Annotated in this window: 50 protein-coding genes (1 of these 50 only partly in view); 24 read left to right on the top strand and 26 right to left on the bottom strand. The window is 64.3% G+C overall.

The genetic code is table 11. The annotated features are described in order from the left end of the window. From YY7_RS0132965 to YY7_RS0132955, 3 genes are all read left to right on the top strand, one after another. On the top strand, positions 1 to 212 hold the 3' portion of the coding sequence (locus YY7_RS0132965) for an NUDIX hydrolase (protein WP_028166927.1). The gene continues 208 nt to the left of window position 1, outside the view; the window shows 212 of its 420 coding nt (coding positions 209-420); its start codon lies beyond the left edge, outside the window; its stop codon occupies positions 210 to 212. 65 nt (positions 213 to 277) lie between these two features. Continuing rightward, entirely contained in the window at positions 278 to 655 is a 378-nt protein-coding gene (locus tag YY7_RS0132960) for a TIGR02301 family protein (RefSeq protein WP_028166926.1), read from the top strand. Between the two features lie 144 nt (positions 656 to 799). After that, positions 800 to 1,063, top strand: coding sequence for a hypothetical protein (locus tag YY7_RS0132955; protein ID WP_028166925.1), 264 nt, complete (start codon positions 800 to 802; stop codon positions 1,061 to 1,063). Positions 1,064 to 1,188: 125 nt separating this feature from the next. Here the strand turns inward: YY7_RS0132955 and YY7_RS0132950 are convergent, their stop codons facing one another. Continuing rightward, positions 1,189 to 2,523: a dihydroorotase gene (locus YY7_RS0132950; RefSeq protein WP_028166924.1), complete on the bottom strand. Its 1,335-nt coding sequence runs from the start codon at positions 2,521 to 2,523 to the stop codon at positions 1,189 to 1,191. A 129-nt stretch (positions 2,524 to 2,652) separates the two neighbouring features. Here YY7_RS0132950 and YY7_RS0132945 point away from each other — a divergent pair, with 129 nt between their 5' ends. The 9 genes from YY7_RS0132945 to YY7_RS0132905 all read left to right on the top strand — a co-directional run bounded on the left by YY7_RS0132945 (position 2,653) and on the right by YY7_RS0132905 (position 12,615). Continuing rightward, positions 2,653 to 3,534, top strand: coding sequence for a YgfZ/GcvT domain-containing protein (locus YY7_RS0132945; protein ID WP_028166923.1), 882 nt, complete (start codon positions 2,653 to 2,655; stop codon positions 3,532 to 3,534). Continuing rightward, positions 3,531 to 4,157, top strand: coding sequence for a DNA-3-methyladenine glycosylase I (locus YY7_RS0132940; protein WP_028166922.1), 627 nt, complete (start codon positions 3,531 to 3,533; stop codon positions 4,155 to 4,157). The genes YY7_RS0132945 and YY7_RS0132940 overlap by 4 nt, the downstream gene beginning before the upstream one ends. Then, positions 4,154 to 4,768, top strand: coding sequence for a YfbR-like 5'-deoxynucleotidase (locus tag YY7_RS0132935; protein ID WP_028166921.1), 615 nt, complete (start codon positions 4,154 to 4,156; stop codon positions 4,766 to 4,768). Before YY7_RS0132940 ends, YY7_RS0132935 begins: the two co-directional genes overlap by 4 nt. Positions 4,769 to 5,004: 236 nt before the next feature. Beyond that, on the top strand, positions 5,005 to 5,511 hold the full coding sequence (locus YY7_RS0132930) for a tyrosine phosphatase family protein (RefSeq protein WP_028166920.1): 507 nt from the start codon (positions 5,005 to 5,007) through the stop codon (positions 5,509 to 5,511). A gap of 118 nt (positions 5,512 to 5,629) precedes the next feature. Continuing rightward, on the top strand, positions 5,630 to 8,326 hold the full coding sequence (locus YY7_RS0132925) for a DUF2339 domain-containing protein (protein WP_028166919.1): 2,697 nt from the start codon (positions 5,630 to 5,632) through the stop codon (positions 8,324 to 8,326). A 37-nt stretch (positions 8,327 to 8,363) separates the two neighbouring features. Further along, positions 8,364 to 8,939 (top strand): TetR/AcrR family transcriptional regulator, encoded by a 576-nt coding sequence (locus YY7_RS0132920; protein WP_028166918.1) that lies wholly within the window; start codon positions 8,364 to 8,366, stop codon positions 8,937 to 8,939. Positions 8,940 to 8,991: 52 nt separating this feature from the next. After that, the gene (locus YY7_RS0132915; protein ID WP_028166917.1) at positions 8,992 to 9,966 is read left to right on the top strand and encodes a zinc-dependent alcohol dehydrogenase family protein; all 975 of its coding nucleotides are present in this window, start codon (positions 8,992 to 8,994) and stop codon (positions 9,964 to 9,966) included. A 231-nt stretch (positions 9,967 to 10,197) separates the two neighbouring features. Then, positions 10,198 to 10,731 (top strand): FecR domain-containing protein, encoded by a 534-nt coding sequence (locus YY7_RS0132910; protein ID WP_028166916.1) that lies wholly within the window; start codon positions 10,198 to 10,200, stop codon positions 10,729 to 10,731. A gap of 6 nt (positions 10,732 to 10,737) precedes the next feature. Further along, positions 10,738 to 12,615 (top strand): CHASE2 domain-containing protein, encoded by a 1,878-nt coding sequence (locus YY7_RS0132905; protein ID WP_028166915.1) that lies wholly within the window; start codon positions 10,738 to 10,740, stop codon positions 12,613 to 12,615. A gap of 245 nt (positions 12,616 to 12,860) precedes the next feature. Here the strand turns inward: YY7_RS0132905 and YY7_RS0132900 are convergent, their stop codons facing one another. The 8 genes from YY7_RS0132900 to YY7_RS58755 form a co-directional block, all read right to left on the bottom strand. Further along, entirely contained in the window at positions 12,861 to 13,094 is a 234-nt protein-coding gene (locus tag YY7_RS0132900; RefSeq protein WP_028166914.1) for a DUF6894 family protein, read from the bottom strand. A 156-nt stretch (positions 13,095 to 13,250) separates the two neighbouring features. Beyond that, positions 13,251 to 13,829, bottom strand: a complete 579-nt coding sequence (locus YY7_RS0132895; RefSeq protein ID WP_028166913.1) for a hypothetical protein — start codon at positions 13,827 to 13,829, stop codon at positions 13,251 to 13,253. Between the two features lie 104 nt (positions 13,830 to 13,933). Continuing rightward, positions 13,934 to 14,920: an acrylyl-CoA reductase (NADPH) gene (gene acuI / locus YY7_RS0132890; RefSeq protein ID WP_028166912.1), complete on the bottom strand. Its 987-nt coding sequence runs from the start codon at positions 14,918 to 14,920 to the stop codon at positions 13,934 to 13,936. A gap of 157 nt (positions 14,921 to 15,077) precedes the next feature. After that, positions 15,078 to 16,328 (bottom strand): MFS transporter, encoded by a 1,251-nt coding sequence (locus YY7_RS0132885; RefSeq protein WP_028166911.1) that lies wholly within the window; start codon positions 16,326 to 16,328, stop codon positions 15,078 to 15,080. A gap of 261 nt (positions 16,329 to 16,589) precedes the next feature. Next, positions 16,590 to 17,987: a cell wall hydrolase gene (locus YY7_RS0132880; RefSeq protein WP_035691511.1), complete on the bottom strand. Its 1,398-nt coding sequence runs from the start codon at positions 17,985 to 17,987 to the stop codon at positions 16,590 to 16,592. A 383-nt stretch (positions 17,988 to 18,370) separates the two neighbouring features. Continuing rightward, the gene (locus YY7_RS0132870) at positions 18,371 to 20,932 is read right to left on the bottom strand and encodes an ATP-binding protein (protein ID WP_028166909.1); all 2,562 of its coding nucleotides are present in this window, start codon (positions 20,930 to 20,932) and stop codon (positions 18,371 to 18,373) included. Between the two features lie 344 nt (positions 20,933 to 21,276). After that, on the bottom strand, positions 21,277 to 24,216 hold the full coding sequence (ppdK, locus tag YY7_RS0132860) for a pyruvate, phosphate dikinase (RefSeq protein WP_028166908.1): 2,940 nt from the start codon (positions 24,214 to 24,216) through the stop codon (positions 21,277 to 21,279). 91 nt (positions 24,217 to 24,307) lie between these two features. Continuing rightward, a complete protein-coding gene (locus tag YY7_RS58755; protein WP_080663951.1) occupies positions 24,308 to 24,463 on the bottom strand; it encodes a DUF3096 domain-containing protein in 156 nt (51 codons plus the stop codon). Between the two features lie 351 nt (positions 24,464 to 24,814). Between YY7_RS58755 and YY7_RS0132850 the strand changes: the two genes are divergently transcribed. Further along, on the top strand, positions 24,815 to 25,177 hold the full coding sequence (locus tag YY7_RS0132850; protein WP_028166907.1) for a DUF1236 domain-containing protein: 363 nt from the start codon (positions 24,815 to 24,817) through the stop codon (positions 25,175 to 25,177). Positions 25,178 to 25,390: 213 nt separating this feature from the next. Here the strand turns inward: YY7_RS0132850 and YY7_RS0132845 are convergent, their stop codons facing one another. The 7 genes from YY7_RS0132845 to YY7_RS0132810 all read right to left on the bottom strand — a co-directional run bounded on the left by YY7_RS0132845 (position 25,391) and on the right by YY7_RS0132810 (position 32,634). Continuing rightward, the gene (locus tag YY7_RS0132845) at positions 25,391 to 26,482 is read right to left on the bottom strand and encodes a hypothetical protein (protein ID WP_028166906.1); all 1,092 of its coding nucleotides are present in this window, start codon (positions 26,480 to 26,482) and stop codon (positions 25,391 to 25,393) included. A gap of 243 nt (positions 26,483 to 26,725) precedes the next feature. Further along, positions 26,726 to 28,840 (bottom strand): glycine--tRNA ligase subunit beta, encoded by a 2,115-nt coding sequence (glyS, locus tag YY7_RS0132840; protein ID WP_028166905.1) that lies wholly within the window; start codon positions 28,838 to 28,840, stop codon positions 26,726 to 26,728. Continuing rightward, complete coding sequence (locus tag YY7_RS0132835; RefSeq protein WP_028166904.1) at positions 28,840 to 29,775, bottom strand: glycine--tRNA ligase subunit alpha; 936 nt, start codon at positions 29,773 to 29,775, stop codon at positions 28,840 to 28,842. Before YY7_RS0132835 ends, glyS begins: the two co-directional genes overlap by 1 nt. A 285-nt stretch (positions 29,776 to 30,060) precedes the next feature. Next, on the bottom strand, positions 30,061 to 30,252 hold the full coding sequence (locus YY7_RS0132830) for a hypothetical protein (protein WP_028166903.1): 192 nt from the start codon (positions 30,250 to 30,252) through the stop codon (positions 30,061 to 30,063). Between the two features lie 239 nt (positions 30,253 to 30,491). Next, on the bottom strand, positions 30,492 to 31,403 hold the full coding sequence (locus tag YY7_RS0132825) for a S49 family peptidase (protein ID WP_028166902.1): 912 nt from the start codon (positions 31,401 to 31,403) through the stop codon (positions 30,492 to 30,494). 234 nt (positions 31,404 to 31,637) lie between these two features. Next, a complete protein-coding gene (locus YY7_RS0132815; RefSeq protein ID WP_028166901.1) occupies positions 31,638 to 32,414 on the bottom strand; it encodes a tRNA1(Val) (adenine(37)-N6)-methyltransferase in 777 nt (258 codons plus the stop codon). Continuing rightward, entirely contained in the window at positions 32,407 to 32,634 is a 228-nt protein-coding gene (locus YY7_RS0132810) for a DUF2007 domain-containing protein (protein ID WP_028166900.1), read from the bottom strand. The genes YY7_RS0132815 and YY7_RS0132810 overlap by 8 nt, the downstream gene beginning before the upstream one ends. Positions 32,635 to 32,803: 169 nt before the next feature. Between YY7_RS0132810 and YY7_RS0132805 the strand changes: the two genes are divergently transcribed. Further along, a complete protein-coding gene (locus YY7_RS0132805; protein WP_028166899.1) occupies positions 32,804 to 33,814 on the top strand; it encodes a polyprenyl synthetase family protein in 1,011 nt (336 codons plus the stop codon). A 141-nt stretch (positions 33,815 to 33,955) separates the two neighbouring features. Here the strand turns inward: YY7_RS0132805 and YY7_RS0132800 are convergent, their stop codons facing one another. The 3 genes from YY7_RS0132800 to YY7_RS0132790 all read right to left on the bottom strand — a co-directional run bounded on the left by YY7_RS0132800 (position 33,956) and on the right by YY7_RS0132790 (position 38,625). After that, complete coding sequence (locus YY7_RS0132800; protein ID WP_028166898.1) at positions 33,956 to 34,843, bottom strand: 4-(cytidine 5'-diphospho)-2-C-methyl-D-erythritol kinase; 888 nt, start codon at positions 34,841 to 34,843, stop codon at positions 33,956 to 33,958. Positions 34,844 to 34,873: 30 nt separating this feature from the next. Next, positions 34,874 to 36,658, bottom strand: a complete 1,785-nt coding sequence (locus YY7_RS0132795) for a tetratricopeptide repeat protein (protein ID WP_028166897.1) — start codon at positions 36,656 to 36,658, stop codon at positions 34,874 to 34,876. Between the two features lie 308 nt (positions 36,659 to 36,966). Then, entirely contained in the window at positions 36,967 to 38,625 is a 1,659-nt protein-coding gene (locus YY7_RS0132790) for an electron transfer flavoprotein-ubiquinone oxidoreductase (protein WP_028166896.1), read from the bottom strand. 143 nt (positions 38,626 to 38,768) lie between these two features. Here YY7_RS0132790 and YY7_RS0132785 point away from each other — a divergent pair, with 143 nt between their 5' ends. Then, a complete protein-coding gene (locus YY7_RS0132785; RefSeq protein ID WP_028166895.1) occupies positions 38,769 to 39,602 on the top strand; it encodes a uracil-DNA glycosylase in 834 nt (277 codons plus the stop codon). Between the two features lie 175 nt (positions 39,603 to 39,777). Here YY7_RS0132785 and YY7_RS0132780 read toward each other — a convergent pair whose 3' ends face one another. The 3 genes from YY7_RS0132780 to YY7_RS0132770 form a co-directional block, all read right to left on the bottom strand. After that, positions 39,778 to 41,283 carry a glycosyltransferase family 39 protein gene (locus YY7_RS0132780; RefSeq protein WP_028166894.1) on the bottom strand — a complete coding sequence of 502 codons (1,506 nt, stop codon included), beginning with the start codon at positions 41,281 to 41,283 and terminating at the stop codon, positions 39,778 to 39,780. A gap of 87 nt (positions 41,284 to 41,370) precedes the next feature. Then, positions 41,371 to 42,114: a ribonuclease HII gene (locus YY7_RS53570; RefSeq protein ID WP_035691520.1), complete on the bottom strand. Its 744-nt coding sequence runs from the start codon at positions 42,112 to 42,114 to the stop codon at positions 41,371 to 41,373. Positions 42,115 to 42,191: 77 nt separating this feature from the next. Then, positions 42,192 to 43,355, bottom strand: coding sequence for a PA0069 family radical SAM protein (locus YY7_RS0132770; RefSeq protein WP_028166893.1), 1,164 nt, complete (start codon positions 43,353 to 43,355; stop codon positions 42,192 to 42,194). Between the two features lie 163 nt (positions 43,356 to 43,518). Here YY7_RS0132770 and YY7_RS0132765 point away from each other — a divergent pair, with 163 nt between their 5' ends. The 3 genes from YY7_RS0132765 to YY7_RS65235 all read left to right on the top strand — a co-directional run bounded on the left by YY7_RS0132765 (position 43,519) and on the right by YY7_RS65235 (position 45,444). Further along, positions 43,519 to 44,100, top strand: a complete 582-nt coding sequence (locus YY7_RS0132765; RefSeq protein ID WP_028166892.1) for a glycosyltransferase — start codon at positions 43,519 to 43,521, stop codon at positions 44,098 to 44,100. A 203-nt stretch (positions 44,101 to 44,303) separates the two neighbouring features. Next, positions 44,304 to 45,227 carry a bifunctional helix-turn-helix transcriptional regulator/GNAT family N-acetyltransferase gene (locus YY7_RS0132760; protein ID WP_028166891.1) on the top strand — a complete coding sequence of 308 codons (924 nt, stop codon included), beginning with the start codon at positions 44,304 to 44,306 and terminating at the stop codon, positions 45,225 to 45,227. Between the two features lie 49 nt (positions 45,228 to 45,276). Beyond that, a complete protein-coding gene (locus tag YY7_RS65235) occupies positions 45,277 to 45,444 on the top strand; it encodes an RSP_7527 family protein (protein WP_433994542.1) in 168 nt (55 codons plus the stop codon). On the opposite strand, the gene moaB is transcribed toward YY7_RS65235, so the two are convergent. After that, positions 45,441 to 46,004 carry a molybdenum cofactor biosynthesis protein B gene (moaB, locus tag YY7_RS0132755; RefSeq protein WP_028166890.1) on the bottom strand — a complete coding sequence of 188 codons (564 nt, stop codon included), beginning with the start codon at positions 46,002 to 46,004 and terminating at the stop codon, positions 45,441 to 45,443. The genes YY7_RS65235 and moaB overlap by 4 nt on opposite strands. Before the next feature lie 50 nt (positions 46,005 to 46,054). Further along, complete coding sequence (ypfJ, locus tag YY7_RS0132750; RefSeq protein ID WP_028166889.1) at positions 46,055 to 46,984, bottom strand: KPN_02809 family neutral zinc metallopeptidase; 930 nt, start codon at positions 46,982 to 46,984, stop codon at positions 46,055 to 46,057. Between the two features lie 389 nt (positions 46,985 to 47,373). On the opposite strand from ypfJ, the gene YY7_RS0132740 reads away from it, so the two are divergent. The 3 genes from YY7_RS0132740 (at position 47,374) to YY7_RS0132730 (ending at position 49,933) form a co-directional block, all read left to right on the top strand. Then, positions 47,374 to 48,507, top strand: a complete 1,134-nt coding sequence (locus YY7_RS0132740; protein WP_028166887.1) for a site-specific DNA-methyltransferase — start codon at positions 47,374 to 47,376, stop codon at positions 48,505 to 48,507. A gap of 277 nt (positions 48,508 to 48,784) precedes the next feature. Further along, complete coding sequence (locus YY7_RS0132735; RefSeq protein ID WP_028166886.1) at positions 48,785 to 49,111, top strand: hypothetical protein; 327 nt, start codon at positions 48,785 to 48,787, stop codon at positions 49,109 to 49,111. Between the two features lie 135 nt (positions 49,112 to 49,246). Beyond that, positions 49,247 to 49,933: a glutathione S-transferase family protein gene (locus YY7_RS0132730; protein WP_028166885.1), complete on the top strand. Its 687-nt coding sequence runs from the start codon at positions 49,247 to 49,249 to the stop codon at positions 49,931 to 49,933. Between the two features lie 100 nt (positions 49,934 to 50,033). Here YY7_RS0132730 and YY7_RS53565 read toward each other — a convergent pair whose 3' ends face one another. Continuing rightward, positions 50,034 to 53,075, bottom strand: a complete 3,042-nt coding sequence (locus YY7_RS53565; protein ID WP_051397052.1) for a VCBS domain-containing protein — start codon at positions 53,073 to 53,075, stop codon at positions 50,034 to 50,036. Between the two features lie 444 nt (positions 53,076 to 53,519). Here YY7_RS53565 and YY7_RS0132720 point away from each other — a divergent pair, with 444 nt between their 5' ends. Both YY7_RS0132720 and YY7_RS0132715 read left to right on the top strand, forming a co-directional pair. Continuing rightward, complete coding sequence (locus YY7_RS0132720; RefSeq protein ID WP_028166884.1) at positions 53,520 to 54,179, top strand: FecR family protein; 660 nt, start codon at positions 53,520 to 53,522, stop codon at positions 54,177 to 54,179. A 112-nt stretch (positions 54,180 to 54,291) separates the two neighbouring features. Continuing rightward, positions 54,292 to 55,155: a tetratricopeptide repeat protein gene (locus YY7_RS0132715; protein WP_051397051.1), complete on the top strand. Its 864-nt coding sequence runs from the start codon at positions 54,292 to 54,294 to the stop codon at positions 55,153 to 55,155. A gap of 118 nt (positions 55,156 to 55,273) precedes the next feature. Here YY7_RS0132715 and YY7_RS0132710 read toward each other — a convergent pair whose 3' ends face one another. Then, complete coding sequence (locus YY7_RS0132710; RefSeq protein ID WP_028166882.1) at positions 55,274 to 55,717, bottom strand: nuclear transport factor 2 family protein; 444 nt, start codon at positions 55,715 to 55,717, stop codon at positions 55,274 to 55,276. 94 nt (positions 55,718 to 55,811) lie between these two features. Here YY7_RS0132710 and YY7_RS0132705 point away from each other — a divergent pair, with 94 nt between their 5' ends. After that, entirely contained in the window at positions 55,812 to 56,726 is a 915-nt protein-coding gene (locus tag YY7_RS0132705) for a LysR family transcriptional regulator (RefSeq protein ID WP_028166881.1), read from the top strand. The last annotated feature ends 442 nt before the right edge of the window (positions 56,727 to 57,168 follow it).

Here is a 57,168-nt window from a genome sequence, read left to right as displayed (position 1 = left end):
TGGCGCTGGCCGGCTGGCGCGAGGTGCTGCCCGGGCCGACGGCTAACGGGCACTATCTGATCATGTCGTTCGCGGCGCGATGGGTGGCGGGGGAACCCCACCTGAATGACGAACACGACGATTTCAAATGGCTCGAGCCCGATGCGATCGGCGATCTCAAGGTCACCGGTGGCCTGCAGGAGGTGATTCAGGCCGCCCGGCGGCTGATTTGAAGCCCTCTGGCGCGAGAGATCCCGCGCCTTGCCTGCAGCACAATCCACAGGCATATGACGCTGCCATGTCGAAAGTTCTCCTGGCCGCCCTCATCGTCGTCACGGCGTGCAATCTCTCGCCCGGCCGGGCAGAGGATGCCGCGGCGCCGTTTGACGGCGATCTGCAGCGGCTCGCCGAGATCCTCGGCACCCTGCATTATCTGCGCGGCATCTGCGGCAGCAACGAAGGCGCCAAATGGCGCAACGAGATGCAGGCGCTGATCGACGCCGAAACCCCCTCCGGCGACCGCCGCGCCCGCATGATCGCGGGCTTCAACCGCGGCTATAACGGTTTCCAGCAGACCTACCGAAGCTGCACGCCGGCAGCGGTCGTGGCGATCCGACGCTATGTCGAGGAAGGCTCGAAGATCTCGCGCGACCTGACCGCGCGCTATGCTAACTGACTGAGCGAATAGACGTTCGATTGACCTTGGTTGCCGCCATTAACCCTTCCTAAAGAAGTGGCCTAGGCGTGCCCAATCTGCGTGCTACAGCTTTGTGCATGACGTGATTCGCCGTGAATCGCGCCGACATTGCCTGTGAGTTTCATGCGCATTCCAGCGTTCCAGATTGCCCGCGATCCCCTGCCTGACCACGAGCAGAAGCAGGCCGCGCTCTCCTACCTCAACGAGGCCTGGGCCGAAGCGCGCCATGACGGCATCGACGGCGACTGCCTCGCACAGGCGAGCCTGTTCGCCGCGCTGGCCGAACTGGTCGGCACCTATGGCGAGGAAGCGGTGGCGAAGTTCGTCGAGGGACTGCCGGCGCGCGTGCGCAACGGCGAATTCTCGCTGATACTGGCGCGGCAGTAAGTCCCCTCATTCAGTCGCATCATCACCCGCGAAAGCGGGTGATCCAGTATTCCAGAGACGGTCGTGCTCGAGCCGAGAGGCCGCGGCGTACTGGATGCCCGCCTGCGCGGGCATGACGACGGGGACTACACCCTCAACGTCTCCAAAAACCGCACCGGCTCGCCCAGCGACGGCGTCACCACTTCGCCCTGCCACATCACCCGCTTGCCACGGATGAACGTGCCGACCGGCCAGCCGGTGACGCGCATCCCATCATAGGGTGTCCAGCCCGCGCGCGAGGCGATCCACTGGTTGGTGATGGTCTCGCTGCGCTTGAGATCGACGACGGTGAAATCGGCGTCATAGCCGGCCGCGATGCGGCCCTTGCAGGCGATGTTGAACAGCCGCGCCGGGCCCGCGCTGGTGAGGTCGACGAAACGCGCCAGCGACAGCCGGCCGGCGTTGATGTGATCGAGCATCAGGGGCACCAGCGTCTGCACGCCGGTCATGCCGGAGGGCGAGGCCGGATAGGTCTTCGCCTTCTCTTCCAGCGTATGCGGGGCGTGGTCGGAGCCGAGCACGTCGATGATGCCCTGCTCGATGCCGTACCAGATCCGCTCGCGATGGTCGGCCGAGCGCACCGGCGGATTCATCTGCGCGTGGGTACCGAGCCGCTCGTAGCATTCCGGCGCCGCCATGGTGAGGTGATGCGGCGTCGCCTCGCAGGAAGCGACATCCTTGTGGTCGCGCAGGAAATCGATCTCCTGCTTGGTCGAGATGTGCAGCACGTGGATGCGCTTGCCGGTCTCATGCGCGAGCTTGACCAGCCGCTGTGTCGCCATCAGCGCGGCGACTTCGTCGCGCCAGACCGGATGCGAGCGCGGATCGCCCTCGATCCTGAGCGATTTGCGGTCGTTGAGGCGATATTCGTCCTCGGCATGGAACGCAGCGCGGCGGCGGATCACGTTGAAGATGCGGCGCAGGCTCTCGTCGTCCTCGACCAGCAGCGTGCCGGTGGAGGAGCCGATGAACACCTTGACGCCGGCGCAGCCCGGCGCGCGCTCGAGCTCCGGCAGGTCCTGCACATTCTCGCGGGTGCCGCCGATGAAGAAGGCGAAATCGCAGTGCATGCGGTGATGGGCGCGCTTCACCTTGTCGGTGAAGGCCGCCTCCGTCACCGTCAGTGGATCGGTGTTCGGCATCTCGAACACCGCCGTGACGCCGCCCAGCACCGCGCTCCGCGATCCGGTCTCGAGATCTTCCTTGTGGGTCGGACCGGGCTCGCGGAAATGCACCTGGGTGTCCATCACCCCGGGCAGGACGTGCAGGCCCTTGCAGTCGATCACCTCGTCGGCGGAATCGCAGTTCAGGCCGCCGATCTCGGCAATACGGCCATTCCTGATGCCGATGTCGCGAATGCCCTCGCCATCCTGATTGACCACGGTGCCGGATTTTAGAATGGTGTCAAAACGCTGATTCATCGTTCCTCGCGCCCGTGTTCAAGCTGCCTGCCGGGCCTTGTTCGGCACAGTTTAGCGCCTTAACTTGGCAGGGGATATCCGTCAGCTCCGTTTCCCAAAGGAACCTTGGAAAAGGGCCGAACAAGGCGCATGAAAGCAGCATTTCTACCCGATCGAGGCGTGGTCAAGGTGACGGGCGAGGACGCCCGCAACTTCCTCAACGGCCTCGTCACGTCAGACCTGACCGATCTTGCGCCGGGCATAGGCCGGTTCGGCGCGCTGCTGACCCCGCAGGGCAAGATCATCGTCGATTTCCTGATCACGGAGGCGCCGGCGGGCCATGGCGGCGGCTTCCTGATCGATGTGCCGCGCGCGCTTGCGCAGGCGCTGACCGACAAGCTCCGCTTCTACAAGCTGCGCGCAAAGGTTGCGGTCGAGAATCTTTCCGACGGGCTCGGCGTACTGGCCGCCTGGGACGGTGAGCCCGCGATGAAGCCCGACCTCTGCTTCGCCGATCCGCGCAGCGGCGCGCTGGGTTTCCGCATCGTGGTGCCCGAAGATTTGAAAGCCAAGGTCGCAGGTCTCATCGGCGCCGACCTCGTCGACAGCGCCGCCTATGAGGCGCATCGCATTGTGAGCGGCATCCCGCGCGGCGGGCTCGACTTCAGCTATGGCGACGCGTTCCCGCACGAGACCAACATGGACCGGCTGAGCGGCGTCGATTTCGACAAGGGCTGCTATGTCGGCCAGGAAGTCGTGTCGCGGATGCAGCATCGCGGCACCGCGCGCACGCGCACTGTCAAGATCATCCTGGACGATCTGGCGCCCGAACCGGGCGCCACCATCGTCGCCGGCGACAAGCAGGTCGGCACCATGGGCTCGGCCGCGGGACAGAACGGCCTGGCGCTGATCCGCACCGACCGCGTCGCAGATGCACTCGATGCCGGGCTTTCGCTCTCCGCCGGCGGCCTTGGTCTGAAGCTTGCCGAGCCCGATGTTGTGCGCGCCGCACCGAAAAAGACCGTCGCATGAGCCGCACTGCGCAACTGCATCCCGACGGCAAGATTCGCTGTCCGTGGCCGGGCGAAGACCCGTTTTACGTCGCCTACCACGACGAGGAATGGGGCGTGCCGGAATATGACGACCGCGCGCTTTACGAAAAGCTGATTCTCGACGGCTTCCAGGCCGGCCTCTCCTGGATCACGATCCTGCGCAAGCGCGACAATTTCCGTAAAGCCTTCGACGATTTCCAGCCCGAGAAGATCGCGCGCTACAACGCCAAGAAGGTCCATGCGCTGATGAACGATGCCGGCATCGTGCGCAACCGGGCCAAGATCGAGGGCACGATCGCGAGCGCGAAGTCCTATCTGAAGATCATGGAAGATGGCCCGGGCTTCTCGAAATTCCTGTGGGATTTCGTCGACGGCCGTCCCAAGGTCAACGAGTTCAAGACCACGGCGAGCGTGCCGGCCTCGACGCCGCTGTCGATCAAGGTCTCGAAAGAGCTGGCCTCGCGCGGCTTCAAGTTCGTCGGCCCGACCATCGTCTACGCCTTCATGCAGGCGACCGGCATCGTCAATGATCATCTCGTGACCTGCTTCTGCCACGAGGCCTGCGGCGGCAAGCATCGCAGCCCGCGCTTCAAAGTGAAATGACCGGAAGATCACCGGCGCCGAAGCAGGACGCGCGGGCCTGGCAGCGCATGCTGTCCGGGCGACGGCTCGATCTGCTCGACCCGTCGCCGCTCGACATCGAGATCGCCGACATCGCCCACGGGCTCGCCCGCGTCGCACGCTGGAACGGGCAGACCAGCGGCGCGCATATCTTCTCGGTCGCGCAGCATACGCTTCTGGTCGAGGCGGTGATGCGCCAGCAGATGCCGCGCGTCGATGTCGGTGTGCGGCGCGCGGCGCTGCTGCACGATGCGCCGGAATATGTCATCGGCGACATGATCTCGCCATTCAAGGCGGTGCTCGGCGGCGACTACAAGACGGTAGAGAAGCGCCTGCTCTCCGCGATCCACATCCGCTTCGGCCTGCCGGCAACGCTGGCGGACGAGATCACCCAGCAGATCAAGGCCGCCGACCGCGGCGCCGCCTATCTCGAAGCAACGCGTCTGGCGGGATTTTCGGAAGCCGAAGCCAAGCGCCTGTTCGGCCGCGATCCCGCACTGCCCGAGGCGACCGAGCGCGACTATCTCACGCCCTGGACCGCAGCAAAAGCCGAGAAACGGTTCCTCGAACGCTTCCAAGCGGTGGCGGCGTGATCTTCTTCCCTTCTCCCCTTGTGGGAGAAGGTGGCGCGAAGCGCCGGATGAGGGGTTGCCTCCACGGGCGATCGTGCGCGTGGAGAGAACCCTCACCCAAGTGAGTTCGTGGCCATGCCGGAGCGGCCCTCTCCCACAAGGGGCGAGGGCGCGATAACTGGCATCGCGAAGGGTGGCTTTGCCCACCCTGCGGCAGCGGCTATAATTGAGGCCAGTCACGTTGCCGAAGGACCATGATGCTTCACGTCTGCTCGCTTGCCCTGCTTCCCGAAACCGTAAGACTGACCAGCGCCAGCCACGTCCTCACCGTGATGGCCAATGTCGCCCAGGTGCAGCGCCCGGCCTCCGTGCTCGAGGTCAACCATCTGCGCGTGCAGGTCGACGACATCACCGAAGTGATGGACGGCTTCATCGCACCGTCGGAACGGCACATCGAACAGGTCCTGAACTTCGTGCGGGGCTGGGATCGTAGCGCGCCGATGGTCGTGCACTGCTACGCCGGCATCAGCCGCTCGACCGCGAGCGCCTTCGCTGCCGCCTGCGCGCTCAATCCGCATCGCGACGAGGCCGAGATCGCGCGCAAGATCCGCGCCGCCTCCCCGATCGCGTCGCCGAACCGGCTGATGGTGAGCCTCGCCGACAAGGCGCTCGGGCGGGAGGGCCGGATGGTCCGCGCACTCGACGAGATCGGACCCGGCGCGATGAGCGTCGAAAACCAGCCGTTCCGGGTCGACCTCGAGTGAGTCGCGCGGAAATGCCGCTTTGATGATTGAACTTTTTGCGGGCCAACCTCCACTCAATGGATTGCGACGACCGCGGACGTGATTGGTTACGCCCCTTGCGCGCCGGCCCGGAGGCCTGATGCTCGAGTTCATTGTTTTTGTCATTGCGATCGTCGCATTTGCTTTTGCGCTGAAATCAATGAACGAAGTGGCCGCATTGCGCATGCGGCTGGAGGCCCTCGAAGGTGCGAATGCCGCGGCAATACGGCCGGCATCGCCGCCGCCACTCGTCCCCGAGCACGAGCCTGAGCCGACGCGTGCGACCTCGCCGCCGGCTGCGGTCACGCCTCCTCCATTACCGCCAGAGGCCATCCAGGCCGCACCTGCCAAGGCCGAGCAGGCTGCAGAACCGGACGCGCCAACCGGCGCGCCGCCTGCGCCACCGCCTCCGCCACCGACACAACCCGGCTTCGAAGAGACCATCGGCACCCGATGGGTGGTGTGGCTCGGCGGCCTGACGCTGGCGCTCGGCGGTTTCTTCATGGTGCGCTATTCGATCGAAGCCGGCCTGCTCGGGCCCGGCGTGCGCACCATGCTCGGCGGCCTGTTCGCGCTGGCGCTGCTCGGCGCCGGCGAATGGACGCGGCGCAAGGAAAGCATTTCCACCATCGCGCCGCTGCTATCAGCCAATATCCCGGCGATCCTCACCGCCGCCGGAACGGCTGTGGCATTCGCGACCGTCTACGCAGCCTACGCGCTCTACGACTTCCTCGCGCCGGCCACCGCCTTCGTGCTACTCGGACTGGTCGCGCTCGGCACGCTCGCCGCGGCGCTGCTGCACGGGCCGGCGCTGGCCGGGCTCGGTGTCGTCGGCGCTTTTGCCACGCCGATCCTCGTGTCATCCGAAAAGCCGGATTTCTGGGCGCTCTACATCTATCTGGCGATCGTCACCGCGGCATCGTTCGGCCTCGCTCGCATCCGGCTGTGGCGCTGGCTTGCCGTTACCACGGTGCTGTTCGCGCTGCTCTGGACCTTCCCCTGCCTGCAATGCGGGCCGTCGATGATCGGGCCGCATGCCTTCCATGTCGTCGCGGGATTCATCCTCGCCGCGCTCTTGGTCGTCTGCGGCTTCATGTTCGGTCCGGAGGCGGAGGGCGAACAGGTCGAGCCGATCTCGTCGAGCTCGCTGATCGCCTATCTGTTCGGCGCGCTGCTGATCGTGCTGAACAGCTTTCACGCCGATCCCGCGATGATCAGCTTCGGCCTCCTGGTCGCCGGCAGCCTCCTCGTTGCCTGGCGGACGCCGGCGGCCACTGCCGCGATCGGCGCCGCCGCGCTGTTTGTGTTCGTCGTGTTCGCCGAATGGGCGGTGCGCGGCAATCCGGACATGCTGGTGCTGCCCGGCGGCCCCCTGCCCGGCATCGGGCCGAACGCCACCGACGGCTCGGTCTCGCTGCACCTGACCACGGCGGCGATCTTCGCCGGCATGTTCGGCGTGAGCGGTTTCCTCGCGCAGCGCCGCTTCGCAACGACTGCAATCACCGTGCAGTGGGCGGCGGCCGCCACCTTCACACCGCTGGCGCTGTTGATCGCGCTCTACGCCCGGATCGCGCAGCTCGACCGTTCGATTCCGTTCGCAATTCTCGCCGTACTGCTCGCCGCGGCCTTCGCCGCCGCCACCGAATTCCTGACCAGGCGCGAGGACCGGCCCGGACACTCCGCCTCGATCGCGCTGTTTGCGACCGGCACGCTCGCCGCACTGGCGCTCGCGCTCACATTCGCGCTGGAAAAAGGCTGGCTCACGATCGCGTTGGCGCTGATGTCGCTCGGCACCGCCTGGATTTCTCTGCAGCGGCCGATCGCCTTCCTGCGCACGCTTGCTGCGATCCTCGCCGGCATCGTGGTGCTGCGCATCGGCTATGAACCGCGTATCGTCGGCGATGCCGTCGGCAGCACGCCGATCTTCAACTGGCTGTTGTGGGGCTACGGCATTCCCGCGGCCTCGTTCTGGGCAGCCAGCATCTTCCTGCGCCGCCATGGCGACGACGCGCCGCTCCGCGCCGTGGAATCGGCCGCGATCCTGTTCACGGTCCTGCTCGCCTTTATGGAGATCCGTCACGCCGTCAACGGCGGCGACGTTTACCGCAACAGCGCCGGCCTCACCGAGGTCGCGCTACAGGTCTGCACGGCGCTGGCGATGGCGATCGGGCTCGAGCGTCTGCGCGTCCGCACGGCCAGCATCGTGCACAATATCGGCGCGGTGCTGCTGACCGTGTTCGCCGGTCTTGCCGCCGTCTTCGGCCTGATGCTGCTGGAGACGCCCATCCTGTGGCCGATCGATGTCGGCGGCAGCTTCATCAACCTGCTCCTGCTCGGCTATGCCCTGCCGGCGGTGCTGGCGCTGCTGTTGTCCTATGCGGTGGCGGGACGGCGCCCGGCCGCCTATGGCAACACGCTCGCGGCCGGCGCGCTGATCCTCGCGCTCACCTATGTCAGCTTCGAAATCCGCCGGCTCTACCACGGCCCCGTGCTGTCGCACGGCCCGACCACGGGCGCCGAGCAATACACCTATTCGATTGCCTGGCTGGCGTTCGGCGTCGTGCTGCTCGGGATCGGCATCGTCGTTGGCTCGCAGCGTGCGCGGATGGCCTCTGCCGCCGTCATCGCGCTGACCATCGTCAAGGCGTTCGTAATCGACATGTCGCAGCTCACGGGCGTCTACCGCGCGCTGTCCTTCATGTGCCTCGGCGTGGTGCTGGTCGCGATCGGCTGGTTCTACCAGCGCATCCTGTTCCGGCGACAAACGGCACCACCCCCGGTCGCTGGCGTGGGATGAGCTTGGCGAAGCTCGTGCCAACGCGTAGATAGGCGGCATGGCAAGACCGCGCAGTTTCGATCCCGATGAAGTGCTGGACGTTGCGCGCGACGTGTTCTGGCAGAAGGGTTTTCAGGGCACGTCGCTCGACGACATCACTGCAGCGACGGGCCTCGCCAAGCCGAGCCTCTATGCCGCCTTTGGCGACAAGAACGCGCTGTTCCTGACGGTGCTCGATCGCTACCACACGCGTATCGTTGCGCATGCCGAAAAGGTGATCAACGAGGGATCATCTGCACGCGAGGCGATCGAGCGCTGGCTCGCAGCCTTTATTCCACGCTGTTCGGGCGCCAAGGGAAGCCGCGGCTGCCTGTCGATCAACGCGTCGGCCGACGGCATTGCCGAACAGAAGGACGTGCGCACCAGGATCGAAGCTTTCAACCGGAAACTCGAGCATTTGCTGCGAGATAGGCTTCGCGCCGATCGCGCGCAGTTTGGCGCCGGTTTCGATCCCGATGCCGCCGCGCACACGATCATGGCGGTCTATATCGGGTTGATGGTTCTGGCCAAGGACAAGCCGAGCGCGGCCAGCGTTCGCGCCACACTCGATCAGATCATGCGCCTCCTTGTTTGACTTTGGCCGCTCATTATGTACTCATAAGTACATAACAGCGGAGACCATTGCCATGAAGGCGATCCAGATCGAAGCATTCGGCAATCCCGCCGAGGTTATGAGGCTCGTCGACGTCCCCGATGTCGGCGCTCCCGGCGACGGCGAAGTCGTGATCGCGCTGGAGGCGTCGCCCATCAACATGAGCGACCTCCTGATGATCTCGGGCCGCTACGGCTACCGCCCGAAGCTGCCGAGCATCGTCGGAACGGAGGGTGTCGGCCGCGTCGTGGCGGTCGGTCGTGGCGTCAAGCACCTGAAGCAGGGCGACCGCACTCTCATCCCCTATCCCTCGCCGGCCTGGGCAGAGCGCATCAAGGCCGACGCCAGCAGGCTGCGGGCGCTTCCCGACGGCGATCCGCTGCAACTGGCGATGCTCGGCATCAATCCCGCAACGGCTTACCTGCTGCTCACCGAGTTCGCCACATTGGCTCCCGGCGCGTGGGTGATCCAGAACGCAGCCAATTCCGGCGTCGGCCGCGCGGTGATCGGGATCGCGAAATCGCTTGGATTGAAGACGGTCAATATCGTTAGACGCGAGGAAGTCGTGGCTGATCTCAAGGCGAGCGGCGGCGACGTCGTGCTGGTCGACGGACCCGACCTCAACAAGCGCGTCGCCGCCGAGACCGCCGGTGCGCCGATCGCACTCGCCATCGATGGCGTCGCCGATACCGCGACGATGAATCTGATTACGTGCCTGGCGCCGAAGGGCGTGCTGGTGTTCTACAGCGCAATCAGCGGCAAGCCCTTCGTCGGTCCGGCACAGCCCTTCATCTTCCGCGACATCGCGATGCGCGGCTTCTGGCTCGCCAACTGGTTCAACAGCGCCACCGCCGCGCACGTCAGCGCGATGTACGAACACCTGGCGCCGCTGGTGGCCTCGGGCGCGATCAGCGCGCCGGTCGAAGGTACCTACCGTTTTTCGCAAATCCCCGAAGCCGTGTCGGCGGCGCAGAGGAATCGCGGCAAGGCGCTGTTCACGCCGGACTGACCGAGGGCAGACGGGATAAATCGGCAGGTTCTTTATCACGCCCGCGCGCCTGCCTCGCGGCGCGCCTGACATCACGCCCCTGTGACGCGACTTTGTGCATGACTTTGTGCATGACGAGTTGTCGCGTCGGCTCGCGCCATTGCACTGCACCCGGGCAGACATTTTCTAGACATAGTGTGCGCTTCAAAGAGCTATATTGCAGCGACTGACCATTTTAACGAGGGGAGCGTTTTGCACCGAGACATTGCGGGAGCACTCGCGCGGCTGGCGAGCTTGGCGATCATCTGCGCAACACTTGCGATCCAGCCTGCGGCAGCGCAGACGATGGCCGCGACTTGTCCGTCGCAGGCGGGCGCGCGAGGAACGCAGATCCTGGTCTGCCACGACGGCCTGATCATCGTCGCGGAGGACGGCGCGAGGTTTACGCTGCAAGGCCACGATGGCAGCGCCACGGCAGTCGATCTGCAGAGCAAGGCACTGCTGCTCGACGACGCCAGAATGCGCAGCAAGAATCGCTTTCGCGTCAACACGCCACAAGCGATTGCCGCCGTGCGCGGGACCAAATGGGCGGTCGATGTGCAGGAGGCGAGGACATCAGTGCTCGTGCTGCAGGGCCGGGTCGCGGTGCGCCGGCCACGGGGCGGAAACCAGGTGGTGCTTGGTCCGGGCGAAGGCGTCGACGTCGATCCGGGAAACGAGCCGCTGACGGTCAAGCGCTGGGGGCAGCCGCGCGTCGATGCGCTGCTCGCGCGCCTCGGGCAATGATCCTTGGTGAGCGGCCGGATCCCTCAAACATCGATCGCGCTTCTGCTCTCACTCGTCTGGGCGGCCGCGCTGGGAATAGGCTACTGGAACGGTGACGTTCAATTCCTCGATCGCGCCGAAGGCGCGCTGACCGACCTGCGCCTATCGGCACGCGGTGAGCGCGCGGCGCCCGATCTCGTCACGATCGTTGCCATCGACGATGAGACGGTCGCCAAGCGAGGCGGCTATCCGCTGCCGCGCGCCGACCTCGCCGCGATCATCGAGAAGGTTGGGAGCTACGCACCGCGCGCGATCGCAGTCGATCTCTTGCTCCTTGACCAGGGCAAGGACGGCGGCGATGCGGCGCTGGCGCAAGCGCTCGCAAAGCGCCCTTCCGCCATTGCCGCTGCCGCCGTGTTTCCCGATGCGATCCAGATGCTGGAGGCGGATGACAAGAGCGCGCTCGCGCGGCTGCCGCGGGCGGAGAGATTCCTGCGGCCATTGCCAGCGTTCGCGGAACATGCAGCGGTCGGCGTCGTCAACCTGACCACCGACAAGTCGGGTACGCCGCGCGGCATTCCCTTGCTGGTCCGCACCAGCGACAAGGTCGAATTGTCGTTTCCGTTGCGCGTCGCAGCGCTGGCCGCAGGCCAGGATCCGGTGATCGAGGCGGACAGCGTTCGCCTCGCGGGTCAGACCATCCCGACCGACATCGATCACGTGCTGCCGCTCGTCTATTACGGCCCGCGCGGCACGGTGCCGACGGCAAGTGCCGCTTCGGTGCTGGATGGCGACGTCGCGCAAGCGGCCATCCGCGACCGCATCGTCGTCATCGGTGCGACGGTGACCGGCGGCGGCGACGTATTTCCGACGCCGTTCGATCCGGTGATGCCGGGTGTCGAGATCGTCGCAACAGCGATCGATCATCTCATGACCGGCGGCGGCATCCTGCGCGATCGGTCGACACGCCTGACTGATGCGATCCTTTCAGTGGCGTTGGCGCTTGCAGTGGTCAGCCTATTGGCGTGGCGGCGCAGCGCGGCCGGCCTGCTCTCGATCGCAGCGCTGGTGACGATCTGGGCTGTGATGAACTACATCGCATTTTCGCGCGGCATCTGGCTCAGCGCCGCATTGCCGATTGCCGCCGCCGCGCCGCCGGCAATCCTGTTCGGGTCGATCCAGCTTTGGCTCAATCGGCGGCAGGCGCACTATTTCGCGGTCAAGAGCGACCTGCTGCAGCAATTCCAGGCGCCGGCGCTCAACAGATGGCTGACCGCCAATCCGGCGTTCCTGCTGGAGCCGCGGCACCAGGATGCGGCGGTGATCTTCATCGACTTGTCGGGCTTCACGGCATTGAGCGAGACGCTCGATATCGACGCGGGGCTTGCGCTGCTGAAAGATTTTCACACCCTCGTCGACGAGGAGGTCGAGTCGCACAGCGGGATCATCACGAGCTTCCTCGGCGACGGCGCCATGATCCTGTTCGGCCTGCCGGAAGCGACCGAAGACGATGCGCGCAAGGCCGCGCACTGCGCAGTCACGCTCTGCGACCGCGTCGCGCAATGGATCAATTCGTTGCCGGGAACGATGGCGCCGCGGATCGGCTTCAAAGTGGGCGCGCATTACGGGCCGATCGTCGCCTCGCGGCTCGGCGGCAGCTATCAGCACATCACCGCGACCGGCGATACCGTGAACGTGGCGAGCCGTCTGATGGAGGTTGCGGCCAAGGAAGGCACGCCACTCGCGCTCAGCGACGACCTCTTGCAACGGGCCGGCCCCGCCTCCGCCTTGTTCGAGAGCGGCACGCTCACCGGCCCACGCGAGACGCTCATCCGCGGACGCACCCGCCCGCTCTGGGTCTGGCTATGGCGCAACGATTCGCGCGGCCAAGCTAAAGTGCGATGAGATCAGATCGGAAGTACCTTACCTCTCCCCATCGGGGAGAGGTCGGATCGCATGCAGCGCAGCGGAATGCGATCCGGGTGAGGGGGAAGAGCTCCGTCGAGGGACTATCACCCCTCACCCGGCGCTGCGCCGTAGCCGAAGCTACGCTTCGGCGTGTCTTAATAACGGCCGCCGAAGGCGGCCTATGCCTCTCCCTATGGGAGAGGTGAACACCGCGGCCGCACCGAATCAAACAAAAGTCAGTTCTAACCAATCGACTCCGCGATCAGGCGGATTCTGAACACGGGCTTCTTGCTCTCGTCGATCAGCTCCATCTGCCACTCGGCGTCCTGCTTGAGGCTGCGTGCGATGCTGCCGAGAAGATTGCCGCTGACCTTGGTCATCTCGGCCCATGCGGCCTCACGGCTTTCGAATTCGGACCCCTGATCGGACGCGCCCGCGAAGCGACCATGGCTGATCCTGAAGAAATATTGCGGCATGTGGAACTCGGTTGTTGCGCCCACCCCCGGCCGTCCTGGTGGAGATTAGGGGATTAGACGCTACCAAGCCATGAATTCGCGAGCCCGTATCATTACGGGTCTTCGCCGCCACGTTGTCGCCTCGATCAAACCAAGTCGGCGGGACGGTGATTCCAGCTAATCGGTCGAACGGCGCAATTCCGCCGCGCCTTCCGGTTGCGCCGATTCTGGCTTCACCGGCTCGAGCCTGGTGCGCTCGACAGGCGGCGTCTCGACGCGCGCGGACACTTCGGCGCGCGAGGCGTCGGCCGAGCGGGTCGCACGCAGCGAGCGCGGGCGCGCCACCGCGCGCGCCAGCAGCATCTGCTTGCCGCCCTGGTGATGGAAGTCGCAATAGGCAAAGCCCATGCCCGACACCGAGCCGCGGAACGAGCGATCGTCGCGCTTGTCGAGGTTGAAGCAGGGCTCGAACGGAAGGCCTTTCAGCGAGGCGCAGACGGCCTGACCGCGAACCTGCAGCGTGTTGCCCGGCAACCTGACATGGCGAATCGGGCCGGAGCCGGAGAACTGGATCGAGCCGGCGGCGCCCATGTCGTCGAGGATACGCCCCGCGCCGCGGGTGCCGTCAAAGCAGGTGAAGGCGAATACCTTGCCGGCGACAAATCGCCTGGCCTCTTCGGCGCTCATCGATCCCGCCAACGCAGGCGCGGCCATCGCGCCGGCCACGACCGTCCCCAATACCAGACGCGCAAGCATGAGCCACTCCACTTACCCAGCGCGGGCACACCGCCTTTACCCGCTGCTTACCATACCAACCAAGGCAACATTGGAGCAGCTTGGTTGGTAAATTCTGAACGCCGTCAGACTATTTTTACCACGATCCGGCCGCGGACCTCGCCCGCGAGGATTTTCGGGCCATAGGAGATCGCTTCGTCCAGGCCGATTTCATGAGTTATATCAGCGAGTTTTGCCTTGTCCAAATCGCTGGCGAGGCGGCTCCAGGCGCGCTTGCGCCGTTCGATCGGGCACATCACCGAATCGATGCCGATAAGGCACACTCCCCGCAAAATGAACGGAGCGACCGAGGAAGGCAGGTCCATGCCGGCCGCAAGCCCGCACGCGGCGACAGCGCCGCCGTACCTGGTCATCGAGAGCATGTTGGCGAGCGTGGTCGATCCGACGCTGTCGACGCCGCCGGCCCAGCGCTCTTTCGCCAGCGGCTTGACCGGGACGGTCAACTCACCGCGATCGATCACCTCGGCGGCGCCGAGGCTCTTGAGGTAGGCCGCCTCCGCTTGCCGTCCGGTGGAGGCGATCACGTGATAGCCGAGCTTGGACAGCACGGCTGTCGCAACCGAGCCGACCCCGCCGGCCGCCCCCGTCACCACGATCGGGCCGCTCTTGGGTGTCACCCCGTGGTCCTCCAGCGCCAGAACCGAGAGCATTGCGGTATAGCCTGCGGTGCCGATCGCCATGGCGTCGCGCGCCGAGATCCCGTCAGGCAGCCGCACCAGCCAGTCGCCCTTGACGCGCGCCTTTTCGGCATAGGCGCCGAGATGGGTCTCGCCCATGCCCCAGCCGTTGCAGACGACCTTGTCGCCGGCCTTCCAGTCGGGATGGGAGGACTGCTCGACAGTGCCGGCGAGATCGATGCCGGCGATCATCGGGAAGCGCCGCACCACCGGCGCCTTGCCGGTCAGCGCCAGGCCGTCCTTGTAGTTCAGCGTCGACCATTCGACGCGGACGGTGACGTCGCCATCCATCAATTCCGCGTCGTCGAATTGCGTGAGCGCGGCGGTCGTTCCCTTGTCCGCCTTGTCGATCCTGATCGCCTTGAACGTCGCCATGATGGACCCTCCCGTACTTGCGTTGATCATGTCTCCCGTCATGGCCGGGCTTGACCCGGCCATCCACGCGCTTGGGTCTCTCTCGACCTTAAAGACGTGGATGCCCGGGACAAGCCCGGGCATGACGACGGATTTTTGCGGGATTCTGTTTATCGCATCAGGCCGGCTGCGCAACCGGGCGCGACACTGGGGCCTCCACGATCGGCAGGTTGATCAGCGCCGACAGCACACCGAACAGGATCGAGAGCCACCAGATCGGCGTGTAGGAACCATACTGCTCGAACACGATGCCGCCGAGCCAGACGCCCAGGAACCCGCCGACCTGATGGCTGACGAAGGCGAAGCCGTAGAGCGTGGCGAACCAGCGCGTGCCGAACATCAGCGCTACGAGCGCCGAGGTCGGCGGCACCGTCGACAGCCAGGTCAGGCCAGAGACCGCGCCGAAGGCGACTGCGGAGAACGTCGTGATCGGGAACGAGATGAAGGCGACGGTTGCCAGCGCGCGGGTGAAGTAGATCACTGAGAGGATGTAGCGCTTGGGGAAGAAGTTCTGCAGCCAGCCGACGCCGAGCGAGCCCATGATGTTGAACAGGCCGATCGCCGCGATCACCCAGCCGCCGGTCGAGGTCGGAATGCCGCGGTCGACGAGATAGGCCGGCAGGTGCACGGTGATGAAGGCGAGTTGGAAACCGCAGGTGAAGAAGCCGAGCACCAGCAGCACATAGGAGCGATGGCCGAACGCTTCCGCCAGCGCCGTCTTGAACGACTGCTGGTCGGCGGCCGGCGCGTTGGTCGTCTCCGCTGGCGGCGTTGCGATCGCAAGCGACAGCGGCAGGATCAAAAGCATCAGCGCGGCGAACACAGTCAGCGCAGTCTGCCAGCCGAAATTGTCGATCATCGCCACGCCGAAGGGCGCGAACAGGAACTGACCGAACGAGCCCGCCGCGGTGCCGGCGCCGAGCGCGAGGCCGCGCTTTTCCGGCGGCAGCAATTTGCTGAACGCCGACAGCACCAGGTTGAACGAGGAGCCGGACAGGCCGAAGCCGATCAGGACGCCGGCGCCGATGTCGAGCGACAGCGACGTTGTCGAATAACGCATCATGTAGAGGCCGGCGGCATAGAGCAGCGCGCCCACGATCATCACGCGCATGATGCCGAAGCGATCCGCGATCGCGCCTGCGATCGGCTGGCCCAGTCCCCACAGCAGGTTCTGCAGCGCCAACGCGAGGCCGAAGACGTCGCGGCCCCAGGAGAATTCACGGCTCATCGGCTGCACGAAAAACCCGAGCGCCGAGCGCGGCCCAAAGCTGAGCAGCGCGATGGCGCAGCCGCAGATGATGATGATCAGCGGCGTGCGCCAACTATCGGCGCCGGAGGAAGGCTGAAGGTCGCCGGTGGTCACAGCCATCAATTCCCCCTGCATGCAGCATCATGGGCGGTCCGACCCGCCGGACGAAAGGTTACTGGGAGTTAATGCATCTGCATGAAAAGCCCAAGGGGGCCGGAGAAAAAAATTTCAACGCAGGGCAGCCCTGCAAAATGATGCGAACTCTCTCCCCCCGCGAGCGGAGCGAAGCAATCCATAGTGCCGCGCGGGAGGGCATGGATTGCTTCGCTCCGCTCGCAATGACGACTTCGTCGTCCCGGCGGAGGCCTATCGCTCGGGAAGCTAGCGTTTCGCGCTGGCCTGCTCGGCGGAGCTTCGCGCGGCCTCGGCGAGTTCTGCCGAGATCTCCGCGGTCTCGGCCGGGTTTCCCCAGCTCGGCGCGTCGCTGCCATCGCCCCAGGCGCGCGGGCGATAGAAGGTGTGGACGCCGAACTTGTACGTCTTCTTCATCTCGCTGACCCAGGACGGGCGCACCCAATAGGCGTGATAGTGCGTCGACTTGTCGACCTCGGGCAGCCAGAGCCGGCCATCGAGCATCGCCTTGGCGATCTTTTTCGCGCGATCCCACATGTCAGGCTCGCGGATCACGTCGCGGACGTTATCGCAGGCGAAGGTGAACTGGCAGGCGAAGTGGCGATACTTGTTCTGGTAGACCACCCCGCAGACGGTGGTCGGATATTTGCCGGAGAAGGCGCGGTTCAACACCACCTGCGCCACCGCGATCTGGCCACGCACCGCCTCGCCTCTCGCTTCGAAATAGACGGCTTCGGCGAGACACTTTTCGGATTTGGCGCGCGATTTCTCGTCGAACAGGCCGAGCCGCTCGGCCGGCGTCTTGGCGTGCTGGTCGTCGGCATTGACCTCGCCCTTCGGCGCGATGCTCTCGCCCATGTCGCCGGCGCGCACCGGGCCGTCGGCATCGACCGGAAGCGAGGCCATCGCCTTCATGTCCGGATCCAGCGCCGCATCGGGCACGACGATCGTCGGCTCCTCACCCGGCTGCCAGCGCTCCATTGTCTCGGGTGCTCCGAGCGACGAGCCGAAGAACAGGCTCGAAGTCTGGAGCGAGAACGCATCGCGCGCCGGAGGCGCCGTCTCGGGAGCGGCCGTCGGTGCCGACGGCTGCGACGGCGCATATTGCGGCAATGGCGGCGCGTTCAGCGCGTCCTGCAATTCCGGATCGAGCTCGGCGGGCGCGCGCGCAGCGGTCTTCATGCCCCGGACGGAGGAGTTCGAGGTCGATGGATCTTCGCTTGCCGGCACGGACTCGCTGGGCGCAGCTTCAGCCGGGGGCGCGACGGCGAGGCGATCGCCCTTCAGCGTGCGATCGACCTTGGGGAAATCGGAGGCGACATAGCGCGGCGGCTGCGCGACGATCGGATTGCGGGTGATGGAACCGGTGAGATCGCCGCCCTGGCTGTCGAGCCGCGCCAGCCGATAGGTCGCAACTTGCGGCGAGGACGTTCCGATCGGTCGGCCGAAACTGTAGGCGGCGACCTGGATCGTGCCCATGGCGGAGAACATGCGCGTCTGCCAGCGCTCTGCGACCCCGGGCTGGCGGGCAAGCAGTGACGCGATGTCCTGATATCCGATCTCGGCCGGCATCAATGCGAAGATGCTAAGACCGAGTCCGAAGAGCGCGAACCGTGCGCCCTTCGGATGGTTACGCAACACTAACATCGATACGCTCACGCAACGCTTACAACGACCGAACGCAGTGCTTCCGTGCAATTCGACCAAATTTGTTGGTATCGAATTTAGGTTGCCGCCGAGTTAATCGACGTGGCTTGTCCGCTACACACAAGAGATCGCAGAGATTTTGCGCGACGCATCGCATGCATTGGTAAATGCCTTGCGGACGAAAATGGTAAACGTGAGGTCAACGAAGAGGGTGAATAAAGTCTTCGCGCGTGAAGCTTCAACCTCGGTCATTGCGAGCGGAGCGAAGCAATCCATCTCTCGCCGAGTGGAGGCATGGATTGCTTCGCTCCGCTCGCAATGACATGGGGTGGGCTCTGACTCAATTGTCCAGCAGCTGAGATTCAGCCTGATCGGATCACGCTCTAATCTTCATGCAGCAGTGTCTGCAGGCGTCGGGCAAGGTCCGCGACATGGAAGGGTTTCTCGATGATCGGAAACTCGTCCACGGCGTGATGCCGTTCCAATGCATCGCCGGCATAACCGGAGGTGAGCAGGATCTTGATGTCCTTGCACAGCCGCTTCGCTTCGCGCGCCAGCTCGATGCCATTCATGCCGCTCGGCATCACGATGTCGCTGAACAGGAGCGCGAAGTGCCCGTCGCTCCTCAACGTCTTCAGGGCCTCAAGCCCGTTGCGGGCGCAGACAACTTCGTAGCCGAACGAGTTCAACATCGCCGCGGTGACCTCGAGCAGATCCTCATTGTCGTCGACGACGAGGATCCGCTCCGAACCTCCTGGTATGGCTCGCGGCTTCCGTTCCTGCACCGGCGCCTCCGGCGCCTTGTCGGCCTTGGGCAGGTACAGCGCGACCGTAGTCCCTGCTCCCGGCGTGCTTTCGACAGTGACGTGCCCACCGGACTGTCGAACGAAGCCGTAGACCATGCTGAGGCCGAGCCCGGTCCCCTTGCCGACTTCCTTGGTCGTGAAGAAAGGCTCGAAGATCCTTTCGCGCACTTCGGGCGGCATCCCGCAGCCGGAATCCGTGACCGCCAGCCTGACATACTGTCCGGCCCGACACTCGTCCACGGCCCCCTGCTCCAGTTCGACATTCCGCGTCTCGATCTCGAGCACGCCGCCGTCCGGCATCGCGTCGCGCCCATTCAGTGCAAGATTGAGGAGAGCGGTTTCCAGCGATGAAGGATCGACATGGCACAGCCACAATTGCTCGTCGGTCCGCAGCCTGACCTCGCAGCCTCCCCCGACCGCTTGCTGGATCAGACCCTGGAATTCGGCAATGAGTTGGTTCGCGTTGACCAGTTTTGGATTCAGTATCTGGCGCCGCGAGAAGGCGAGAAGCTGCGACGTCAGCTTCTCGCCTCGCTGGGTGGCGCGACGCGCCGCCGCGGCATACTGCCGGACCTTGCCGATGTCGGCGGCATCCTCGATGAGGTCGAGGCTGTTCGCGACCACCGTGAGCAGATTGTTGAAGTCGTGCGCGATACCGCCGGTGAGCTGACCGACCGACTCCATCTTCTGGCTCTGGTGGAATTGCTCCTCGATCAGCCGGCGCGCCTCCACCGCATGCTTGTGATCGGTGATGTCGCGGAGAAAGATCGCAAGACCCTGGCTGGAGGGAAACGCATTGACCGCGTACCAGACTTGTCGGCGCGTGCAGAACACTTCGAGGAATGCCGGTCGCTGCGTCGACGTCACCTCCAGGATCTGGTTGGTGATATCGAGGTCGTCGGCGTCCGGAAATGCTTCCGACAACGTCAGGCCCCTGACATCCTGCCCTTCCGCAAGGTCTGTCCAGGCGGGTCCGTTGAGATAGGTGAGGCGCCAGTCCTGATCGATGATCAGCACGCTGTCGGTGGTGCTCTCGAAGATCATCGTGATCCGGGCCGCGGCTTCCTCCGCTTTCTTCCTCGCGTCGGACAATTCCTGCTCGCGGTGTTCCAGCGCATCGGCCATGGTGTTGAATGCATCGGCCACCCGCGCGATTTCGGAAGTGCCATGGATATCGACCCGCCGGGTAAAATCGCCGAGCCGCCATCGGTTGGCAGCGTCGACCAATTGCCCAAGCGGGCGACGGATGAACCGACGGGCGCCCAAGGATGTCAGGATCAGCACCAGCGCGGTACTGAGGATGATCAGGAAGACGCCGCGCTGCGTGCCGTGCTGGATTGCGGTGAATGCCTGGTCCTTGTCCAGGCCGAAGCTGATGAGGAGGCCTCCGGAACTATCCGGGAGGGCTGCATAGCCGACGATCCGCTCCACGCCGTCCAGCTCAGTGGTGTCGGCCGCACCCGATTTCTCGAGGTGTGGTTCATGCCCTTCGCTCAGGGTCCGCCCGACAAAGTGCGCGTTGTCGGGATAACGGGCAAGATACCTCCCATTGCGGTCCATGATTCCGAGCGCAGCTCCCGCCGGAGCGCCCTTTCGCGCAATGTAGTCGGCGAGCCAATCCAGGCTGAGGGTTGCGATGATGGCACCCCCCATCTGCCCGTCCTGTTCGTAGAAGGGCAACGCAAACTGGATGGCCTTTCGACCCGATGACAGGCCCAGCGAGAACTCGCCGACGGAGAATGCGCCGGTTTTCCGCAAGTTTGCGAAATAGGCCCTGCCCGAGACATCGACCGGCTTGCGATTATTGTCGGGAGTGCAGAACGTGACGCCGTTCAAATCGGTGACGACAAGGGTGAGAAAAGCCGGGAATCGCTGCTTGATCGCGCCCATATAGGCATTGCATGACTCGCTGTCCTTCGCCCTGATCGACGGAAGCTCCGACAGCGTGATCAGGACCTGATGAATTCCCTGAACGATCTGCCGTTGCTCCGCGGCGGCTAGTTCAGCCAGATTGAGCGCCTGGTTCTGCACCTCGATTTGGCGCGCACGACGCAGGTCGAATTCATTATACGCTTGGATCGCTATTGCCGGCAGCAGAGCGACAGCCACCAGCACAAGCAGCCGGGATAGAAGGGTCACTTCCCATCAGGCCCCAATCCTGACGCTCGCCCGCCATCGCGCCGTCGCTGCGCTGATCTCAATTGAATACGCACAAACAATCTGAAGCATCCCATACCAACCTCACTCTACTGGCACAGGATTGTGAGCGCGGGTTACAGTTCGATTTCAGCACGCGGAAAGTTGGGTTACGCCTGTAATGCGTTTTCCCTTGGCAGCGCGCGTTGCCGCGCTCCATTCCCGCGACCGTCGTCATGGCCGGGCCTGTCCCGGCCATCCAGGTCCTTCTGCGCGTCCAAAACGTCGATGCCCGGGACAAGCCCGGGCATGACGAGATGCTCTTAGTTGTCAGCGGGCGCTGAGCGTCACGCCTGGCTCGCGATCGCCTTGCCGAGGGCCGCTTGCGCTGCGGCCAGACGCGCGATCGGCACGCGATAGGGCGAGCACGAGACATAGTCGAGCCCGACCTCGTGGCAGAACGCGACGGAAGCGGGATCGCCGCCGTGCTCGCCGCAGATGCCGACCTTCAGGTTGGGACGCGTCTTGCGGCCGCGCTCCACGCCGATCCTGACCAGCTCGCCGACGCCGTCGCGATCGACCGAGATGAAGGGATCGATCTCGAGGATACCCTTGGCGATGTAAGTGCCGAGGAAGCTCGCGGCGTCATCGCGGCTGATGCCGTAAGTGGTCTGGGTCAGGTCGTTGGTGCCGAAGGAGAAGAACTCGGCGGTCTCGGCGACCTTGCCGGCCATCAGGCAGGCGCGCGGTAGCTCGATCATGGTGCCGACCTGGTAGGTCAGCTTGGCGCCGGTCTCCTTCGTCACCGCATGCGCGGTGGCGTCGATCCGCGCCTTCACCAGGTCGAACTCGGCCTTGGTGGCGATCAGCGGCACCATCACCTCGAGCCCGACGGCCTTGCCGGTGCGCTTGCCGGCTTCGACCGCCGCCTCGAAGATCGCGCGCGCCTGCATCTCGGCGATTTCGGGATAGGCGATCGCAAGACGGCAGCCGCGGAAGCCGAGCATCGGGTTGAACTCGGCGAGTTCGCGGGCGCGATCGGCAAGCCGGCGCGGATCGGTGTTCATCGCGCGCGCGACTTCCTCGATCTCGGCCTGGGTGTGCGGCAGGAACTCGTGCAGCGGCGGATCGAGCAGGCGGATCGTGACGGGGAGGCCCTTCATGATCTCGAACAGCTCGACGAAGTCGGCGCGCTGCATCGGCAACAGCTTCGACAGCGCGGCGCGGCGCGATTGCTCGTCTTCCGACAGGATCATCTCGCGCACCGTGCGGATGCGCGTCTCCTCGAAGAACATGTGCTCGGTGCGGCAGAGGCCGATGCCCTCGGCGCCGAACTTCACCGCGGTGCGCGCATCATCAGGGGTGTCGCCGTTGACGCGAACGCCGAGCTTGCGGACGGCATCGGCCCAACCCATCAGCGTGCCGAACTCCCCCGACAGCTCCGGCTCGATCATCGGCATGCGCCCGGCCAGCACCTGGCCGATGCCGCCATCGATGGTGATGACGTCGCCCGCCTTGAAGGTGCGCGAGCCCACGCTCATCGTGCCGCGGCCATAGTCGACGCGGATGGCGCCGCAGCCGGAGACGCAGGGCTTGCCCATGCCGCGCGCCACCACCGCGGCATGCGAGGTCATGCCGCCGCGGGTGGTCAGGATGCCCTCGGCCGCGTGCATGCCGTGGATGTCTTCCGGGCTGGTCTCGACACGGACGAGAATGACCTTGCGGCCGTCAGCCTGCAACTTGGCAGCTTCGTCGGAGGAGAACACGATCTCGCCGGACGCCGCACCCGGCGAAGCCGGCAGGCCGGTGCAGATGATATCGCGCGTCGCCGCCGGATCGATGGTCGGGTGCAGCAATTGATCGAGCGAGGCCGGATCGATCCGCGTCACCGCATCTTCTTTCGAGATCAGGCCCTCATTGGCGAGCTCGACGGCGATGCGCAGCGCCGCCTTCGCGGTGCGCTTGCCGCCGCGGGTCTGCAGCATCCACAGCTTGCCCTCTTCGACCGTGAACTCCATGTCCTGCATGTCGCGGTAGTGCTTTTCGAGCAGCGTGTAGATCCGCGTCAGCTCCTTGAAAGCGTCGGGCATCGCGGTTTCCATCGAGGGCTTGTCGGAGCCGCTCTCCTGACGCGCGTACTCGGTGATGTCCTGCGGCGTGCGGATGCCGGCCACGACGTCCTCGCCCTGCGCGTTGATCAGGAATTCGCCGTAGAGCTTGCTCTCGCCGGTCGAGGGATTGCGGGTGAAGGCGACGCCGGTCGCCGACGTCTCGCCCATATTGCCAAACACCATCGCCTGCACATTGACGGCAGTACCCCAGGACTCCGGAATGTCGTGCAGCTTGCGGTAGGTGACCGCGCGCGCGTTCATCCACGAGGAGAACACCGCGCCGATCGCGCCCCATAGCTGGTCGTGCGGATCCTGCGGGAACGGATGGCCGGTCTCGCGCTCCACCGCTTCCTTGTACTTGCCGACCAGCTCGACCCAGTCGTCGCCGGTGAGGTCGGTGTCCAGCGAATAGCCCTGGCTGTCCTTGAAGGTGTCGAGGATGTCTTCGAAGTGATGGTGCTCGAAGCCGAGCACCACGTCCGAATACATCGTGATGAAGCGGCGGTAGCTGTCATAGGCAAAGCGGCGGTCGCCGGAGAGATCGGCCAGCGCCTCCACGGTCTGGTCGTTCAACCCGAGATTGAGCACGGTGTCCATCATGCCCGGCATCGAGGCCCGCGCGCCGGAACGGACCGAGACCAAAAGCGGGTTCTTGGCGTCCCCGAAGATCTTGCCAGTCAGCTTGCCGACATAATCGAGCGCCTTCTCGACCTGCGCCTTCAGCTCCTTCGGATAGGTCTTCTCGTGCTCGTAGAAATAGGTGCAGACCGAGGTCGGGATCGTGAAGCCGGGCGGCACCGGCAGGCCCAGATTGGCCATCTCGGCGAGGTTGGCGCCCTTGCCGCCGAGCAGATTACGCATCTCGGCTTTGCCCTCGGCCTTGCCGTCGCCGAAGGTGAAGACCCATTTGTTGGGCTTGATCGCCGCCGCGGCAGGCTTTGACGCCGGCGCTTTCGTCACGGATTTTGCCACCGGCTTGGCGGGGGCCTTAGCAGCAGCCTTAACAGGAGCCTTGGCAACAGGAGCCTTGGCGGGAGCTTTTGCCGCCACCTTTGGCGCGCTCTTCTTCAGCGCCTTTCGCGCCGCCGGGGCGGCCTTGCGGGCCGGGGCGGATGGCTTTGATTTCGCTGCGCTTTTCTCTGCTGCTTTCTTGGACTTGGCGACGGCTTTGGCCATGGCTTTCAACAATCCGGAGTGAGGGGCAAGAAGATGGGCGCCTTACACCACTTTGGTGTGTCGGGCGCAAGCTGCGAACGGCGTTTCGATCCTACAAATGCAGCCAGCGCAAAAGCCCCATGCCGACCAGGCCCACGAAGATCAGGTAGATCGCGACGATGAAGTTCAGCAGCCGCGGCATGACCAGGATCAGAATGCCTGCGATCAGGGCCACGATGGCAGGGACATGCGCAGCGGTGATGACCATTTGAGGAAGCTCCAGCGGATTTGTTCGGAAAGGAAATCGAATCGAGACGGGTATTGTACTGGCATCGCGTTTTCGAGCGAAGTGTTACCGGTTTCGCATGAAGGAAACGCGTCAAACCTAGGATCCGCCCCACCCGCCAGCACGGCCAGCTATTTGAGACGTTCGACGCTTCAATCGGTTCCGCTATCCACGAAAATTGCTCAAAATTGCCGCGGATATGGCCGCGCTTTTTGCGGAACATCGACGCTCGCGATGCATTGGCCTCACATTGTGCATCGGCAAAAAGCCAGCACTCGCGGCGTCTCGAAAGGAGACCCGCCTTAACGCAAAATCGTCGCGAAGGAGTGAGCCATGCGAAACCGATTCCTTGCCGTTGCAGCGATGGCGTGCGCGATCAGTGCACCGGTCGCGGCGCAGGCGCAGAGCAGGACCACCACCGGCGTCGTCGGCGGCAACACCGTCGTAGTCGAAGAAGGTGGCGGGATCACGGTCGACCAGCGGCCGGCATTCCGTGAATATGTCGTCCGCGAACGCGTGCCGGACTATACGATTTCCGATCGCGTGGCAGTCGGCACCGTGCTGCCGGAAACCGGCGTGACAGTCTACGACGTACCGCAGCGCTTCGGCTCAACCCCGTTCCGCTACACGGTCGTGAATGGCGAGACCGTACTGGTCGAGCCGCGCTCGCGCCGTATCGTTCAGGTGATCGACTAGCGATCAACCAGCTTTCGCCTTGAGCGAGTAGTCCGGGCGCCGTGCAAGCGGATGTGCGCGACAGCGACCGGACCCAAGAGCCCCGCCTGGCCCTCCCCTCCAGGCGGGGCTTTGCTTTGTGCTTAGACCGTTTTCGAGCGAAGTGGACACCGGTTCGCGTGAAGAAAACGCAAAACAAGAATCTAGCTAGAGCTTCGGTTCTGATTCTAGCGACTACGATCGCAGCATCGAGAGCAGCGTCGATGTCGACTTGTAGTTCTTGATCGCGGCATCCTGGAATTCGGGCGTCCAATTCGCGGCCTGCCGCTCTTCGGTGCTCATCGAGGAATAGGCTTTCAGGATGCCTAGGCTGAGCTGGCGCGGATCGCCGGTCGATTGGCTCTGCTTGAGCGCGTCGAGGATCGAGGCGCGGGTCCGCGCATTCAATTCCTGCTTGGCCGCATAGACCTCCTCGCTGGAGAAGCGATTGTCCTTGTTCAGGGTGATTGCCGACAGCGAGCGGTTGTCGAGTGGGGACAGATCGGCCAATTGCCCGGTCTTGCGCCCGGGATCATAGACCAGCTCCTTGCCGTTGCTCGCCGCCTCGCTCTTCTGGCGATCGAGAAACCCGCGCACGTCGCTGGCGATATCGCCGAAGTTGCGGCTCTGGCCCGTCGCGGGCTTGACCGTGCCGGCAAGCGCCGCCGCGATCGGATCGCCGGCAATTCCCGTTGGGGCCACCGTCGGGTCCGTCTGCGTCGCCTGATAGCCCTTGAACACCGCGGCGCGCTGGGCGGCCCAGGTCGCCGTCGCCTTCTCTTCGGGGCTCGCGCCATCGAGATAATCCAGCGCTGTCTTGTAGCTGACATTGTAGTCGCCGGTCAGACGCGTGGTCGCCAGCGACGGCGCAAGCGCGGCATCGAAGCGCTGCTTCAACGCGCCGGCCGCCACCGCCTGCTCATCGGGGCTGAACTTGCCGCCATTGTTGGTCGAGATCGCAAACAGCGAGCGCCGATCCAGGCTCGAGAGATCGATCGTGGTCTTGCCGTCGACCAGCGGTCCCTTCACGCCGGCTGCCGCATAGAGCCGGTCGAGCGTCGCGCGTGCGTCGTTCGTGACGATCGTGAAGTCGAGCGGCGCCCCTTTTGCGAGCTGTGCGCGGGCCGCCTCAGACAAGGTCAGGTTGGTCGCGCTGTTGGACGCGAGTGGATCGTTGGTCGCGCTGTCGTTGGACAGCGTCGATGCCAGCGACGGCGTCGCCGCGGCCCGCGCATAGGCCGAACCATATTGGGCGTAAGGATTGAGCGCCGTGCCGATGGAGGTCATCGGGAAATTCCTGCATTTGCGCGCGGGCGATTTCCTTAAGAAACCGTTCACACGTCGCGACCTTCGCAGGACGTGGTTAACAGGGCGTAAATGTTGCGGGATATTTCCGAGCGCGAATGAGGCTCGTCATGGCCGGGCTTGTCCCGGCCATCCACGCCCTTCCTCACACGCCGACGCTAAGAACGTGGATGCCCGGGACAAGCCCGGGCATGACGGTGGAGGTTGGGGCGGCGAACGAAGCCCTTAATCCTGGATCTTCGAGAAATCCGCCACCGCGCGCGTCGCGGCACGGATCTCATTCAGCAGCTTCAGCCGGTTCTCGCGCACCTGCGGGTCGTCGTCATTGACCTTGACCTTGTCGAAGAACGCATCCACCGCCGGCCGCAGCGTCGCCATCACGCTCATCGCACCGGCGAAGTCCTCGGCCGCGACCGCGCTACTTGCCTCACGCTTGACCTGATCGATCGCCTGCGCCAGCGCCTTCTCCTCGTCCTGCCGATAGAGCGACGGATCGGGCGCGCCGTCGAACGTGCGCTTGTCCCGCTTCTCCTCGATCGCGAGGATGTTGCCCGCGCGCTTGGTGCCCGCGAGCAGGTTCTTGCCGTCATCAGTGTCGAGGAATTTGCCGAGCGCCTCGACACGACGGACCACGAGCAGGAGATCATCCTGTCCGCCGAGCGAGAACACGGCGTCGACGAGATCGTGCCGCGCGCCCTGGTCGCGAAGCTGGACCTTCAGGCGATCGGCGAAGAAGACCAACAGTGACGGCGCGATAGCAATCGGACTCTCAGCCGCCTTTACAGCATCGCTCTCGAGCAACGTGCTGACAAAGGTCGTGATCGTCTTGATGAGGCTGGTACGAATATTGTTCTCGAGGATAAGCCTGATCACCCCGAGCGCCGCGCGCCTTAGCGCATACGGGTCCTTGCTCCCCGTCGGCTTCTCATCGATCGCCCAGAAGCCAACCAGCGTATCGATCTTGTCCGCCAGCGCCACCGCGACACTCACCGGATCGGTCGGCACACGATCTGCCGGCCCCTGCGGCTTGTAATGCTCCTCGCTCGCTGCAGCGACCGATGCATCCTCGCCTTGCGCCAGTGCGTAGTACTTGCCCATCAGCCCCTGCAGCTCGGGGAATTCGCCGACGACTTCCGTCAGCAAATCGGCCTTCGCCAAATGCGCGGCGCGTTTCGTCTTCTCGACATCGGCGCCGACCAGCGGCGCGATCTCCGCGGCCAATCGCTCGATCCGCTTGATGCGCGCGCCCTGCGTGCCCAGCTTCTCGTGGAACACGATCTGGTCGAACTTCGGCAGCCGGTCCTCGAGCTTTGTCCTCAGATCCGTCTCGTAGAAGAACTTCGCATCCGAGAGCCGCGCGCGGATCACGCGTTCGTTGCCGGCGACGATGGCCTTGCCGCCGTCGGTGGCCTCGATGTTGGCGGTGAGGATGAACTTGTTGGTCAGCTTGCCCGTATTGGGATCGCTGACCACGAAGCATTTCTGGTTGTTGCGGATGGTGGCGCGGATCACCTCGTCCGGGATCGACAGGAAGTCCTTGTCGAACGCACCCATCAGCGCGACCGGCCATTCGACGAGGCCGGCGACCTCATCCAGCAGCCCCTGGTCCTCGACCAATTCAAAGTTCTGTGCCTGCGCCAGCGTCTTTGCATCCGCCAGGATCATGTCCTTGCGCGCCTGCGGATCGAGCACGACCTTGGCCGCCTGCAGCTTGGCTTCGTAGTCATGAAAATGGCGCACGGAGATCGCAGCCGGGGCCATGAAGCGGTGGCCGAACGTCGTCTGCCCCGCCTCGATGCCATCGACCGAGAAATTCACCACATCCGGCTCCTCGGTCTCCGGACCGAAGGTGGCGGTGATCGCGTGCAGCGGACGCACCCAGGTCAGCGCGCCGGGCCGCGCCGAACGCGCGCCCCAGCGCATCGATTTCGGCCAAGGGAAGGTTCTGACGATGACCGGCAGGATCTCGGCGAGCACGTCGAGCGCGGGCCGGCCCGGCTTCTCGATCAGCGCGATGTAGAAATCGCCCTTCTTGTCGCTCTGGATTTTTGCATCGTCGATCGAGGCAAGACCCGTGGCCTTCAAGAATCCCTGGATCGCGGGCTCAGGCCCGCCGACGCGGGGGCCGCGGCGCTCTTCCTTCAAGTCCGGCTGCCGCGCCGGAATGCCGTGCACCGTGAGCGCCAGCCGCCGCGGCGTCGCGAACGCGCGGGCGCCTTCGTAGACCAATCCCTCGGCGACGAGCTTGTCGGTCACCATGCGGCGCAGATCGTCCGCCGCCTTCGCCTGCATGCGCGCGGGGATTTCCTCGGAAAACAGTTCGAGCAGAAGATCAGGCATCAGGCGGCCCTGCCGGCTTCGGTGTGGATCCAGGCTTCGCCGCAGGCTTTCGCCAGTTCGCGCACCCGCAGGATGTAGCTCTGCCGCTCCGTCACCGAGATCACGCCGCGCGCGTCGAGCAGGTTGAACACGTGGCTTGCCTTGATGCACTGGTCATAGGCCGGCAGCGCCATCAGGTGCTCGCGCTGGTTGCCGCCCTCGCGCCAGCCGGCCGCGAGATATTTCTTGCAGGCTTCCTCGGCCATCCTGAACTGCTCGAACAGCATCGCGGTATCGGCAATCTCGAAATTGTGCCGCGAATATTCCTGCTCGGCCTGCAGGAACACGTCGCCATAGCTCACCTTCTCGGCGCCTTCGCGGCCGTTGAAGTTCAGGTCGTAGACGCGGTCGACGCCCTGCACATACATCGCCAGCCGCTCGAGCCCGTAGGTGAGCTCACCCGCGACAGGCGCGCATTCGACGCCAGCGACCTGCTGGAAATAGGTGAACTGCGACACTTCCATGCCGTCGCACCAGCATTCCCAGCCCAGCCCCCAGGCCCCGAGCGTCGGGCTCTCCCAATCGTCCTCGACAAAGCGGATGTCGTGCAACGCCGAATCGACGCCGATCGCAGCCAGCGATTTCAGATAAAGCTCCTGAATGTCAGGCGGCGACGGCTTCAGGATCACCTGGAACTGGTAATAGTGCTGGAGCCGGTTGGGGTTCTCGCCATACCGGCCGTCCTTGGGCCGGCGCGAGGGCTGCACATAGGCCGCGTTCCAGCGCTTGGGGCCGAGCGCGCGCAGCGTCGTGGCGGGATGGAACGTGCCGGCGCCGACCTCCATGTCGTAGGGCTGCAGGATCACGCAGCCGTAATCCGCCCAGTAGCGCTGCAGCGTCAGGATCAGTTCCTGGAACGAACGTTCCGGGCGCATATGGGCAGGCAGGGAATTCATCGTCGGCATCGGTCTCGCGATGAGGGGTTTGAAAGCGCGCGGACCGTATCGGCGCGAAGACGGGGAATCAAGGCGAACGCACCTGCCGATTGCGCGAAAGACGCGTCCCACTTGCTCCGTCATGGCCGGGCTTGTCCCGGCCATCCACGTCTTTGGCATCAGCAGGAAGAAAGGGCGTGGATGCCCGGGACCCGGCTACGCCCAGGCTTCGCCGGGCACTCTAGTGTCAGTCCGGCGAAGCGATAGCGAAGACGGGCAAACCCGGGCATGACGAGTATGCGAGGCCTAGCCCGGCCGGTAGGCGCCGGTGACGGGGTCGCGGCGAAGCGTGGGAATTTCGTTCCGGCTGACGGCCTCGGCCATATGGGCGCGACGCGCCTCTTCCAGTTCCTCGTTGATCCGCACGGCCGTGCGATAGGCCCAGCGGACCACGGCGAGCCCTCCCAAAACGCCCGCAAATGCGATCATGGCTGGCATCGGTCGATCCTTGTCGTTCACCTCTCAGGCCCCCAATACCTAGTATCTTCGCTTAAGCTAGGCCGGTCCGCAATCAACCTTTTGGTACCGGATGCGGGAAACGGCAGCAGCTTCAAAGCGTTTTCGAGCGAAGCATGCCCTCGGACTTGATCCGAGGGTGGACACCGGTTCGCGTGAAGAAAACGCGTCAAAATAAAGAATCTGGACCTTCGGTTCTGATTTCAATCAGAACCGAAGGTCTAGAACCCGAATTTGGCCCAGATCGCCCGCGTTTCCAGCGCCGAGATCAAATCATCCGGCAGTCCTCCGAGCGGGTCCAGCGCCGCCAGCGAACCCGCGCCCGGCGCCCGCCTGCCCAGGAGCCCCGACAACAGCCCGCTCGCGGGCGCGATCACCGGCGTCAGCACCTTCTCGCCGTAGCGGGCGCGGAGCGTCGAGCGGAGGTCTCCGATCCCGTCCGCCAGGCCGAGGGTGACAGAGGATTCGCCCGCCCAATATTCGCCGGTGAAGAGCACATCGTCGGCGCCTTTCAGCCGCGCTCCGCGGCTCTGCTTGACCAGCGCGATGAAAATCTCGTGGATCTCGCGCTGGATCGACTTCAGCCGCGCCACCTCCTCGGGCTTCTCGGGCAGGAACGGATCGAGCATCGCCTTGTGTTCGCCGGCGGTATAGAGCCGCCGCTCGACGCCGATCTTCCGGATCAGTTCCTGGAAGCCGAAGCTGCCGCCGACCACCCCGATCGAACCGAGAATGGAGGACGGATCGCAGAAGATCTCGTCGCCCGCGCAGGCGATCATGTAGCCACCGGAGGCCGCGACGTCCTCGACGAACACCAGGACCGGCAGCTTCTTCTCAGTGGCGAGCTGCCGGATCCGCAAATAGATCTGGCGTGACTGCACCGGCGAGCCGCCGGGCGAATTGATCACCAGCGCCACCGCCTTGGCGTTGCGGATCGCGAACGCGCGTTCGAGCGTCTTCGCGACCCCGGCGAGCGTCATGCCAGGCCGCAGCGGCGTCACCGCGCCGATAACGCCCGACAGTCGCACCACCGGCACCACGGCCATGCCACGCCGCAGCCGTGCCGGGAGCCAGCCCTCGAGCCTCTCGAGCAAGCCCGGCAGTCCGGGGCGATCAATTCTTTGTTCACTCATTCCCGTTACCTCGAATTAACCGTTTTTTATCGCACCACTGTCATCCAGTGATGGAACGCCCCTTGCATCGCGGTGTTCTAGCTGCAATCGCGCGGCGGAGAGCAAGATGAAAATCTATCTGCTGATTTTGCTGATCGGTACCCTGCTCGCGGCGGTTCACTTTACCGCAGCACCCGAACGGCAATCGGACAGGCTCCCGCAGCAGTAACACGACACGTCCGCGGTCCGGCATCTTCATCCGGCGAGCGGCAATATCCCCTTCCCCATCAAGCTCTCCTGTACCTCTTTATTAGGCACGCCCGACTCGTCATTGAGCACGAGAGCGGCATGGAGGCGCGTCGGCGCGCGGCCACCTTTGACCGCGCGAAGCAGGATGCGGCCCGCCGCCGCGGTCACATCGGCGTGAACGGGCAGGATCTCGAGGCTGCCGAATCCGCGATCGAGCGCGGCCAGCACCTCGGCGATGCCATCGGCGCGCCAGATCAGCGTCAATTCTCCCCCGGATTTCAGGATGCGCCGCGCGGCATGGATCCAGCCCGGCAGGGTTGTCGCCGACGCGATGTGCGCGACCTCGCGCGCCCGGTCCGGCGAAGCGCGGTGGCGCCTGGAATCATTGAAAGGCGGATTCATCAGCACGACGTCGACGCTATCGGGCGGCAGGCCGGCGGCGGCAAAGGCCTCTGCCGACGATTCGACGTCAAGCACGATCACCTCAGCGGCAATCGCGTTGGCGGCGGCGTTCGCGCGCGCCAGTGCCGCAAGCTGCGCGTCGATCTCGACCAGCACCAGACCGATGCCGGCAACGCGTTTGGCCAGCGCAAGGCCGGCAGCGCCGACGCCCGCGCCGAGGTCGACCACGCGATCGCCGTGACGCGCGCGCGTCGCGGCGGCGAGCAGCATGGCGTCATGCCCGGCGCGGTGACCCGACTTGAGCTGTCGCAGCAGCAATCGCCCGCCGAGAAAGGCGTCCTCGCTGACGTCGTCACCGTGCTCGGTGACGTCTTCACTCATCGGCGCGCAATTCATGCGCGAAACCCGCATCGGCCAACAACTCGCGCGCGGCGCGGTTGTCGTCCTCATGGACCAGGATCCGCCGCGGCAGGATGCCGAGCGATCCCTCGATGACGCTCATGTTCTGGTCCAGCACCAGATGATGGATATTGGCGCTGTCGAGCAATGCTGTGATCGCAGACACCAGCACCATGTCATTGGTTCGGACCAATTCCCGCAAGTGTTCGTTCTCCATGTTTCATGCCCAGCGCAGACCATGCGACAGATGTCAACAGCTTCGTACTATTGCCGCCCCAGCGCGCAGTTTCTATTGTAGCCTTCAGGCGCGGTGATCGAGTTGCCGGATCACGCCCTAGGATAGTGTGAATTCGGCAAATTTGGAGACCAGCGTGGCGGTTATTGTCCCCTTTGAAAACCCGTCGAACGCTTCGATAGACCCGCTGGTCGCCCTGGTCGCCGCCGACATGGAACGCGTCAATGCGACCATCCTGACGCGGACCGGCTCCGAGGTCACCATGATCCCGGAGGTCGCCAACCACCTGATCTCCTCCGGGGGAAAACGCCTGCGGCCAATGCTGACATTGGCGATGGCCCAGCTCTCCGGCTATTCCGGGGACGGCCATATCAAGCTCGCCGCCGCCGTCGAGTTCATGCATACCGCAACCCTGCTGCATGACGACGTGGTCGACGAAAGCGAGCTCCGGCGCGGCAAATTGTCGGCACGGATGCTCTGGGGCAACGAGGCCAGCGTCCTGGTCGGCGACTTCCTGCTCGGCCAGGCCTTCCGCATGATGGTCGAGGTCGGCTCGCTGCGCGCGCTCGACATCCTCTCCTCCGCCGCCGCCACCATCGCCGAGGGCGAGGTGATGCAGCTTGCCGCCGCCAAGAACACCGCGACCACCGAGGATGAATATCTCGCCGTGATCCGCGGCAAGACCGCGGAATTATTCGCCGCCGCCTGCGAGGTCGGCCCCGTCATCGCCAACCGGCCGAAGGCGGAGCAGACCGCCTGCCGCTCGGTCGGCATGAATCTCGGCATCGCCTTCCAGCTTGTCGACGACGTGCTCGACTATGGTGGCAAGTCAGCCAAGCTCGGCAAGAATGTCGGCGACGATTTTCGCGAGGGCAAGATCACGCTGCCGGTGGTGCTGGCCTTCCGCCGCGGCAATGACAGCGAACGCGAGTTCTGGGTCCGCGCGCTGGAGCAAGGCGAGATCCGCGGCGGCGATCTCGACCACGCCATCGGCTTGATGACCAAGCACCGCGCGCTCGAGGACACGCTGACCCGCGCCCACCACTACGGCGCCATGGCCGTCGACGCGCTGGCGCTGTTTCCGCCCTCACCGATGAAGACCGCACTCGAGCAGGTCGTAGCCTTCTGCCTGGCGCGCTCGCATTGAACGATGCGTAGGATGGGTAGAGCGCAGCGTGCCCACCCTACAACTCGTCGTCGTCATTGCGAGCGCAGCGAAGCAATCCATCTCACCGCTTGTGGAGATATGGATTGCTTCGTCGCTTCGCTCCTCGCAATGACGGTGTAGCTAGCTCAGCACGCCCGAATGCACCCACCAGATGGGGTGCTGGCGGCGCAGCTTTTCGGCGGCGCGCTGGGCGTCGGCGGTGTTCTCGTAGATCGCAAAGCATGTGGCGCCGGAGCCGGACATCCGCGCGAGCCAGGCGCCATCGGTGGCGTTGAGCGCGGCGATCACCTCGCCGATCACCGGCTGGATGCGCACCGCCGGCGCTTCCAGGTCGTTCGAGCTGCCGGCAAGGGCCTCGACCCATTCTTCGAGCGAGCCGCCCTGCTCCGGCCAGGACGGCGCCTGCAGCATCACGTCGGTGGCGCCGACCAGGAGGTCGCCGGGGCGCAAGCCAAGCTCCGCGAACACGTCCTTGGTGGCGACGGGGATCCGCGGATTGACCATGACGCACGGCAGCTTCGGCAGGTTGAGCGGCATCAGCGTCTCGCCGACCCCGGTCATGTCGCAGGCATGCGAGGCGACGCAGACCGGCACGTCGGCACCGGTTTTCAGCGCAACGTCGCGCAGACGCTCGTCGTCGAGGGCGAGATCGTTCAGTCGCGCGAGCAGCCGCAGCGCCGCCGCGGCATCGGCCGACCCGCCGCCGATCCCGGCGGCCACCGGCAACACTTTCTCCAGCACAAAGCTGCCGGCCTTCAGGCCGGGAACGCGCTCGCCGAGCAGGCGCGCGGCCTTCAGCACGAGATTATCAGCGGTCTCGCCGCAGGCCTCCGCCATCGGCCCTGACGTCGTGAGCGTGAGTTCTTCGCCCGGCGTCAGCGTCAGGCGATCGGCACAATCGGCGAACGCCACCACACTTTCAAGGTCGTGATAGCCGTCGACGCGCCGCCCGATCACCCGCAGGGTCAGGTTGACCTTGGCACGTGCGTCCTCAATCAGCGCCGGCATCGGCGAACTGCCCCCCATCATCTCTTTGGATCAGCCGCCCTTGCCGTCTTCTTTCTTCTTCTCGACGGCGGCGGCGTTGTTAGAGGCGTCCTCCGGCAGACCGTTCTCGATCTTGGCTTCGATCTTCGGCAGTTCGTCGGCCTCCGGCTTGAGGTCGCGCGCATGCGCCCACTGGAACTTGGCTTCCAGCGTGCGGCCGACCCGCCAATAGGCATCGCCGAGATGGTCGTTGATGGTCGGATCTTCCGGCTTGAGGTCGATGGCGCGCTCGAGCTGCTTCACTGCCTCATCGTAATTGCCGATGCGGTAATAGGCCCAGCCGAGCGAATCCACGATGTAGCCGTCGTCGGGGCGCTGCTCGACGGCACGCTTGATCATCTTCATGCCTTCGTCGAGATTGATGCCCTGATCGATCCAGGAATAGCCGAGATAGTTCAGCACGTGCGGCTGCTCGGGCTGCATCTCCAGCGCCTTGCGCATGTCGGCTTCGGCCTTGGTCCACTGCTTGGAGCGCTCCTCGCAGATGCCGCGGTAGTAGTAGGTAACCCAGGCGTTCTTGTCGCCGGCCGTCGGCATGGCATCGATCGCCTGCGTGTAGGTGCCGGCGCAATCGGCGAACTTCTTGCGGCCACGCTCGATATTGCCGAGCGCCATGATGGCCTCGATGTCCTTCGGCGATTCGGCGGTGAGCTCCTTCAGGATCTTGATCGCCTCGTCGCTGCGGTCGGCGGCGTCGAGATCAGTCGCAAGCTGGATCTGCGCGTTGCGCTTCAGCGGCGATGAGGCCGGCATCCGCTCATAGATCTTGATCGCCATCTGCGGTTTCTTGACGCTCTCATAGAGGTCAGCGAGCGAGAGCAGCGCCAGCGGATGATTGGGCTGCAGGTACAGCGCAAGCTGCAGATAGACCAGCGCCAGGTCCTCACCGCCGCGGCGCGTCAGCGTCGCGCCGATGCCATAGAGCGCTTCGGCCGCACCGGACTGCGCCGAATCGACCAGCGGCGATAGCTTCTTGCCGGCCTTGGCCTCGCGGATGCCCTCCTGCACCAGCGGATGGCGCGGCAACTTCTTGTCGAAGGCCTCATAGAGGGACGTAGCGGCAGCCGCATCCTTGTTGCGCGACGACCAGCGCGCATATTCGTCCACGATCCGCAACATGGAATCATCGAGCTTGTAGGCGCGCTCGAAGCGGGTGCCCGCGTCCTTCTCCTTGCCGGAAAGCTCCAGGATCATGCCGGCGTGGAGATCCTTGAACAGCGGATACCATTCCGGACCGGTGAGCTTGTCGATGTTGGCGACCGCCACCTTGGCATCGCCCGCGCCATAGCTCGCCCAGGATGCCAGCAGCGTCGCAACCAGGTCGGTGATCGGTCCGCGGATCGACTGGTTGACGTTGACCTGCGCGGCCGCGTACTTCTTCAGCTTCAGGTCGCGTACGCCGACGACGAGCCGCGCGACGCGGTTCGACTTGTCCTGCGCGAGGATGCGGTCGGCAAGCTTGACGGCCTCGTCGATGTCGCCTTCGGCCAGCGAGGAGATGAAGGCGCGGTCGAGCAATTCGTTATTCTTCGGATCGGTGCGGAGTGCCGAGCGGTAAAATGCCGCAGCGGAGGCCGCATCGCGCTCGACGCTGGCGTGGCGGGCGGCGAGATAGCTGCCGGCCGTGGTCAGCGATTTCAGGTCGTTCTTGGTCGGAAACTGCGCCGCGTTGTCGGCAGGATGATCCGGCGTCTGCGCATAGAGCGCGCCAGGTGCGGCGAGCACGGCCAGGCTGAGAGCAGCAATCGTCCAGCGGTTAAAGCGTGTAGAAAGCATCACGGTTCGCCTTGCTCCAAGGGATTTACGGCGGGATTAACGGCGGCGATCTCTCAGGATCAGTGTCGAATGCAAACCCAAGCGGCGGCATCCCGGCCAGCGACAATGCCGTTTTTGGCCTTCAACCGCAAGGACACGGGTGGCGAATCGATTGGCAGATTGGCCTTCGAAGCCGCCGATTTAGCCAACAATACCGGAAAACGCTTCCAGTGTGGCGGTATCGTGGCCGGTGCGGCCCGATTATCGGAGCATCCACTCACGCAATTGTGGTCACCCCCGGCTTTATATCGCTGCTTGCACCACCACGGTCACATCGCCTCGTAGTTGGGCCCGCCACCGCCCTCGGGAGGAACCCAGGTGATGTTACCGTTCGGGTCCTTCACGTCGCAGGTTTTGCAGTGGACACAGTTCTGCGCGTTGATCTGGAAACGAGGGCCTGAGGCTTCCTCGACCCATTCATAGACGCCGGCCGGGCAATAGCGGTTGGACGGGCCGGCATAGACGTCGTGCTCCGACGTCTTCTGCAGGTTCATGTCGGCGACCTTGAGATGGACCGGCTGGTCCTCCTCATGGTTGGTGTTGGAGAGGAACACCGAGGACAATTTGTCGAACGAGATCTTGCCGTCCGGCTTCGGATAGGCGATCGGCGTGTGCTGTTTCGACGGGTCGAGCGTCTTGCGATCGGGCTTGGCGTGCGACTGGGTTCCGAACAGCGAGAAGCCCAGCGTGTTGCACCACATGTCGAAGCCGCCGAGTGCCACGCCGAGGATGGTGCCGAACTTCGACCACAGCGGCTTGACGTTCCTGACACGATGCAGGTCCTTGCCGATGGCGGACTCGCGCCAGGCGTTTTCATACTCCACGAGCTCGTCATTGGCGCGGCCGGCGCCGATCGCCGCCGCCACATGCTCCGCAGCGAGCATGCCGCTGCCCATCGCGTTGTGGACGCCCTTGATGCGCGGCACGTTGACGAAGCCGGCCGCGCAGCCGATCAGCGCGCCGCCCGGGAAGATCAGCCGCGGCACCGACTGGTAGCCGCCTTCGGTGATGGCTCGCGCGCCATAACCGAGCCGCTTGCCGCCTTCGAGCACGGCGCGGATCGAGGGATGCGTTTTGAAGCGCTGGAATTCGTCGAACGGCGACAGATACGGATCGTCGTAGTTGAGATGCACGACGAAGCCGACCGCAACGCGGTTGTCGTCGTAGTGATAGAGGAACGAGCCGCCGCCGGTGGAATTGTTGAGCGGCCAACCGAAGGAATGCTGGATCAGGCCCTTCTGGTGCTTGGCGGGATCGATCTGCCACACCTCTTTCAAGCCGATGCCGAATTTCGGCGGCTCGCTCTTGGCATCGAGCTGGTACTTCGCGATGAGCTGCTTCGACAGGCTGCCGCGCGCGCCTTCGGCGAACAGCGTGTATTTGCCGACGAGCTCCATGCCGCGAGTGTAGGAGTCCTTGTGCGAGCCGTCCTTGGCGATGCCCATGTCGCCGGTGGCGATGCCGCGCACATTGCCGTTGTCGTCATAGAGCACTTCGGCGGCAGCAAAGCCCGGATAGATCTCGACGCCCAGCGCTTCCGCCTTCGGCGCCAGCCAGCGGCAGACATTGCCGAGCGAGCCGATGTAGCAGTGATGATTGTTCATGAGCGGCGGCATCATGAAGTTCGGCAGCCGGATCGCGCCGGCGGCCGTCATCCAGTAGAAGCGGTCGTCCTTCACCTGGGTCTTCAGCGGACAGTCGGCATCCTCGCGCCAGTCCGGAATCAATTTGTCGAGCGAGACCGGATCGATCACCGCGCCGGAGAGGATATGCGCGCCGACCTCGGAACCCTTCTCCACCACGACGATGCTGAGATCGGGATTGAGCTGTTTCAGCCGGATCGCAGCCGAGAGGCCCGACGGTCCGGCGCCGACGATCACGACGTCGAATTCCATGGATTCGCGGGGCGGTAATTCTTCGGTGCTCATGGTCTCTTCTCAGCCCGGTTGAGAACGCTTCTAATTCGTTAGGCTGCGTTGTTTCCGATTTTTGTCGCGAGGACAACCATTGAAATGCATTTCGCGACGGCGCGATGCATCCTAAATTGCGGGCGGAGGACTTGTATCCCACCATGACGCCCGAGCCCGCCCCTACCTTAAAGCAATTGCTGGCCTTTTACCTGGAGGCCGGGGTCGATTGCGCGCTTGTTGACGAGCCGATCAACCGGCTTGCGGAGGCCGAGCCTGTTCCCGCCGCACCGCCGCGCGAGGGGGCGTCGCCGCGTCCTCAGCGCGAGATGCCGCCTGCGGCGCCGGCAGTTCCGCGCAGCGAAATCACCATCGCGCCGGATGCGGCGGTTGCGTCTGCACGCGAGGCGGCACGGACCGCGCCGACGCTGGACGCGCTGCGGACGCTGCTGGCGAATTTCGACGGCTGCGCGCTGAAGCATACCGCGACCAAGCTTGTGTTCGCCGACGGCAATCCGGCGGCGCGGGTGATGTTCGTGGGCGAAGCGCCCGGGCGTGACGAGGACATCGAGGGCCTGCCCTTTGTCGGCCGCTCCGGCAAGCTCCTGGACCGGATGATCGCGGCGATCGGGCTCGACCGCAGCAAGGCCTATATCGCCAACGTGATTCCGTGGCGGCCGCCCGGCAACCGCACGCCGACGCCGCAGGAGACGCAGGTGTGCCTGCCCTTCATCCAGCGCCAGATCGAATTGGTGAATCCCGACGTGCTGGTCACGCTCGGCAATCCCTCGACACAGGCGCTGATCGGCACGCGCGAGGGCATCATGCGCACCCGCGGCAAATGGTTCGACTACGACACCGGCACCCGGACAATCCGCGCCATCGCCACCTTCCACCCCGCCTATCTGTTGCGCTCGCCCTCCTACAAGCGGATGTCATGGCAAGACCTCCGCGCCATCGCGAAGGCGCTGGGGCAGCAGAGTTCGTCCTCATCCTGAGAGACCGTAGGATAGGCACGCTGCGCTTTGCCCACCCCACGCTTTCCCCTCATCCCGAGGAGCCTGCGCAGCAGGCGTCTCGAAGGATGGGGCCACGGGCGAGACTGGGGCCTCATGGTTCGAGACGCGCGAAGACGCGCTCCTCACCATGAGGGGCTGACGGCGAGAAACAGGCCTACGGCCCCTTCGGCCGCACGATGGCCCAGCCGATCCTGAGCAGCGGCTGCCGGCCGTTGACCAGCCATTCGAACGATCGCGGCACTTCCGGCACCAGGTCCGGGAAGCGTTGCGCGATCTCGGGCGGCGGCGCGCCCGACGTATCGGACGCGCGCCAGACGATCAGTCCGCCGGTCTCATTAAGCTTCGCCGGCGAGAGCCAGGGCGTCCGCGGCCTTCCGTCGAGCAACAGATGCGGGCGCCGCGGGTCCATCGCGATCAGGCGCGCCAACTCGGGATCGCCGGCCACCGCGCGCAACCGCTGGTTGGTGCGCCGCTCAAAACTGTCGGCGAAGAAATGCCCGATCGAGGCCGCCGGCATCGAGGTCCGTACTTCGGCTGTGCCGGTCCAGGGCACGAACAGCGTCGCCGCGACCACGGCCAAGGCGGGCGCGGCAATCGCCGCCGCCCAGGCCGAGCGCAACAACCGCTGGCGGTAGAGATGGATGAGATCGCCGGCATTGACGATCACCGCCAATCCCGACAGCAGCAGCGCGACGCCGGCGCCGCCGACCACGTGGTCGAGATGGAACAGGCCGGCGAGCAGGCTGCCAATCAGCGCCGGCGCGAAGGCGAAGAAATAGACGAACTGCCGTCCCAGGGGATCGAGCGGCGGCCGGCCGATGATCGGCGCCTCCTCCGGCTTGCGGGCGAACCAGGGAGAATTGACGACAAGGAGCAGCGCGATGCCGGCCATCGACACCACCAGGCCGCCGAGCAGCACGCCGGAGCGCGTCACCCGCGCGCGCAAATCCGCGACATCAGGCAGCGGTGGCAGCGTCACAACATCCGAGCGCATCAGCCAGATCAGGTAAGGCAGCGCCAGCACGATCACCACGAGCAGCGCAAACAGCGGATCAAGCGAGGCCAGCGTGCGGCGTCCGCGGGCGGTCGCCAGCGCAAAGGCCAGGACCAGCAGGATCATCCCGATCGCCACCGGTGTCGTCAGCAGCAACAGGCCGCAATCGATCGACCACGCAAACCAGGCGCTGCGCCGGTTCTGGCCGAACAATTGCCAGGAATGCAGCAGCAACAGCGCCCAGAGCGGGCGCGCCAGCACCAGCGGGCCGAACTCGAGGCCGGGCGAAGAGAACGCGGTGACCGTCATCGTCAGCAGCACCGCGAGCACCGCCTGCTGTCCGCCAATGATGGCGCGGCCGAGGTGATAGAGGCTCACGAAGGTCGCGATCGCGCAAATCTGTGCCAACAGATAGATGCCGAAGACGTGATTGCCGGCGGCGCGGAATGCGATGTCGGCGAGCCAGAACGCGAGCGGCGGGCCGAGATCGGTGCCGACCTGGTATTCGCGGCCGAAGGCGAGCACGGTCGCGACATCGCCGGGCGGGCTGCGATAGATCAACAGCGGCACCAGCAGCCACAGCGCGGACTGCGCCAGCACCACGATCCAGACCACGAGCCGCGGCCGGGCGCGGATCAGTTCGACGACCAGGGAGGTGAAACGCATGCGCCCAAAATGCCCGGAACCAGCCCTGTGTGCGGCCTCAATCGATCCCGAGATTGATAAAGGGCCGACGCGATGGAGGCAACGGGGCTAGGCAGCCGTCGCCTCGGCCTCGATGGTCGGGTCCACCGTGAAGAGATCGGGCTCGATCGTTTCCGGAAAATGCTTCTGCCGCGCGGCGATCACGGGCGCGAAGAAGCTGCGGTGATGCGCGCTCGGGCCGAGGCGATCCAGCGCCTCCAGATGTTCCGGCACCGCATAGCCCTTGTGCTGTTCGAAGCCATAGCCGGGACAATCCAGCGCCAGCGCGCACATCAGCCGATCCCGCGTCACCTTGGCGATGATGGAAGCGGCTGCGATCGACATCACGATGCCGTCACCACCGATCACGGCCTCACAGTCGCAAGTGACGGCGACCTTGTCGCGGCCGTCGACGAAGACATGCTTGGGTGCCTCCGGCAGCGCCTGCACGGCGCGCGCCAACGCCCAGAGCGAGGCGCGGAGGATATTGTCGCGATCGATTCGCGCCGGCGAAGCGAAAGCCACCGCAAACGCCGACGTCGCGCAGATCTGCTCAAACAGCTCTTCGCGCCGTTCCGCGGTCAACCGCTTCGAATCGTCGATGCCTTTCGGAATCCGCTTCGGGTCGAGCACCACGGCCGCGGCCACCACGGGACCTGCCAGCGGGCCACGTCCGGCCTCGTCGCAGCCGGCAATCGGCCACACCCCCCGCTTGATCAGCGCGCGCTCGCGCCGAAAGCTCGGCGGCGTCACCGCGATCACGCCCTTTGCCGGTTTGACCGGCTTTTTCTTCTCAGACTTGTCCCGACTCATGGGCGCGACTGTGCTGAAGCAGCCGCCGCCGCGCAACCGGGAACCCGGCGCTCGTCCCCATTATTCAATGGAGGTGTTCAGAATAGGCTCAATTGCTCGCCGCTCTGCTTGGGCTTGACGAAATGCTCGGTCGTCAGCTTCGAGCGGCGCTTGTTCAGGCCGAGCTTCTCGCAGGCGATCTCGAACCTGCGGCCGATCATCCAGGCCATCGGCCCGGTGCCCTTCATCCGCGTCCCCCACTGCGAGTCGTAGTCGCGCCCGCCGCGCATATCGCGGATCAGGGTGAAGACGTGACGGTAGCGGTCCGGGTAGTTCGCGAGCAGCCATTCCCGGAACAGGTCGCGCACTTCCAGCGGCAGCCGCAGCAGCACGTAACTTGCTTCCTTGGCGCCGGCATGCGCCGCCGCATCGAGGATGCGCTCGATCTCCGAATCGTTCAGCGCGGGGATCACGGGCGCCACCATTACGGTGGTGGGGATGCCGGCATCCGAAAGTCGCTTGATCGCCTCCAGCCGCTTCGGCGGCGTCGAGGCGCGCGGCTCCATGGTGCGCGCCAATTTGGCATCGAGCGTCGTCACCGACAGCGCGACCTTGACCAGATTGCGCTTCGCCATCCGCTGCAGGATGTCGATGTCGCGCACGACAAGCGCCGACTTGGTGACGATGCCGACCGGATGGCCGGCGCGCTCCAGGGTTTCGAGGATGCCGCGCATGATCTTGTGTTCGCGCTCGATCGGCTGGTACGGATCGGTGTTGGTACCGATCGCGATCATGCGCGGCTCATAGCCCGGCGCGGCGAGCTCCTTCTCGAGCAGCGCCGGCGCATCAGGTTTTGCCAAAAGCTTCGATTCGAAATCCAGTCCTGGCGACAGGCCGAGATAGGCATGGGTCGGCCGCGCGAAGCAGTAGACGCAGCCATGCTCGCAACCTCGGTACGGATTGATCGAGCGGTCGAAGCCGATATCGGGCGAGTCGTTGCGCGCGATCACCTTGCGCGAGGTGTCGAGCGAGACAGTGGTCTTGAACGGCGGCAGGTCTTCCAGGCTTTGCCAGCCGTCGTCGAACGTAACGCGCGCCTCGGCCTCGTAACGGCCGCTGGCATTGGATTGCGCGCCGCGGCCGCGCCGCCGTTCGCGCTCGATCGCGACCGCGAGTTCGGGAAACGCGGAGGGCGCACCCGCCGGTGTGGAGGGCGCCGTCACCGGCGGGTGCTTGAGGGCATGAGAGGATGCTCGGCTCATGCTCCGAAGCTAGCACGTCGCGAGAACAAATCAAGAACGCATTCGCGAAATTCCACAGCGGCGCTGCCGCAAAAAACTGCACCCTTACGGCTGTTTTGATTGTGACAAGGTGATAACAATTTTCGAGCTTTCCACCCATTTTGAGCCAACGAAGCCTCTGTCGATGTTGAGCGTGATTATTCCGACCGAGGGCGACGAGCGGACCGCAGTCGCCACCCTTGCGGCGCTGGTGCCGGGCGCCGCGGCCGGAGTCGTGAAAGAGGTGCTGCTGGTCGATCGCGCCAAGGACGGCGCCAAGAGCGACGTGATCGAGCGCGTCGCCGATGTCGCCGGCTGCCGCTTCATGGCCTTCGACGGCAGTCGCGCCGCAGCGCTGGCGGCCGGCGCCCGTCAGGCGCGCTCGCCCTGGCTGATGTTCCTGCATGCCGGCGCCGTACTCGACAGCGGCTGGATCGAGGAGACCGCCCAGTTCATCCAGGGCGTCGCGATGAGCGGCCGGCCGCGCGCCGGCATCTTCCGCTACGCCCGCTCGCCCTACGCCGACGCACGCCTGCGCGACAGCTTCAAGTTCGTCGCCCGCATGCTGACCGGCCCGACTGCCGAACAGGGCCTCCTGATCGCGCGCGATCACTATGAGCAGCTCGGCGGCTACCGCCCGGATGCTCCCCGCTCCGAGGCGCGGCTATTGCGGCAGCTCGGCCGCTCCTCCCGCACCATGCTGCGCAGCCGGATCATCGTGGCGTAGTTCCTTGCGCTTCCCTCGTCATTCCGGGATGCGCCAAAGGCGCAGGCCCGGAATACATCGGGCCGCAAGCCAAGTGGGTAAATGGATTCTCTGATGTGCAATTGCATATCATAGCTCGCGCTTCGCGCGCCCCGGAGTGACAGCGCCTGATACTTGCCAAAGTCAAATAATTATTTGACAATGGCAATTATTGAGGTGCCCCTATGTCAGAGCCGGATTCCGAAACCCAAATCGCCGCGGTGCGGGCGTTCAATCGCTTCTACACCCGCAAGCTCGGCGTCCTCGACCAGCATTTATTGAAAAGCCCGTTCTCGCTCAGCGAGGCGCGGGTGCTTTATGAGCTGGCCCATCGCGAGGAGATATCGGCAAAGGAGATCGGGACCGAGCTCGGGCTCGATCCCGGCTATCTCAGCCGCATCCTGCAGAAATTCGACGAGGACGGGCTTTTGACCCGACGCCCGCTCGCCTCCGACCGCCGGCAATACCAGCTCGGCCTCACCGCAAAGGGGCGGCAGACCTTTACCAGGATCAACCGCACCTCGCATGACGAGGTGGCGGCGATGCTGGCACGGCTTCAGCCGGACGATCGCGTCCGCCTGACCGGAGCAATGGGCACGATCGAGCGGCTGCTCGGCGAGACCCAGCCGTCGCGCGCGGTGCTGCGCGATCCGCGGCCGGGCGATATGGGCTGGGTGGCGCAGAGCCATGGCGCGCTCTACGCCAGCGAATACGGCTTCGATTCATCCTTCGAGGCGCTGGTCGCCGAGATCGTCGCAGAATTCCTGACCTCGTTCGACGCCTCGCGCGAACGCTGCTGGATCGCCGACCTCGAAGGTGCGCCGGTCGGCTCGGTGTTCCTGGTCAGGCATTCCGACGACGTCGCCAAGCTCAGGCTGCTCTTGATCGACCCGGCCGGGCGCGGCCAGGGGCTCGGCAGGCGGCTGGTTGGCGAATGCATCAGCTTCGCCAGGGCCTGCGGCTACCGCAAGATCACGCTCTGGACCCAGAGCATCCTGATCGCCGCGCGAAAAATCTATGAGGACGCAGGCTTCGTGCTGGTGAAAAGCGAGCCGCATCGCAGCTTTGGGCAGGACCTCGTCGGCGAGACCTGGGAGCGGACGCTGTGAAGTTGACGCGGTCCATAGCGTTTTCGAGCGAAGTGGACGCCGGTTTCGCGTGAAGAAAACGCGTCAAAATAGAAGTCCACCGCGGCGCGTCACGCCGGAGCTGCTTGCCTTCCATATCAAGCAAGCGCACGCGCTCAGGGCCGAGGCTTATCGAGATATGATGCGCGCGTTGTGGGCGCGGCTGCTAAGGATCACCCACAAGCGGTGCTCAACCTAAACCGTCGCGCCTTGCGCCTTCGGCCGGCGCAGGTGCTCGTCCAGCCGCGGCATGATCTCGACGAAATTGCAGGGGCGCGTGCGGTAGTCGAGCTGCGCCGCCAGAATGCCGTCCCAGCCGTCGCGGCAGGCGCCGGGCGAGCCGGGCAGGCAGAAGATGTAGGTCGCGCCCGCAACGCCTGCGGTGGCGCGGCTCTGGATCGTCGAGACGCCGATCTTGGCGTGGCTCAGCATGTGGAAGGCGATCGAGAAACCGTCCATCCGTTTCTCGAACAGCGGCTCGATCGCTTCCGGCGTCACATCCCGGCCGGTGAAGCCGGTGCCGCCAGTGGTGATGATCGCATCGACGCCGGCGTCAGCGATCCAGCGCGCCACGACCGTGCGAATCGCCTCGACGTCGTCGGTGACGATCTCGCGCGCCGCGAGCTTGTGGCCGGCGGCCGTGATGCGATCCGCCAGAGTCGTTCCGGACTTGTCGTCGGCGAGCGCGCGGGTGTCGGAAACCGTCAGCACCGCGATATTAAGTGGAATGAACGGTTTCGTTTCATCGATCGAGGCCATAACACTTATTCTCCCCGTCATGCCCGGGCTTGACGATCACCATCCAATTCTCACAGCGCCCCGGCACCAAAGGTGTTGCAGGCCGACACCGTGCCTTGCTGGTAGCCGGTCATGAACCATTGCCGCCGCTGCTGCGCCGAGCCGTGGGTGAAGGAGTCCGGCACCACCCTGCCCGTCGCCTGGCGCTGCAGCGTATCGTCGCCGATTGCGGTTGCCGTCTTGAGTGCCGCGTCGATGTCGCCAGCCTCGAGGAAGCCCGGCCGCTTCTTCTCCTCGCGGTTGACCCAGACGCCGGAGAGGCAGTCGGCCTGCAGCTCGACCTTCACCTGCAGCGCATTGGCCTCGGCCTTGCTGTCGGCCGCCTGTTGCAGCCGCGTCACGCGCGGGATGATGCCGAGCAGGTTCTGCACGTGATGGCCCGCCTCATGGGCGATGATATAGGCCGCGGTGAACTGGCAGGCGCTGCCCGAGCAGCCACGGAACCGCGTCTCGACCTCGCGGAAGAAGGCGGTGTCGAGATAGATGGTCTTATCCGGCGGGCAGTAGAACGGCCCCATCGCCGACTGCGCCATGCCGCAGCGGCCGCCATTGGTGGCGTTGCGGAACAAGACGATCTTCGGACCGGTGAAGGTCTGGCCATTGGCCTGGAAGATCTCGGTCCAGCGATCGTCGATCTCGCCCAGGATGCCGGAGATCATGCTGCCCATTTCGTCGGTCGGCGCGCCGGTCTTGCCGGACGCCGTCCGGCGATCGGTCTGGTAGGTCGGCGCCTGTCCGCCGCCGGTCAGGATTTCGGCGCCGCCGATCAGGATGCGCGGGTCGATGCCGAAGGCGTAGCCGAGCAGGCCGAGCACGATGATGGTGCCGATGCCGAGCCCGCCGCCGCCCATGGGGATGCCGAAGCCGCCGCCGCCTCCGCCGCCACCCTGGTCGCGACGATCCTCGATGTCGTCGCTGCGACGGAAATCATCGTAACGCATGGCGGTTTTCCCTTAAGTCCTAACCTGTGTAAACGCGGAACAGACGTAAAATTTCCGTTCCGTTAATCAATAGCCTGCCCGGCAATTATTGCCTAGTGCGACGGCGCGCCATCTGCACATGGCTGATGCGGCCAACGTCTTCACGAATCGCATGAGCTTGCCTGCAACGAACTCGATGTCCGATTCCGCCGTCGCTGGCGCAATTCGCATAACGCATGCTGCGAGGCAGCACTCGATTTCAAATCCGAAAACGCACGATCGAAATGCGCAGAACTTGTCGCGCGGCATTTTCGATTAAGTCGATTTTTACTTTGGCGGATCATGGTGTCGCCAGTCGGTTGTTTAGTCCCGCGTCGCCGACAGCGTCGCCTGAGTCAGAGTTATGAGTCATGGTTGAGTCGCGTCGCGGGGCGTCTGCAAGGGCGCCCCGCACTAAATTTGAATCCACGTCTCCGAGTCGAATCGTCATAGGCGATTGCGTCGCCGAGATGTCGAAGCTTGCAGCCGGTTCTGTCGACGTCGTGTTCGCAGACCCACCCTACAATCTGCAGCTCAAGGGCGACCTCAAACGCCCCGACGAATCCCATGTCGATGCCGTCAATGACGACTGGGACAAGTTCTCCTCCTTTGCCGCCTATGACGACTTCACGCGCGCCTGGCTGCTCGCCGCGCGCCGCGTCATGAAGCCGTCGGCGACGATCTGGGTGATCGGCTCCTATCACAATATCTTCCGCGTCGGCGCCATCATGCAGGACCTCGGCTTCTGGCTCCTGAACGATATCGTCTGGCGCAAGTCGAACCCGATGCCGAATTTCCGCGGCCGCCGCTTCACCAATGCGCACGAGACCATGATCTGGGCCGCGCGTGACGAGAAGGCCAAGGGCTATACCTTCAATTACGAAGTGCTGAAGGCAGCGAACGAGGACGTGCAGGCGCGTTCCGACTGGCTGATCCCGCTCTGCACCGGCGAAGAGCGCCTCAAGGGCAAGGACGGCAAGAAGGTGCATCCGACCCAGAAGCCCGAACAGCTTCTCGCGCGCGTGCTGCTCTCCTCCTCGAAGCCCGGCGACCTCGTGCTCGATCCCTTCAATGGCACCGGCACCACCGGCGCCGTGGCAAAACGTCTCGGCCGCCGCTATCTCGGCATCGAGCGCGACGCCGCCTATGCCGCCGCGGCCGAAGCGCGCATCGCCGCCATCGAGCCGCTGCCGCAGGAAACGCTCGCCCCGTTCATGACCGCGCGCGAGGCGCCGCGCGTCGCCTTCTCCGAACTGATCGAGCGCGGCATGATCATGCCGGGTGCCAAGCTGGTCGACGCCAAGAAACGGGTCGGTGCCCTCGTGCGGGCCGACGGCGCCATCATGCTCGGGGACAAGGTCGGCTCGATCCACCGCATCGGCGCGGTCGCCCAAGGCTCCGGTGCCTGCAACGGCTGGACCTTCTGGCACGTCGAGACCAAGAACGGCCTCAGGCTGATCGACGAACTGCGCGCCGAAATCCGCTCCGGGATGGCCGTGGGCTGAGCCTCCTCAATATCCTCCGTCATTCCGGGGCTCGCGAAGCGAGAACCCGGAATCCATTTCACCACCTGCGCCTGAGGCACAATGGATTCCGGGCCTGCACCTGACGGCGCATCCCGGAATGACGAAAGAAGTCCTGTTGGCTTCTGTGCTTCCGGGCCAACAAGCTAAGCTGCACACCAAGCCACGATGACGCCGTGTTGAACGCTCTTGCCTTGATTCGGCGCGAACAAAGGGCCTAGCATCCAACAACTGGTCGCTGTTTCGATTGGATTGCCCGATGCGCAGACAATCCGAGACGTTGCTGCTTGTGCCGCTGTTGCCGATATTCTTTGTCGGCATGTTCCCGATATTGCTTTTTGGCCTGCTCGGCTTTTTCGGCCTCGGCATCTTCGGCGTCCTCTTGGTCTCCGTCGGACTGACGAGCGCATTGGAGGCGCATGGCCAGTTCACCGAGGACATCATTACGCACGGCTGTGGGCGCAGCGCCGAGCGTGCCGCTCACGCCACCGATCTGCAAACCGCGACGCGCTTCGCCGCGCTGCTGGACGCAGCAGGGATTGCGCTGATCGTCGCCAGCGCGGTTGGCTTTATGTACTTCGGCTGATCGCCAAGCCGCCCGAGGCGCTTTCACAAATTCATCGCTTGCGCGCTCCGCCCGATGTGGCGCATGAGTGCGGCCCGCGGCCCATGCGGCTCGCGTCCCGATTTGGTCGGCAACAAAACAAACGGAGCCTTTGAGATGCTCAAATTCTACTTCAACGGAGCACCGAACCCGAACAAGGTCGCACTGTTCCTGGAAGAGTCCGGCCTCGCCTTCGAGGCAATACCGGTCGACACCCGCAAGGGCGAGCAGTTCAAGCCGGAATTTTTGAAGGTCAACCCGAACGCCAAGGTGCCGGCGATCGACGATGACGGCGTGTTCGTGTTCGATTCCAACGCGATCCTGCTCTACCTCGCCGAGAAAACCGGAAAATTCCTGCCCGCCAATACGCCGGCGAGCCGCGCGCAGATGCTGTCCTGGCTGATGTTCATCGCCACCGGCCTCGGCCCCTATTCGGGTCAGGCGGTGCATTTCAAGACGGTGGCGCCAAAGGAGCTGGAATACGCACACAACCGCTACCAATACGAGGCGAACCGCCACTACAAGATTCTCGACGACCACCTCGCCAAGAGCCGCTACATGGTCGGCGACACCTACACGATCGTCGACATGGCGCTCTGGGGCTGGGCACGGCTGGGGTCGTTCGTGCTCGGCGAGGAAGCTTACGCCAAGTACCCGAACGTCAAGCGCCTGGTCGACGAGATCACCGCGCGGCCGGCCGCCGCACGCGCGATCGCATTGAAGGACAAGTTCACCTTCAAGGCCGAGCTGGACGAGGAAGCGAAGAACTTCATGTTCGGCCACCTCAAAACCAAGGTGGCTTAACCGCCCTTTCGGCGCGCCGGCGTATGCCGGCGCGCGAGGTCGGCCAGGTGGACAGGCGCGCGGGAGCAAGGAAACCACGCGCCGTGCCCACCTGATTCCGTCAGATCATCAGATCGTGCATCCCGTGGGTGACCGCGGCGCTCCCGACAAGCTCGGAAGCCGGGCCATAATGATCGGCCGTGTGTTGTCCATGCAGCGACGCCTCGATTGCCTGTGCTGCCTCCGGTCCGTGGATTGCTGCAGCGCCTTCGGGATGACTGCTCGATGCCGGGCCGTGGCCCACATTTCCGAGGTCGAAGCCATTCGAAGCTCCAGGATCGTAGCTCGTCGCCTTGAAGTGGAATGAGTCTCCGAGCCGCGCACCGGCCGGCCCTGAGCCAAACACCCCCTCAGCAACAGAGGATGGCGCCAAACCCGAAGGCCCGCCGGTTGAGCCGCCATCGATTGCATCGCCATGAGTCCCGGCGGCATCAGAAGAGCCGCCGTTCGTCGGTAGCTCCTTGTCGGTTTTGTCATTCAATGCAACGGTGGAACTCGGTGCAGCCTCGATCTTCCCCGTGGCCAAATGGTCGAAATCCCTGGGGTCTGCGTCGCTGGTGCCCTTGATGGTGATCGTCACCACCTGCGTGGTGCCATCTATGGTCTTCACCGTGAAGGTGTCGGTCAGGTGGTCGCAGGCGTCGAGCGCCCGCACCGTGCAGTTGCTATTGTCGAGCGTGTAGGTCCACACGCCGGCCCCCGTCATCGTGAAAGTGCCATAGCCGCCATCGCTCTTCATCGGGGAGCAGACCGCGGTGAAGGTATTCGCCGGATTATCAACGTCGGTATCGGTAAGCGCGCCGGTCGCGGTTGGCGTGCCGGGCGTATCGCAGCCAGCTTCGATCACCGTGCCGGTCGTCGTGCCCGAAACCACGGCCGCGTCGTTGGTGCCGTGGATGGTGATCGTCACCACCTGCGCGGTGCCGTCGATGCTGGTCACCGTGAAGCTGTCGGTCAGGTGGTCGCACACGTTGAGCGCCTGCACCGCGCCGTTGGCGTTGTCGAGCGTGTATGTCCACACGCCGGCCGCCGTCATCGTGAAGGTGCCGTAGCCGCCATGACTTGCCGTCGGCGAACTGACCGCCGTGAAAAGATCGGGCGGATTGTCGACGTCGGTGGCGGCGAGCGCGCCGGTCGCGGTCGGCACGCCCGGCTTGGCATTGGCGACGCCCCCGGCCTCGATCACGCAGCCGGTGGTGGCGCCGGAAATGACGGCCGCGTCGTTGGTGCCGTTGATGGTGATCGTCACCACTTGCGCGGTGCCGTCCGCGGTGGTCACCGTGAAGGTGTCGGTCAGGTGGTCGCCGACATTGAGCGCCTGCACCGCGTGGTTGGCGTCGTTGAGCGTATAGGTCCAGACACCGGCCGCGGTCATCGTGAAAGTGCCATAGCCGCCATGACTTGCCGTCGGCGAAGTGACCGCCGTGAAGGTGTTGGGCGCATTGTCGACATCGCTATCGGTCAGCGTGCCGGTCGTGGTCAGCTTGCCCGGCGCCTCGATCACCGAGCCGGTCGTCGCGCCGGAGATGATGGCCGCGTCATTGGTGCCGTTGATGGTGATCGTCACCACCTGAGGGGTGCCATCCACGGTGGTCACGATGAAGGTGTCGGTCAGATGGTCGCCAACATTGAGCGCCTGCACCGCGTGGTTGGCCTCGTTGACCGTGTAGGTCCACACGCCGGCCGCCGTCACCGTGAAGGTGCCGTAGCCGCCGGCGCTCGCCTTCGAGCTGACCACCGTGAAGGTATTCGGCGGATTGTCGACGTCAACGTCGGTAAGCGTGCCGGTTGCGGCAGGCATATCGGACCCAGCGCCGCCTGCCTCGATCACCGCGCCGGTCGTGGAGCCCGAAATGATGGCCGCGTCGTTGACGCCATCGATGGCGATCGTGAAGACCTGATTGGACGAGAGTGTGCCGTCTGACACCGTGATAATGAAGCTCGCGGTCGTCGGCGCGGTCAGCGCATTGATCGCGCCGCTGTCCGGAACGAAGGTGTAGGCGCCCGTCGCGCTGTTGAGGTAGAGCCTGCCATAGGGACCGGCGCTCGATACATCGTATGTCACCCCTCCCAGCACCGTGCTGCCGGCGATTCCGCCACTGATGCCGAAGGTCAGGGCAGCACCGTTGGAGCTGCTGGCAACGAAAGCTCCGCTCGTTGCGGAGAAGTGGTCAAACACCGATGTATCGATTTCCGTCGGTCCCGCCGCGAGGGTGAACACCGGCGGCGAACGCAGGACAAACAGATCAGGAACTACCGTCGACGATGGCAGCGGCGGGAGCGAATTATGGATCTGGAGAATGTCGGTCTGAATAAAATTGATCGGCTGCACCGGCAGCACATTGATCGTCGAGGGAGGCGTGCTCGACCCGGGCGCCACCTGTTCCTTCGCGAAATTAGCCAGCACGTCCTGCTGGGCGGCATGCAACTCCTCCATGCGAGTCGCACTATTCGCGGTCTGGTTGACGCTGACCGAGGACCCTCTCCTGCTCAGGATGGTCGTCTCTCCGGGATCCTCGACAATGATGTGTCGCGGGATCGGCTCTTTGGTCACGAGCTCGAATACGCCATGCTCGAGATCCTTGTATGCGATGCTGTCGTCATCGAGATATGTGACGTCCGGCTCTGCGGCATGGACTTCGTTCATGACGGCGAAGGCCAGCGCCGCGAGCGTCAACGTGCCGATCCCGCCGCCATGAGCGCGGCCCCGAATGCTTCCAACAGGCGTATCAACCGTGAGGCAGCCCGTCGTTGCCACCCGTCCGGCAACGAAAGCGAAGGTGCCTCTGGTCACGCCAAACAGGGCCGAATGCGAGGTGCCGTCGGCATCACAGATCAATTCGTTCAACACCAGACGGGTGCCGGGAGAGAGGTTGAACACGGTGCCGTCGATAAAGCGAAGTCCGACCTGCGCGTCGTCCGCCGTCTCGATCACGTCTCCCTGATAAACGGGATCGCCAGCCGTGAGTGGAACGGCGATGCCGGTCGCACGGCTGAGGGTGCAGCAACCGATCGCGATCTGAACATGGCCTATGATCTGGCGAAGCTGGGCGACAATGGCGTTGCGGTCGCCCCCGGACTCGACGCAAGACGCAACGAACATGGCTTCGACCTCGCCTGCTGAGTACTTTCAGGCCCAGCGTGGTGCCGCACTTTTCTTGCTCTGGCTTTGCCTACGCCATCAAGTCAAAACAATCCTCGCGTCGGCAACCCTAGGCTAGCCCGCCGCAACATCCTGATCCAAATTTAATCAAACCTATCCGTAACATCCGATGCATTCAATGCATGAATTAAATCTTCCGGTGCATGAATTAAATCACTTTTCCCTGGAGCACGTCGTTTTCCTGCTCTGGCGCGCTGCCCCTCAAGATGAAACCTTTTGGTAGCATTGAACCGGCTCGGGGCCTAGTATGACGAAAATTTAAATGAGGTGGCCAGCCATGGCCGCCCTGACACCGTACGTACTGCATGGATTATAGCGACCCGGCTGACCATTGAAGTCAGCGGACTGTCACGCGGCAAAAAGGATCTTCTCAGGAAGGGGATCATGCGCACGCATACGATTATCGCGTCGGTGGCGAGTTTGGCTCTGGCGTTGGCCAGCCTTTTGGTTGATGCGGCCGATGCGCAGACCAATCCTCCCGCGCCCGCTGTTCAGGATCTCGCATCAGCGAAACCCATCGGAACAGTTGTAACCACGACCGGCTCGGTAACGATAGAGCATGCGGGTGCGATGGTCATTCAGGCAAATGTCGCCGGCCAGATCGTCCAGACGAAGGTGGGTGATATCGTTTACCTCGGCGATGTGGTCCGGACCGGAGCCGATGGCCGGGTCGGGATCAACTTTGCCGACGGCAGTTCGTTCAAACTATCGAGCAACGCCCGCATGGCGTTGGACGAATTCGTGTACGACCCGAATGGGAAATCCAACTCGACCTTGTTCAATCTGACCAACGGAACACTTACGTTTGTCGCCGGCAATATCGCGAAGTCCGGCGACATGAAGGTCGATACCCCAGTCGCAACGATGGGTATTCGGGGCACGACTCCACATGTCGAAATTTCGGATGACGGGACAGTCAAGTTTTCAACCCTTATCGAAGAGGGCAAGAACAAGCTTACGAAAAAGTCCGGCCCATCTGCAGCGCAGCAGTCCGAACAGAAAGCCAATCGCAAGTCCAATCTGAATATCTGCCGAGGGTGCTAGACCGATTTATTCCGAAGTCAGCCTCGGCGCAGGGCCCCAGCAGGACGTGACGCCTTTCCGCGGAAAACTGATGACCGCGGATTCCTCAATTTCCAAAATCAGGAAGCCTGATATGGACGCCAGTACGAGGGGAGGCATCGTTGACGGCGTCGCATGCATGCTCATCCTGCTGCTGCTCGGCTCACCCGCGGCGGCGCAGGAGGATGCGAAGAAGAGCAACTATCTGACCGACATTGCGTTGTGCAACGGCACGGATCACGCCTCGCTTGAAGCCCGTGTCAATGGCTGCACGGCGCTCATCGCTTCCGGTCACGGCAAGACAGCTGCCTTGGCAATCGCCTACAACAATCGTGGCAACGCCTATGCGGCACAGGGAGACTACGACCGCGCCATCCAGGATTTCGATCAATCGATCCAGCTCAATCCAACCTACGTCAAGGCCTTCAACAATCGCGGCGCGGCTTATTTGAAGAAAGGCGAATACGATCTCGCCATCAAAGCTCTCGATGGCGCGATCCAGATCAATCCCAGCTATGGCAGCGCTTTCGCCAACCGTGCCAGAGCCTATCTGAAAAAGCACGAATACGATCGCGCGGCGCGGGATTATGACGAGGCAATTCGTCTCGAACCCGATTTGGAAGCCGTGTGGAGCGGACGCTGTTGGACGCAGGCCATCCTCGGCGCACTGGAGGCGGCACTGGAGGACTGCAACAAGGCGCTTCAATTAGCGTCGAACAACGCCGCGACATATGACTCACGCGGGCTGATCTATCTCAAAATGGGCAAATTCGACGCGGCTATCGATGATTACAGCTCTGCGCTGCAACTCGATCCGAAGCTGGCGAGCGCACTCTATGGGCGCGGGCTTGCCAGGCTGAAGACGGGCGACAAAGCGGGCAGCAACGCCGATATCGCATCGGCAAAGACGATCCAGGTCAAGATCGGCAGCGACTTCACGCGCTATGGTGTGCGGTAGGCACCAGCGACGGTTAGCATCGTAGGGTGGGCAAACGCGCACCGCGCCGTGCTCCGCCACCCCAACCAATTGCTTCCGTCATTCCGGGGCTCGCGAAGCGAGAACCCGGAATGAAGCCTCAACGCACGGCACGAACCTGCGGCGCCGGAAACTGCCCCAACGCCTTCTCGGTCAACACCGAATCGCAATATTCCCTGATCTCCTTGATCTTGCCGTCCTCGAGCCGGAACACCAGGCAATAGTCATTGTCGTAGCGAACGCCGTCCTTGGTGACGTTGTCGCCCTTGCCTTCGACCACGACATGGTCGCCGTCGGCGATGAAGCGGTGGGCGACGGTGCGCGCCCGTTCCGCCAATAGCGAACGGACGTGGCCGTGCAGATCGTTGAGGATCGATTGCTTGCCGCTGAAGGTGCGCGACCAGGAATACTGTTCCGTCACCGTCCATATCGCATCCTCGGCAAGGCTCGCGGCGAACAGCGCGCGGTCGCGCGCCGCGGGATCGGGATTTCCGGCGGCGGCAAAGATCCGCTGCATCAATTTCTTGTTGTCGGCTGCGCTCATGGCGGCTTCTCCGGTGGCTGACTGAATACGCCTCCTTGTGCCGCGACAGAGATCATTCTTCAAATCGATAGCCGATATGATATCTATTCGTCAGATGAATTTGAATTCGCTCGACCTCAATCTCCTGATCGCGCTCGACGCGCTGCTGCGAGAAGCCAGTGTCAGCCGCGCCGCGATGCGGCTTCGTCTGTCACAGCCGGCCACAAGCCACGCGCTGCAGCGCCTGCGCGACCTGATCGGCGATCCACTCCTGGTGCGGAGCGGCGCGCGCATGGAGCTGACGCCGCGGGCGCAGGCGTTGCGCGCGCCCCTGGCGCAGGCGCTGGACCAGGTGCGCGCGCTGTTCGTTCCCGACGCGTTCGACGCCATCAGCAGCGATCGGCATTTCCGGCTGATGATGCCGGACCTTGCGGTCGAACTCCTGATGCCGCCATTGATGGAGAAGATCACGCGCGTTGCGCCGCATGTGACGATCGACGTGGTGCCGTGGCGGGGGCCCGCGATCTTCACCGCCGAGTTCGCCCGCACCATCGATCTCGTGATCTCGATCGGCGACGCCTTCAAGGGCTTCCACCGCCAGCGCCTCTATGTCGACAGCGACGCGCTCGCGGTGCGCCGCGGCCATCCCGTGGGCGCGAGGTTGAAGAAGTGCGAAGCGTTCCTGGCGGCGAGGCATGTCGCCGTCGTGATCCGCGGCCAGAACGAGGACCTGATCGATGGCTGGTTGCGCTCCAAGGGCATCGAGCGGCGCATCGCTCTTGTCGTGCCTGGCTATATCGAGGCGCTGCATGTCACAGCCCGCACCGACCTCGTCGCCTTCGTGCCGCGCCGCCTGATCGCAGCGCTCGCCAGGCAATTGTCATTGCTGGCCGTGACGCCGCCGCTCGATCCCGGCATGGACGAACAATACATGTTCTATCCCACCCGCGCCCAGATGGACCCCGGCTCGATCTGGCTCCGCCAATTGATGCTGGAGACGGGACGGGAGTTGGACAGGCGAAAAATGTAGGATGGGTAGAGCACGGTGAAGTTCAGCACTTGCTCCGTCATATCGCTCGCGCGATTTTCCTTAATCCAATCAACGTGATTTGCCTCGTCCACCCCTCGCGCGAAAAACATTCCGCTTCCGCCGTCGGGCAAATCAATGATTTAACTCCGCGCGTCTCATCCGAATGAGGGGCGGCTCGCGATCGTCACGAACGTTGCGGTGAGATGCGGTGGACGCAGGTGTTGCGACAGACGAACGCGACATCAGCGGACGGCGAAGTCGTGTGGTCCTGGCGCCCCGACGCTGGCGCTAAGTTCTGTTCGTTGAACAGAGCGACGGTGGCAAGAAAGCCCGGTCACCGGGGAGAGCACGAAGTAAGCCGTAAACCATCGCGCAGGGAAAGCCGGAATGCTTCGGTTGAACCTGTGGTCCTACCCCCGTGCTTTTTGTTGCACGGGACCCA

The sequence above is a fragment of the Bradyrhizobium elkanii WSM2783 genome, assembly GCF_000472865.1.
Classification (GTDB): Bacteria; Pseudomonadota; Alphaproteobacteria; order Rhizobiales; family Xanthobacteraceae; genus Bradyrhizobium; species Bradyrhizobium elkanii_A.
This window is presented reverse-complemented; position numbering and strand designations above follow the sequence as displayed.

Excerpts from the sequence above, each read along its gene's own strand:
- YY7_RS0132960 (WP_028166926.1), top strand. The coding sequence starts at position 278 with ATGTCGAAAGTTCTCCTGGCCGCCCTCATCGTCGTCACGGCGTGCAAT.
- YY7_RS0132955 (WP_028166925.1), top strand. The coding sequence starts at position 800 with ATGCGCATTCCAGCGTTCCAGATTGCCCGCGATCCCCTGCCTGACCAC.
- YY7_RS0132950 (WP_028166924.1), bottom strand. The coding sequence starts at position 2,523 with ATGAATCAGCGTTTTGACACCATTCTAAAATCCGGCACCGTGGTCAAT.
- YY7_RS0132945 (WP_028166923.1), top strand. The coding sequence starts at position 2,653 with ATGAAAGCAGCATTTCTACCCGATCGAGGCGTGGTCAAGGTGACGGGC.
- YY7_RS0132940 (WP_028166922.1), top strand. The coding sequence starts at position 3,531 with ATGAGCCGCACTGCGCAACTGCATCCCGACGGCAAGATTCGCTGTCCG.
- YY7_RS0132935 (WP_028166921.1), top strand. The coding sequence starts at position 4,154 with ATGACCGGAAGATCACCGGCGCCGAAGCAGGACGCGCGGGCCTGGCAG.
- YY7_RS0132930 (WP_028166920.1), top strand. The coding sequence starts at position 5,005 with ATGCTTCACGTCTGCTCGCTTGCCCTGCTTCCCGAAACCGTAAGACTG.
- YY7_RS0132925 (WP_028166919.1), top strand. The coding sequence starts at position 5,630 with ATGCTCGAGTTCATTGTTTTTGTCATTGCGATCGTCGCATTTGCTTTT.
- YY7_RS0132920 (WP_028166918.1), top strand. The coding sequence starts at position 8,364 with ATGGCAAGACCGCGCAGTTTCGATCCCGATGAAGTGCTGGACGTTGCG.
- YY7_RS0132915 (WP_028166917.1), top strand. The coding sequence starts at position 8,992 with ATGAAGGCGATCCAGATCGAAGCATTCGGCAATCCCGCCGAGGTTATG.
- YY7_RS0132900 (WP_028166914.1), bottom strand. The coding sequence starts at position 13,094 with ATGCCGCAATATTTCTTCAGGATCAGCCATGGTCGCTTCGCGGGCGCG.
- YY7_RS0132895 (WP_028166913.1), bottom strand. The coding sequence starts at position 13,829 with ATGCTTGCGCGTCTGGTATTGGGGACGGTCGTGGCCGGCGCGATGGCC.
- acuI (WP_028166912.1), bottom strand. The coding sequence starts at position 14,920 with ATGGCGACGTTCAAGGCGATCAGGATCGACAAGGCGGACAAGGGAACG.
- YY7_RS0132885 (WP_028166911.1), bottom strand. The coding sequence starts at position 16,328 with ATGGCTGTGACCACCGGCGACCTTCAGCCTTCCTCCGGCGCCGATAGT.
- YY7_RS0132880 (WP_035691511.1), bottom strand. The coding sequence starts at position 17,987 with ATGTTAGTGTTGCGTAACCATCCGAAGGGCGCACGGTTCGCGCTCTTC.
- ppdK (WP_028166908.1), bottom strand. The coding sequence starts at position 24,216 with ATGGCCAAAGCCGTCGCCAAGTCCAAGAAAGCAGCAGAGAAAAGCGCA.
- YY7_RS58755 (WP_080663951.1), bottom strand. The coding sequence starts at position 24,463 with ATGGTCATCACCGCTGCGCATGTCCCTGCCATCGTGGCCCTGATCGCA.
- YY7_RS0132850 (WP_028166907.1), top strand. The coding sequence starts at position 24,815 with ATGCGAAACCGATTCCTTGCCGTTGCAGCGATGGCGTGCGCGATCAGT.
- YY7_RS0132845 (WP_028166906.1), bottom strand. The coding sequence starts at position 26,482 with ATGACCTCCATCGGCACGGCGCTCAATCCTTACGCCCAATATGGTTCG.
- glyS (WP_028166905.1), bottom strand. The coding sequence starts at position 28,840 with ATGCCTGATCTTCTGCTCGAACTGTTTTCCGAGGAAATCCCCGCGCGC.
- YY7_RS0132835 (WP_028166904.1), bottom strand. The coding sequence starts at position 29,775 with ATGAATTCCCTGCCTGCCCATATGCGCCCGGAACGTTCGTTCCAGGAA.
- YY7_RS0132830 (WP_028166903.1), bottom strand. The coding sequence starts at position 30,252 with ATGCCAGCCATGATCGCATTTGCGGGCGTTTTGGGAGGGCTCGCCGTG.
- YY7_RS0132825 (WP_028166902.1), bottom strand. The coding sequence starts at position 31,403 with ATGAGTGAACAAAGAATTGATCGCCCCGGACTGCCGGGCTTGCTCGAG.
- YY7_RS0132815 (WP_028166901.1), bottom strand. The coding sequence starts at position 32,414 with ATGAGTGAAGACGTCACCGAGCACGGTGACGACGTCAGCGAGGACGCC.
- YY7_RS0132800 (WP_028166898.1), bottom strand. The coding sequence starts at position 34,843 with ATGCCGGCGCTGATTGAGGACGCACGTGCCAAGGTCAACCTGACCCTG.
- YY7_RS0132795 (WP_028166897.1), bottom strand. The coding sequence starts at position 36,658 with ATGCTTTCTACACGCTTTAACCGCTGGACGATTGCTGCTCTCAGCCTG.
- YY7_RS0132790 (WP_028166896.1), bottom strand. The coding sequence starts at position 38,625 with ATGAGCACCGAAGAATTACCGCCCCGCGAATCCATGGAATTCGACGTC.
- YY7_RS0132785 (WP_028166895.1), top strand. The coding sequence starts at position 38,769 with ATGACGCCCGAGCCCGCCCCTACCTTAAAGCAATTGCTGGCCTTTTAC.
- YY7_RS0132780 (WP_028166894.1), bottom strand. The coding sequence starts at position 41,283 with ATGCGTTTCACCTCCCTGGTCGTCGAACTGATCCGCGCCCGGCCGCGG.
- YY7_RS53570 (WP_035691520.1), bottom strand. The coding sequence starts at position 42,114 with ATGAGTCGGGACAAGTCTGAGAAGAAAAAGCCGGTCAAACCGGCAAAG.
- YY7_RS0132770 (WP_028166893.1), bottom strand. The coding sequence starts at position 43,355 with ATGAGCCGAGCATCCTCTCATGCCCTCAAGCACCCGCCGGTGACGGCG.
- YY7_RS0132765 (WP_028166892.1), top strand. The coding sequence starts at position 43,519 with ATGTTGAGCGTGATTATTCCGACCGAGGGCGACGAGCGGACCGCAGTC.
- YY7_RS0132760 (WP_028166891.1), top strand. The coding sequence starts at position 44,304 with ATGTCAGAGCCGGATTCCGAAACCCAAATCGCCGCGGTGCGGGCGTTC.
- moaB (WP_028166890.1), bottom strand. The coding sequence starts at position 46,004 with ATGGCCTCGATCGATGAAACGAAACCGTTCATTCCACTTAATATCGCG.
- ypfJ (WP_028166889.1), bottom strand. The coding sequence starts at position 46,984 with ATGCGTTACGATGATTTCCGTCGCAGCGACGACATCGAGGATCGTCGC.
- YY7_RS0132740 (WP_028166887.1), top strand. The coding sequence starts at position 47,374 with ATGGTTGAGTCGCGTCGCGGGGCGTCTGCAAGGGCGCCCCGCACTAAA.
- YY7_RS0132735 (WP_028166886.1), top strand. The coding sequence starts at position 48,785 with ATGCGCAGACAATCCGAGACGTTGCTGCTTGTGCCGCTGTTGCCGATA.
- YY7_RS0132730 (WP_028166885.1), top strand. The coding sequence starts at position 49,247 with ATGCTCAAATTCTACTTCAACGGAGCACCGAACCCGAACAAGGTCGCA.
- YY7_RS53565 (WP_051397052.1), bottom strand. The coding sequence starts at position 53,075 with ATGTTCGTTGCGTCTTGCGTCGAGTCCGGGGGCGACCGCAACGCCATT.
- YY7_RS0132720 (WP_028166884.1), top strand. The coding sequence starts at position 53,520 with ATGCGCACGCATACGATTATCGCGTCGGTGGCGAGTTTGGCTCTGGCG.
- YY7_RS0132715 (WP_051397051.1), top strand. The coding sequence starts at position 54,292 with ATGGACGCCAGTACGAGGGGAGGCATCGTTGACGGCGTCGCATGCATG.
- YY7_RS0132710 (WP_028166882.1), bottom strand. The coding sequence starts at position 55,717 with ATGAGCGCAGCCGACAACAAGAAATTGATGCAGCGGATCTTTGCCGCC.
- YY7_RS0132705 (WP_028166881.1), top strand. The coding sequence starts at position 55,812 with ATGAATTTGAATTCGCTCGACCTCAATCTCCTGATCGCGCTCGACGCG.